At 70.8% G+C, this 56,114-nt stretch carries 51 protein-coding genes, 2 pseudogenes and 1 riboswitch (1 of these 54 running past the window's edge); of the genes and pseudogenes, 28 read left to right on the forward strand and 25 right to left on the reverse strand.

Annotated elements, in window-relative coordinates:
• The 4 genes in view from ACGF8B_RS11445 to ACGF8B_RS11460 are tightly spaced (at most 58 nt apart) and all read right to left on the reverse strand, a layout consistent with a single transcriptional unit that may run on beyond the window.
• A protein-coding gene (locus tag ACGF8B_RS11445) for an urease subunit beta (protein WP_392737006.1) crosses the window boundary here: on the reverse strand, positions 1-211 show its beginning. The gene continues 269 nt to the left of window position 1, outside the view; 211 of the gene's 480 nt are visible here — the first part of the coding sequence; the start codon lies at positions 209-211; its stop codon lies beyond the left edge, outside the window.
• Entirely contained in the window at positions 208-1,041 is an 834-nt protein-coding gene (locus ACGF8B_RS11450) for a cobalamin biosynthesis protein CbiX (RefSeq protein ID WP_392737008.1), read from the reverse strand. Before ACGF8B_RS11450 ends, ACGF8B_RS11445 begins: the two co-directional genes overlap by 4 nt.
• Before the next feature lie 4 nt (positions 1,042-1,045).
• Positions 1,046-1,351 carry an urease subunit gamma gene (locus tag ACGF8B_RS11455; RefSeq protein ID WP_342280936.1) on the reverse strand — a complete coding sequence of 102 codons (306 nt, stop codon included), beginning with the start codon at positions 1,349-1,351 and terminating at the stop codon, positions 1,046-1,048.
• 58 nt (positions 1,352-1,409) lie between these two features.
• Positions 1,410-2,372: an urea transporter gene (locus ACGF8B_RS11460; protein WP_392737010.1), complete on the reverse strand. Its 963-nt coding sequence runs from the start codon at positions 2,370-2,372 to the stop codon at positions 1,410-1,412.
• A gap of 198 nt (positions 2,373-2,570) precedes the next feature.
• On the opposite strand from ACGF8B_RS11460, the gene ACGF8B_RS11465 reads away from it, so the two are divergent.
• On the forward strand, positions 2,571-3,041 hold the full coding sequence (locus ACGF8B_RS11465; RefSeq protein WP_392737012.1) for a fluoride efflux transporter FluC: 471 nt from the start codon (positions 2,571-2,573) through the stop codon (positions 3,039-3,041).
• Positions 3,038-3,412 carry a fluoride efflux transporter FluC gene (locus tag ACGF8B_RS11470; RefSeq protein ID WP_392737013.1) on the forward strand — a complete coding sequence of 125 codons (375 nt, stop codon included), beginning with the start codon at positions 3,038-3,040 and terminating at the stop codon, positions 3,410-3,412. Before ACGF8B_RS11465 ends, ACGF8B_RS11470 begins: the two co-directional genes overlap by 4 nt.
• Before the next feature lie 79 nt (positions 3,413-3,491).
• On the opposite strand, the gene ACGF8B_RS11475 is transcribed toward ACGF8B_RS11470, so the two are convergent.
• Together ACGF8B_RS11475 and ACGF8B_RS11480 are read right to left on the reverse strand one after the other, a co-directional pair.
• A complete protein-coding gene (locus ACGF8B_RS11475) occupies positions 3,492-3,668 on the reverse strand; it encodes a hypothetical protein (protein ID WP_392737015.1) in 177 nt (58 codons plus the stop codon).
• Positions 3,669-4,027: 359 nt separating this feature from the next.
• Complete coding sequence (locus tag ACGF8B_RS11480; RefSeq protein WP_392737017.1) at positions 4,028-5,512, reverse strand: SDR family NAD(P)-dependent oxidoreductase; 1,485 nt, start codon at positions 5,510-5,512, stop codon at positions 4,028-4,030.
• 304 nt (positions 5,513-5,816) lie between these two features.
• On the opposite strand from ACGF8B_RS11480, the gene ACGF8B_RS11485 reads away from it, so the two are divergent.
• From ACGF8B_RS11485 to ACGF8B_RS11495, 3 genes are all read left to right on the forward strand, one after another.
• Complete coding sequence (locus ACGF8B_RS11485) at positions 5,817-7,052, forward strand: SpoIIE family protein phosphatase (RefSeq protein WP_392737424.1); 1,236 nt, start codon at positions 5,817-5,819, stop codon at positions 7,050-7,052.
• Positions 7,049-8,674 (forward strand): ATP-binding protein, encoded by a 1,626-nt coding sequence (locus ACGF8B_RS11490; protein ID WP_392737019.1) that lies wholly within the window; start codon positions 7,049-7,051, stop codon positions 8,672-8,674. The genes ACGF8B_RS11485 and ACGF8B_RS11490 overlap by 4 nt, the downstream gene beginning before the upstream one ends.
• Before the next feature lie 99 nt (positions 8,675-8,773).
• Positions 8,774-9,229 (forward strand): ATP-binding protein, encoded by a 456-nt coding sequence (locus tag ACGF8B_RS11495; protein WP_392737021.1) that lies wholly within the window; start codon positions 8,774-8,776, stop codon positions 9,227-9,229.
• 55 nt (positions 9,230-9,284) lie between these two features.
• On the opposite strand, the gene ACGF8B_RS11500 is transcribed toward ACGF8B_RS11495, so the two are convergent.
• Both ACGF8B_RS11500 and ACGF8B_RS11505 read right to left on the reverse strand, forming a co-directional pair.
• The gene (locus ACGF8B_RS11500) at positions 9,285-11,885 is read right to left on the reverse strand and encodes a PA14 domain-containing protein (RefSeq protein ID WP_392737022.1); all 2,601 of its coding nucleotides are present in this window, start codon (positions 11,883-11,885) and stop codon (positions 9,285-9,287) included.
• A gap of 447 nt (positions 11,886-12,332) precedes the next feature.
• On the reverse strand, positions 12,333-13,028 hold the full coding sequence (locus ACGF8B_RS11505) for a (2Fe-2S)-binding protein (protein ID WP_392737023.1): 696 nt from the start codon (positions 13,026-13,028) through the stop codon (positions 12,333-12,335).
• Between the two features lie 234 nt (positions 13,029-13,262).
• On the opposite strand from ACGF8B_RS11505, the gene ACGF8B_RS11510 reads away from it, so the two are divergent.
• Positions 13,263-14,444, forward strand: a complete 1,182-nt coding sequence (locus tag ACGF8B_RS11510; protein ID WP_392737025.1) for a DMT family transporter — start codon at positions 13,263-13,265, stop codon at positions 14,442-14,444.
• Here the strand turns inward: ACGF8B_RS11510 and ACGF8B_RS11515 are convergent.
• From ACGF8B_RS11515 to eat, 3 genes are all read right to left on the reverse strand, one after another.
• Positions 14,414-15,811 (reverse strand): peptidoglycan DD-metalloendopeptidase family protein, encoded by a 1,398-nt coding sequence (locus ACGF8B_RS11515; protein WP_392737027.1) that lies wholly within the window; start codon positions 15,809-15,811, stop codon positions 14,414-14,416. The genes ACGF8B_RS11510 and ACGF8B_RS11515 overlap by 31 nt on opposite strands.
• A gap of 135 nt (positions 15,812-15,946) precedes the next feature.
• A complete protein-coding gene (locus tag ACGF8B_RS11520) occupies positions 15,947-16,666 on the reverse strand; it encodes a gamma-glutamyl-gamma-aminobutyrate hydrolase family protein (RefSeq protein WP_392737029.1) in 720 nt (239 codons plus the stop codon).
• A 106-nt stretch (positions 16,667-16,772) separates the two neighbouring features.
• Complete coding sequence (gene eat, locus ACGF8B_RS11525) at positions 16,773-18,242, reverse strand: ethanolamine permease (protein WP_392737030.1); 1,470 nt, start codon at positions 18,240-18,242, stop codon at positions 16,773-16,775.
• A gap of 266 nt (positions 18,243-18,508) precedes the next feature.
• Here eat and ACGF8B_RS11530 point away from each other — a divergent pair, with 266 nt between their 5' ends.
• The 4 genes from ACGF8B_RS11530 (at position 18,509) to ACGF8B_RS11545 (ending at position 23,606) form a co-directional block, all read left to right on the forward strand.
• The gene (locus ACGF8B_RS11530; protein ID WP_392737032.1) at positions 18,509-19,873 is read left to right on the forward strand and encodes a glutamine synthetase family protein; all 1,365 of its coding nucleotides are present in this window, start codon (positions 18,509-18,511) and stop codon (positions 19,871-19,873) included.
• A gap of 75 nt (positions 19,874-19,948) precedes the next feature.
• The gene (locus ACGF8B_RS11535) at positions 19,949-21,337 is read left to right on the forward strand and encodes an aldehyde dehydrogenase family protein (RefSeq protein WP_392737034.1); all 1,389 of its coding nucleotides are present in this window, start codon (positions 19,949-19,951) and stop codon (positions 21,335-21,337) included.
• A 5-nt stretch (positions 21,338-21,342) separates the two neighbouring features.
• Entirely contained in the window at positions 21,343-22,128 is a 786-nt protein-coding gene (locus ACGF8B_RS11540) for a 3-oxoacyl-ACP reductase (RefSeq protein WP_342280918.1), read from the forward strand.
• A 158-nt stretch (positions 22,129-22,286) separates the two neighbouring features.
• A complete protein-coding gene (locus ACGF8B_RS11545; RefSeq protein ID WP_392737037.1) occupies positions 22,287-23,606 on the forward strand; it encodes an HAD family hydrolase in 1,320 nt (439 codons plus the stop codon).
• A gap of 66 nt (positions 23,607-23,672) precedes the next feature.
• Here ACGF8B_RS11545 and ACGF8B_RS11550 read toward each other — a convergent pair whose 3' ends face one another.
• From ACGF8B_RS11550 to ACGF8B_RS11560, 3 genes are all read right to left on the reverse strand, one after another.
• Positions 23,673-25,715 carry a phosphocholine-specific phospholipase C gene (locus ACGF8B_RS11550; protein ID WP_392737039.1) on the reverse strand — a complete coding sequence of 681 codons (2,043 nt, stop codon included), beginning with the start codon at positions 25,713-25,715 and terminating at the stop codon, positions 23,673-23,675.
• 170 nt (positions 25,716-25,885) lie between these two features.
• Complete coding sequence (locus ACGF8B_RS11555) at positions 25,886-26,797, reverse strand: alpha/beta fold hydrolase (protein ID WP_392737041.1); 912 nt, start codon at positions 26,795-26,797, stop codon at positions 25,886-25,888.
• A complete protein-coding gene (locus tag ACGF8B_RS11560; protein WP_392737043.1) occupies positions 26,790-27,398 on the reverse strand; it encodes a TetR-like C-terminal domain-containing protein in 609 nt (202 codons plus the stop codon). The genes ACGF8B_RS11555 and ACGF8B_RS11560 overlap by 8 nt, the downstream gene beginning before the upstream one ends.
• A gap of 171 nt (positions 27,399-27,569) precedes the next feature.
• On the opposite strand from ACGF8B_RS11560, the gene gndA reads away from it, so the two are divergent.
• The 5 genes from gndA (at position 27,570) to ACGF8B_RS11585 (ending at position 32,920) form a co-directional block, all read left to right on the forward strand.
• Positions 27,570-29,027 (forward strand): NADP-dependent phosphogluconate dehydrogenase, encoded by a 1,458-nt coding sequence (gene gndA / locus ACGF8B_RS11565; RefSeq protein ID WP_392737045.1) that lies wholly within the window; start codon positions 27,570-27,572, stop codon positions 29,025-29,027.
• 126 nt (positions 29,028-29,153) lie between these two features.
• Positions 29,154-29,307: riboswitch (cobalamin riboswitch) on the forward strand.
• Positions 29,308-29,344: 37 nt separating this feature from the next.
• Positions 29,345-30,325 (forward strand): ABC transporter substrate-binding protein, encoded by a 981-nt coding sequence (locus ACGF8B_RS11570; RefSeq protein ID WP_392737046.1) that lies wholly within the window; start codon positions 29,345-29,347, stop codon positions 30,323-30,325.
• 53 nt (positions 30,326-30,378) lie between these two features.
• Positions 30,379-31,377, forward strand: coding sequence for a FecCD family ABC transporter permease (locus tag ACGF8B_RS11575; protein WP_392737049.1), 999 nt, complete (start codon positions 30,379-30,381; stop codon positions 31,375-31,377).
• Positions 31,374-32,162 (forward strand): ABC transporter ATP-binding protein, encoded by a 789-nt coding sequence (locus tag ACGF8B_RS11580; RefSeq protein WP_392737051.1) that lies wholly within the window; start codon positions 31,374-31,376, stop codon positions 32,160-32,162. The genes ACGF8B_RS11575 and ACGF8B_RS11580 overlap by 4 nt, the downstream gene beginning before the upstream one ends.
• Entirely contained in the window at positions 32,159-32,920 is a 762-nt protein-coding gene (locus ACGF8B_RS11585; RefSeq protein ID WP_392737053.1) for a (2Fe-2S)-binding protein, read from the forward strand. The genes ACGF8B_RS11580 and ACGF8B_RS11585 overlap by 4 nt, the downstream gene beginning before the upstream one ends.
• 290 nt (positions 32,921-33,210) lie before the next feature.
• Here the strand turns inward: ACGF8B_RS11585 and ACGF8B_RS11590 are convergent, their stop codons facing one another.
• Together ACGF8B_RS11590 and ACGF8B_RS11595 are read right to left on the reverse strand one after the other, a co-directional pair.
• Positions 33,211-33,714: an NUDIX hydrolase gene (locus ACGF8B_RS11590; protein WP_392737055.1), complete on the reverse strand. Its 504-nt coding sequence runs from the start codon at positions 33,712-33,714 to the stop codon at positions 33,211-33,213.
• Positions 33,715-34,132: 418 nt separating this feature from the next.
• A complete protein-coding gene (locus tag ACGF8B_RS11595) occupies positions 34,133-34,294 on the reverse strand; it encodes a hypothetical protein (protein ID WP_392737056.1) in 162 nt (53 codons plus the stop codon).
• A 153-nt stretch (positions 34,295-34,447) separates the two neighbouring features.
• On the opposite strand from ACGF8B_RS11595, the gene ACGF8B_RS11600 reads away from it, so the two are divergent.
• From ACGF8B_RS11600 to ACGF8B_RS11610, 3 genes are all read left to right on the forward strand, one after another.
• Complete coding sequence (locus ACGF8B_RS11600; protein WP_392737058.1) at positions 34,448-34,885, forward strand: glutaredoxin domain-containing protein; 438 nt, start codon at positions 34,448-34,450, stop codon at positions 34,883-34,885.
• 313 nt (positions 34,886-35,198) lie between these two features.
• Positions 35,199-36,149 carry an SDR family NAD(P)-dependent oxidoreductase gene (locus tag ACGF8B_RS11605; protein ID WP_392737059.1) on the forward strand — a complete coding sequence of 317 codons (951 nt, stop codon included), beginning with the start codon at positions 35,199-35,201 and terminating at the stop codon, positions 36,147-36,149.
• Between the two features lie 343 nt (positions 36,150-36,492).
• A complete protein-coding gene (locus ACGF8B_RS11610) occupies positions 36,493-36,846 on the forward strand; it encodes a hypothetical protein (protein WP_392737061.1) in 354 nt (117 codons plus the stop codon).
• A gap of 306 nt (positions 36,847-37,152) precedes the next feature.
• On the opposite strand, the gene ACGF8B_RS11615 is transcribed toward ACGF8B_RS11610, so the two are convergent.
• Positions 37,153-37,572, reverse strand: a complete 420-nt coding sequence (locus tag ACGF8B_RS11615) for a hypothetical protein (protein WP_392737062.1) — start codon at positions 37,570-37,572, stop codon at positions 37,153-37,155.
• 380 nt (positions 37,573-37,952) lie between these two features.
• Between ACGF8B_RS11615 and tsaD the strand changes: the two genes are divergently transcribed.
• The 3 genes from tsaD to ACGF8B_RS11630 all read left to right on the forward strand — a co-directional run bounded on the left by tsaD (position 37,953) and on the right by ACGF8B_RS11630 (position 41,334).
• Complete coding sequence (gene tsaD / locus ACGF8B_RS11620; protein ID WP_392737064.1) at positions 37,953-39,023, forward strand: tRNA (adenosine(37)-N6)-threonylcarbamoyltransferase complex transferase subunit TsaD; 1,071 nt, start codon at positions 37,953-37,955, stop codon at positions 39,021-39,023.
• A gap of 434 nt (positions 39,024-39,457) precedes the next feature.
• Positions 39,458-40,537: a Dyp-type peroxidase gene (locus ACGF8B_RS11625; RefSeq protein ID WP_392737066.1), complete on the forward strand. Its 1,080-nt coding sequence runs from the start codon at positions 39,458-39,460 to the stop codon at positions 40,535-40,537.
• Positions 40,537-41,334: a family 1 encapsulin nanocompartment shell protein gene (locus tag ACGF8B_RS11630; protein ID WP_392737068.1), complete on the forward strand. Its 798-nt coding sequence runs from the start codon at positions 40,537-40,539 to the stop codon at positions 41,332-41,334. Before ACGF8B_RS11625 ends, ACGF8B_RS11630 begins: the two co-directional genes overlap by 1 nt.
• A 1-nt stretch (position 41,335) precedes the next feature.
• Here the strand turns inward: ACGF8B_RS11630 and ACGF8B_RS11635 are convergent, their stop codons facing one another.
• The gene (locus ACGF8B_RS11635) at positions 41,336-42,751 is read right to left on the reverse strand and encodes a M64 family metallopeptidase (RefSeq protein ID WP_392737070.1); all 1,416 of its coding nucleotides are present in this window, start codon (positions 42,749-42,751) and stop codon (positions 41,336-41,338) included.
• A 202-nt stretch (positions 42,752-42,953) separates the two neighbouring features.
• On the opposite strand from ACGF8B_RS11635, the gene ACGF8B_RS11640 reads away from it, so the two are divergent.
• On the forward strand, positions 42,954-44,330 hold the full coding sequence (locus ACGF8B_RS11640; RefSeq protein ID WP_392737071.1) for a helix-turn-helix domain-containing protein: 1,377 nt from the start codon (positions 42,954-42,956) through the stop codon (positions 44,328-44,330).
• A gap of 352 nt (positions 44,331-44,682) precedes the next feature.
• Here ACGF8B_RS11640 and ACGF8B_RS11645 read toward each other — a convergent pair whose 3' ends face one another.
• From ACGF8B_RS11645 to panD, 3 genes are all read right to left on the reverse strand, one after another.
• Positions 44,683-45,309, reverse strand: a complete 627-nt coding sequence (locus ACGF8B_RS11645; protein WP_392737073.1) for an arylsulfatase — start codon at positions 45,307-45,309, stop codon at positions 44,683-44,685.
• A gap of 67 nt (positions 45,310-45,376) precedes the next feature.
• Entirely contained in the window at positions 45,377-45,739 is a 363-nt protein-coding gene (locus ACGF8B_RS11650) for a GNAT family N-acetyltransferase (protein ID WP_392737075.1), read from the reverse strand.
• Between the two features lie 30 nt (positions 45,740-45,769).
• A complete protein-coding gene (gene panD / locus ACGF8B_RS11655; RefSeq protein WP_392737077.1) occupies positions 45,770-46,195 on the reverse strand; it encodes an aspartate 1-decarboxylase in 426 nt (141 codons plus the stop codon).
• A 1,303-nt stretch (positions 46,196-47,498) separates the two neighbouring features.
• Between panD and ACGF8B_RS11660 the strand changes: the two genes are divergently transcribed.
• On the forward strand, positions 47,499-48,062 hold the full coding sequence (locus ACGF8B_RS11660) for a YdeI family protein (protein WP_392737079.1): 564 nt from the start codon (positions 47,499-47,501) through the stop codon (positions 48,060-48,062).
• 351 nt (positions 48,063-48,413) lie between these two features.
• Here ACGF8B_RS11660 and ACGF8B_RS11665 read toward each other — a convergent pair whose 3' ends face one another.
• On the reverse strand, positions 48,414-49,394 hold the full coding sequence (locus ACGF8B_RS11665; RefSeq protein ID WP_392737425.1) for a helix-turn-helix transcriptional regulator: 981 nt from the start codon (positions 49,392-49,394) through the stop codon (positions 48,414-48,416).
• 116 nt (positions 49,395-49,510) lie between these two features.
• Between ACGF8B_RS11665 and ACGF8B_RS11670 the strand changes: the two genes are divergently transcribed.
• The 5 genes and pseudogenes from ACGF8B_RS11670 to ACGF8B_RS11690 all read left to right on the forward strand — a co-directional run.
• Positions 49,511-50,452, forward strand: a complete 942-nt coding sequence (locus ACGF8B_RS11670) for an alpha/beta fold hydrolase (RefSeq protein ID WP_392737427.1) — start codon at positions 49,511-49,513, stop codon at positions 50,450-50,452.
• Positions 50,453-50,798: 346 nt separating this feature from the next.
• Complete coding sequence (locus ACGF8B_RS11675; protein WP_392737081.1) at positions 50,799-51,233, forward strand: hypothetical protein; 435 nt, start codon at positions 50,799-50,801, stop codon at positions 51,231-51,233.
• A gap of 59 nt (positions 51,234-51,292) precedes the next feature.
• A pseudogene (locus ACGF8B_RS11680) lies at positions 51,293-52,055 on the forward strand (transposase); the annotation flags it as partial.
• An 88-nt stretch (positions 52,056-52,143) separates the two neighbouring features.
• Positions 52,144-52,761 carry a hypothetical protein gene (locus tag ACGF8B_RS11685; RefSeq protein ID WP_392737082.1) on the forward strand — a complete coding sequence of 206 codons (618 nt, stop codon included), beginning with the start codon at positions 52,144-52,146 and terminating at the stop codon, positions 52,759-52,761.
• 110 nt (positions 52,762-52,871) lie between these two features.
• Positions 52,872-53,068, forward strand: a pseudogene (locus ACGF8B_RS11690) (hypothetical protein); the annotation flags it as partial.
• Here the strand turns inward: ACGF8B_RS11690 and ACGF8B_RS11695 are convergent.
• The 3 genes from ACGF8B_RS11695 to ACGF8B_RS11705 all read right to left on the reverse strand — a co-directional run bounded on the left by ACGF8B_RS11695 (position 52,978) and on the right by ACGF8B_RS11705 (position 56,022).
• Positions 52,978-53,475 (reverse strand): ABC transporter permease subunit, encoded by a 498-nt coding sequence (locus tag ACGF8B_RS11695; protein WP_392737084.1) that lies wholly within the window; start codon positions 53,473-53,475, stop codon positions 52,978-52,980. The pseudogene ACGF8B_RS11690 and the gene ACGF8B_RS11695 sit on opposite strands and share 91 nt — an antisense overlap.
• 253 nt (positions 53,476-53,728) lie before the next feature.
• On the reverse strand, positions 53,729-54,628 hold the full coding sequence (locus ACGF8B_RS11700) for a serine hydrolase (protein ID WP_392737086.1): 900 nt from the start codon (positions 54,626-54,628) through the stop codon (positions 53,729-53,731).
• On the reverse strand, positions 54,625-56,022 hold the full coding sequence (locus ACGF8B_RS11705; RefSeq protein WP_392737088.1) for a serine hydrolase domain-containing protein: 1,398 nt from the start codon (positions 56,020-56,022) through the stop codon (positions 54,625-54,627). Before ACGF8B_RS11705 ends, ACGF8B_RS11700 begins: the two co-directional genes overlap by 4 nt.
• Between the last annotated feature and the right edge of the window lie 92 nt (positions 56,023-56,114).

A 56,114-nucleotide genomic window follows, 5' to 3' on the forward strand; every position in this document is an offset into this window, starting at 1 on the left:
GTACCGCCGTTCCGGCGGGAATGTCCAGGTGCATACCGAGCGCCTTCTGACGGTCGAACGACAGCGCCGAGTTGACCTCGAAGAAGTGGTAATGCGAGCCGACCTGGACCGCGCGGTCCCCGGTGTTGCGCACGGTGAGCTTCACCGTGCGGCGGCCGGCGTTGATCTCGATGGGTTCCTTGCCGTAGATGTACCTCTGACGGGGCGTCATGTGGTGCTCCTGATGACTCGGCCCGCACCGTGGACATGCGGGTGCGGGTGCGGGTGCGGGTGCGGATGCGTGTGCTGATGTCCGTGGTCGTGGCCCTCGCCCGGCGGGTGGGTGTGGGAGTGGCCGTGGTGGTCCGCGGCCGTCAGTCCGGCCGCGATGCCGTCGTCACCGCGCTCGCCCCGGTGCCGCCGGGCATCGGCCACGCGCTCGGCGAGCACCCGGGCCAGCGCCGCGGGAGCGGTCAGCGGACCGGCGCGTTCGACCCGGATGCCGGGCACGTCGGGCATCGGCGGCTCGGCGAACGCCGCGGGGAGCAGTACCACGTGCCGGGCACCGAGCAGCCCGCAGCGCCGGACCCCCTCGGCCGGGTCCGGGTCTCCCCCGGTGAACGCGACCTCGACCAGGCCGTGGCTCCCGTAACGGCGGACCAGGCTCGCGACCCGGTACAGCTCGGCGTCCTCGAACGGGTCGCCGGCCGGGGCGGTGACCAGCAGCGCGGCGGTCCGCGGGGCGCGGGCCGCCGCAGCGCGCAGCCAGCCGACCAGGTGCTGGGAGGTGCCGAAGGGCTCGGCCAGCACGGTCCCGGCGCGCTCGGCGGCGGGCAGCGCGCGCAGCGTGCGGGCGGTGTCCGCGACGAGTTCCGGTTCGCGGCCCAGCGTCATCGGGACGACGCAGCTGCGCTCGCCGCTGCGGCTCAGCGCGGCGACCGTCCGGAACAGTTCACGCCCATTGGCCACGACGGTCACCGCGGGGTCCACCAGGCCGTGCAACGCCTCGCCGTACGCGGCTTCGTGGCCGCACACCGCGATCACCCGGCAGTGGTCGGGCATCGGCTCAGCCGCCGATGGGGTCGTGGCAGGACACCAGCTTGGTGCCGTCGACGAAGGACGCCTCGATCTGGAGCAGCCCGAGCATCTCCCGGACGCCGGGCATGGTGTCCTTCTCGCCGATGACGTGCCGGCCGAGTTCCATGCAGTCCGCGACGCTCCTGCCGTCGCGGGCGGCTTCCAGGATCGCCTCGCTGATCAGCGCCACGGACTCGCTGTAGTTGAGTTTGAGGCCACGGTCCCGGCGCTTGCGGGCCAGGTCGGCCACGACGTACACCAACAGCTTGTCGATCTCGCGCGGTGCGAGGTTCATCGTCAGTACCTTCCTCTGGAATTCGGGGAGGGGCGAGAAGGAGCCGGCGGCCGGGCGGTCAGCCGCTCCTGCGGAAGCGGGGCATCAGCGGGACGGCCGCCATGAGCACCCAGGTCACGAGGATGAAAGGCCAGGTGAAGGTGTGGCCGCCGAACGGTTTGAAGAACGAGGTCAGTGAGGCGGTCAGGCCGGTGGACGCGACGGCGCCGAAGAGGGCGTAGGCCCCGTTCCACACCGTGCCGGTGAGGAAGACCGCGCCGACGGCGATGGCCACGAGCACGGCGTTGTAGCCGTAGATCCCGTTGGCGATCAACGAGGTGGGGGCGCCGAGCGCCCAGGCCGCGACGATCCCGACGACGCTGCCGGCCGCCGCGTACAGCACCACGCGCGCTCCGGAGAAGGCCAGCCCGACGAGCATGATGAGCCCGACGTACCAGGCGTCCACCAGGAAGACCTGCGAGACGTTGGTGAAGAAGGCGTGCCACAGGTCGTTCCAGGAGATCGCGGTGTCGCCGCTGGTGGTGCTGGACACGGCCTTGGGCGCCCCGTGCCAGATCCTCCCGAACGACGGAGCACCGAGCACCATGACGCCGGAGACCAGGCAGAACGGCGCGGTGAGCGCGGTCAGCCGGTACGGCGCCAGCAGGGTGGTCAGCGACATCGTCAGGATGGTGCACAGGATCGAACCGATGACCGCGAGCACATAGGTGGCGGGGTGGTTCCCCAGCGAGGTGACCAGCGCGATGCCGGTGAGACAGCCGGAGTAGCCGTGCAGGCCGAGGGCGATGCCGGACCGGTCGATGCCGACCGCGTACGCGGTCAGGGTCGAGACGACGGTGCCCAGGGTGGCGAAGAGACCGATCCGCCAGCCCGCCGCCCACAGCCCGGCGAGGATGAACGCGCCCGTCCAGATGCCCGGCTGGAGATCCACCTGTCCGACGCCGCGCACCGAGGCCAGGAGGAAGGCGGTCGGCTGCCGGCTTTCCAGCTTCCGGACGGCGTCCGGCTCGGCAATGGGCAAGGGGAGCTCCAACGGCTCGGCAGGCGTCGTCCGTTCTCCTCGCGGAGCACGGACGGCGGGAATTGGCTTATCGCCATCAATGCATATGCCGGACAGCTCTTCTCGCCGTGCGGTGTTCCGGTCGTCCATTCGAGTCCGAAAGTAGGCCGTTGCGCGTGCTGCGCGCGTGTGGCCGGGGTCGCTCGTTAGGTTCGCCGGATGTCCCCGCGGATGAGACTGCACCACCACACCCACCCCGATCACCACCCCGGAGCGCAGCCGGCCGTCGTGGTGGCCGTCGCGATCGGCGGCGCCGCCGGGGCCGCCGCCCGCTACGGTGCCGAGCGGATCTGGCCCACCGGCGCTTCGGCGTTCCCCTGGACGATTCTGCTGGTCAACACTGTGGGCTGCTTCCTCATGGGCGTGCTGATGGTCACCCTGAAGCTGCGCTTTCCCGGTTCACCGCGGCTGATCAGTCCGCTGCTGGGCACCGGTGTCCTCGGCGGGTTCACCACGTTCTCCCACTACACGGACAACGTGCGGCAGCTCTTCGAGAACGGCCGGCCCGGCTATGCGGTCGGCTGTCTGGTCCTGACGGTGGTGGCGGCCCTGGCCGCCGTGACGGCGGGCGCCTTCGCCGCGCACTTCGCCCTCGGACATGGCTACGCGGCCCAGGACGGCGACCGATGACCGACTGGCTGCTCGTGCTCGCGGGGGGACTGGCCGGCGCTCCGCTCCGCTATCTGCTCGGCGTGGACGCCAAATTCCGTCTGCGGACCGCTTTTCCCTGGGGCACCTTCGCGGCCAACGCGGGTGCGGCGCTGCTCCTCGGCTTCCTCTCCGAGGCCGTGACCGACGGGGAGCTGGGGCCCCGGCTCCAGCTGTTGCTCGCCACCGGCTTCTGCGGCGCCCTGTCGACCTGGTCGACGTTCTCGTACGAGTTGCTGACCCTCACCTCGGCCCGTCGGCTGTCCATGGCGGCGGGGTATCTGGCGCTGACCGTGGGTGCGGGTGTCGGGCTGTCGTTCGCCGGGGCGGCCGTGGCGGGTGCCCTCCGGTGAGGCGGCGGGCGCAGCGACGGGCCGAGCTCCGGGCCGCGCGATGCGGACCGGAGCTCGGGTGCCGTGCTGTGAAGCCGTGTCAGTCGATGCCGGGCAGGATGTGGGGCTCGGCGAGGTCGTCCTCGTAGCCGGCCAGCCGGATCGGTGCGGACCTGGCCCAGACCTCGATGTTCCGGAGCTTCTCGGGCCTGCGGGCCCGCTCTCCGTGCCGATCGGCAGGTCGCTTCTCTTGCTTCGTCAGTTCCGGTGTCGTCACCGCGCACTCCTTTGTGTCGCGTCACCCCGGGCGTCGCCGATGCTCCGGCCTCATCGCCGGGGGATCAGCCACCCGTATGGGCAGGGGCAAGAACAGTTCGGTCGCGGTGGCGCCGGGATACGGGGCAGGACGGCGGCTTGGTTGACAAGCCTGTCCCGGGACGGTCGAGGAAGGTTTGTGGACTCCTCGATTACGTCCGTTCACATCAGGGTAACCAAATGAGCGCTTCCATGCTCGATGGAACGTGTGCTCTAGGTCACTTTCAGCCACCGGGCAGGGCGCCGGACACGCGAAAGACCCGGTCGGGAGCGGGTCCCGACCGGGTCGACGACTGTTCATGCACGCCGCATCGGCGGCGATTACCAGTTGGCGGGCGCGTAGTCCTTGAGGAAGCAGCCGTACAGATCCTCGCCCTCCTCGCCGCGCACGATCGGGTCGTAGACGCGGGCGGCGCCGTCGACCAGGTCGAGCGGGGCGTGGAAGCCCTCCTCGGCGAGGCGGATCTTGTCGGGGTGCGGGCGCTCGTCGGTGATCCAGCCGGTGTCGACCGCGGTCATCAGGATGCCGTCCTTCTCGAACATCTCCTGGGCACTGGTGCGGGTGAGCATGTTCAGGGCGGCCTTGGCCATGTTGGTGTGCGGGTGGCCGGCGCCCTTGTAGCCGCGGCTGAACACGCCCTCCATCGCGGAGACGTTGACCACGTAGGCCCGCTTGGCTGCGGTCGCGGCCATGGCCGGGCGGAGCCGGCTGATCAGGATGAACGGTGCGGTGGAGTTGCAGAGCTGGACCTCCAGCAGCTCGATCGGCTCGACCTCCTCGACCGTCTGGATCCAGCTGTTGGTGTCGTGCAGGTCGGGCACCAGTCCGCCCGCGTCGATCGCCGTCCCGGCGGCGATCCGCTCCAGCGACGCGGAGCCGGTGACCAGCGCGAGCTCGGTGACGTCCTGCGCGCTCAGCCCCTCCTTTCGGGCGGCCGGCAGGGCCGCGACCCGGTCGACGGCGCCGCTGCCGAAGGTGCCGATGACCTCGGCGGCGGGCAGCTCGCCCGCCGGGAGCGGCGCCGACTCGGCGTTGACCAGCTCGCTGTAGGCGTTGGGCGAGCGGCGCACGGTCTGCGCCGCGTTGTTGATCAGGATGTCCAGCGGGCCCTCGGCGGCGACCGAGTCGGCGAGGGCGACGACCTGGGCGGGGTCGCGCAGGTCGATGCCGACGACCTTCAGCCGGTGGATCCACTCGTCGCTGTCCGGCATCGCCTTGAAGCGGCGGATCGCGTCGTTGGGGAAGCGGGTGGTGATGGTGGTGTGCGCCCCGTCGCGCAGCAGCCGCAGCGCGATGTACATGCCGATCTTGGCCCGGCCGCCGGTCAGCAGCGCGCGCCGGCCGCTGAGGTCGGTCCGGGCGTCGCGGCGCGAGCGGTTCTCCTGCGCGCACTGCTGGCAGAGCTGGTGGTAGAAGGCGTCCACCTCGACGTACCGGGTCTTGCAGATGTAGCAGGAGCGGGGGCGCCGGAGCACGCCCGCGATCTCGGCGCGGGCGGACGACGACGGCAGGACGCCCTGCGTCTCGTCGTCGATCCGGTCGGCCGAGCCGGTCGCGGTGGCCTCGGTGACCGCCTTGTCGTGGGCGGTCTTGGCGGCGCGGCGTTCCTGGCGGCGGCGCTGCTTCACCGTCCGGTAGATCCCCGCCGTGGCGCGGCGCACGAGGATGGCGTCCGGGTGGTCGACCTCGATGCCGTCGAGTTCGTCGAGCACGCTCAGGCAGACGGCCAGCCGCTCCGGGTCGATGCCGGGACCGAACTCCTCAGTTCCGGGAGCGAGCTCCGGGCTGTCCTGTGTCACCGTCATTGCCGTTCCTCTGCCATCCGTCTCTCGTGGCGCCGACCGCCGTACCTGCTCCTGCCGGGCCGAACGCCCCGATCAAGTCTGCCATGCACCGGCCGCTGCTCCGTTCGCGTGACTTCCCGCACGGCTCCGCGGTCGGTCGGCCGGGGACGCGGACGCCCGCGGGCCGCCCGCGCCCGGACGTCTCCTCCACGGACAGGTCACATATGCTTCGCTGCCATACGGCCGGGGTGGGCCGTGCCGTACGTGCGGAAGAGGGGGGTGCAGTGTGACCGGGCTCCCCGCGGACGGCTCTCCGGCGAAACCTGTGCGTTCGGACGTCGTCCCCGTACAGCCGGGACCCTCCCCCCTCGGCGGCGGATCGGTCTGGGACGTCGACGCCGTGATCCTGCTGGTCGAGGACGACGCCGGCGATGCGCTGCTGGTCGAGGAGATGCTCGCGGACAGCGAGCTGGACTCCGCGTTGACCTGGTGCAAGACACTGGCCCAGGCACGGCACTTCCTGGCCGGGAGCCGCACCCCGTGCTGTGTGCTGCTCGATCTGCATCTGCCCGACGTGTTCGGTCTGGACGCCGTCACCCAGCTCGTCGAGTCGGCGCCGGACGCGGCCATCGTGGTGCTGACCGGCCGGGCCGAATCCGATACGGGCCTGTCGGCCGTGGCGAACGGCGCCCAGGACTACCTCGTCAAGGGGCGGCTCGATCCGCAGGCGCTGGGCCGCTCGGTCCGCTACGCCCTACAGCGCAAGCAGGTCGAGCGGGCGGCGGCGGCGCTGCGTGCCAACCGTCTGATGGCGCAGGAGAACGCCCGCCTGGAGCGTGGTCTGCTGCCGGTGCCGCTGCTGCTCGACGACTCCTTCGAAGCGGTCGCGCGATACGAGCCGGGCCGGGCGCACGCGCTGCTCAGCGGGGACTTCTACGACGTGGTGCAGACGTCCGACGGCACGGTGCACGCGGTGATCGGCGATGTGTCGGGGCACGGGGCGGCGGAGGCGGCGCTGGGGGTGTGCCTGCGGGTGGCGTGGCGTACGGCGGTGCTGTGCGCGACCGGCCAGCTCGAACAGGTCCGGCTGCTGGAGGAGATCCTGGTCGCCGAGCGTTCCGACCCGCATGTCTTCGCGACCGTCACCTCCCTGGCCTTCGACCCGGACCGGCGCCGGGTGCGGGTGGTGCGCGCCGGGCACCCCGGGCTGCTGCTGCGCGGCGGGGCCCGGGTGAGCTGGGAGGAGCCCGAGCCCGGGATGGCGCTGGGGCTGGTGCCGGGTACGGGGACGGAGCGGTGGAGCGCCTCGGAGCTGTCGCTGCCCGGGGACGGCCGGCTCGTGCTGTTCACCGACGGGCTCTTCGAGGGGCGCTCGGGACCGGGCACCCGGCTGGGCGAGGAGGGACTGCTCGCCCTGGCCCGCAGGCACGGGGCACTGGCGGCCCGGGACTTCGTGGACACCCTGGTCGACGAGGCGGCCTCGGCGGCGTCCCCGTACGGCGGTCTCGCCGACGACGTCGCCGTGCTCCACCTGGGCTGGGGACGGAGCGGCACGCGATGAGCGGCCGCGACACCCCGCCGGGCACCCGGCCCACAATTGCCTCGCGCCTGTCGGTCCAGCGCTGGGTCCATCTGATACTCGCCGTCTTCGTGCTGATCGTGTGCGCCGGTGGGCTCGTCGGTGGCCTGGTCCAGTCCCGGATATCCGACCGCACCACCGACCTGGTGGACCGTATCCAGCCCGCCCGTTCCTCGTCCTTCCAGCTGCAGAACGCCCTGCTGGAACAGGAGACCGGGATCCGTGGCTTCGCGCTCACCGGTGACACGACCTTCCTGCGGCCCTACGAGGAGGGGATGCGCGACGAGGACCTGCGGCTGGCCCGGGTGCGCGCGCTCGTCGGGCACGAGCAGCCCTTCGCCGACGATCTCGACCGGATCGCCGCGGCCGCCCGGGAGTGGCGCGGCCAGCACGCCGAGCCACTGGTCGCCGAGGTCCGCCGGGACGGTCCGGCCTCCGAGTCCTCGGCCCCGATCCGGCAGAGCAAGGACGAGTTCGACACGCTGCGGCGGCTGTACAAGGCCCAGCAGGCCCATCTCGATGTGGCGCGCGACCTGGCCCGCGCCGATCTGGGCACCGCCCGCGCCACCAGGGACCGGGTGTTCATCGCGCTGGTCGTGGGTTTCCTGGCGGCCGTGGTCGCGCTGGGGCTGCTGCTGCACCGGATGGTGGGACGGCCGCTGAGCCGGCTGGCCGCCGCCTCCGACACCGTCCGGTCGGGGGCGTTCCGCAACCGGATCGAGGTCGGCGGGCCGTCGGACGTGCGGGCGGTCGCGGCGGCCGTCGAGGACATGCGCCGCCGGATCGTCGAGGAGCTCGCCGATTCCCAGGAGCGCGAACAGCTGCTGGCGGAGCAGGCCCAGGAGCTGCGCCGGTCGAACGCGGAGCTGGAGCAGTTCGCCTATGTCGCCTCGCACGATCTGCAGGAGCCGCTGCGCAAGGTCGCCTCGTTCTGCCGGCTCCTGGAGAAACGGTGCGCCCGGTCGCTGGACGGCCGGTCCCGTCAGTACATCGACTACGCGGTGGACGGCGCGACCCGGATGCAGGTGCTGATCGACGACCTGCTCGCCTTCTCCCGCGTGGGGCGGGTGCACGACAAGTGGAAGCCGGTCGGCCTCGACCGTACGCTCGACCGGGCGCTGGCCGATCTCGCGCTGGTCGTCGAGGAGTCCGGTGCCACGGTCGTACGGGAGTCCCCGCTGCCCGAGGTGACCGGGGACGCGACGGCGCTCTCGATGGTCTGGCAGAACCTGATCGGCAACGCGGTGAAGTTCCGCCGCCCCGATGTGCCGTGCCGGATCACGGTCGGCTGTGTCCGGGAGGGCGAGGACTGGCACTTCTGCGTCTCGGACAACGGGATCGGCATCGCGCCGGAGTTCGCCCAGAAGGTCTTCGTGATCTTCCAGCGGCTGCACGGCAGGGACGAGTACGAGGGCACCGGCATCGGTCTGGCGCTGTGCCGGAAGATCGTGGAGGTCCACGGGGGCCGGATCTGGCTGGACGAGGAGCCCTCGGACGGCACCCGGATCCGTTTCACCCTGCCGGTCTCCGCGGCCGTGCCCGCGCGTTCGGCGACGGGGCAACCCCTTGCGGACCCGGCAGCGGGGCAGGGCGGCCATGGCTGAGATCTGCCGGGTTCTCCCCGGAGTGGGACCGTTCGTCGCGGGTAGGCGGACGTCGAGAAGCTGTCACCGAACACCCCTGCGTCGCCCTGGCTGGAGCACATGAACGAACAGGTCACCTCGCGACCGGCCGGCTCCCCCTGCCCGGACCGGTCCACGGAGGTTCTGCACAGCGCCGAGGTGTTCGACGGTGAGCCCGGCTGCATCGCGCAGGCCCGGGCGCTGGCCGATCGTTTTCTGGTCCGGCTGGCCGCCGAGTGGCTCGCGGTCTTCGGTGAGCACACCCGCAGCGATCTGCTGCTGGCGGTGAGCGAGCTGGTCACCAATGCGGACCGGTACAGCCAGGGCCCCTATCTGCTGGAGCTGGAGGGCACCGCGGAGCGCGTCAGCGTCACGGTGTACGACTCCAGCACCGCTCTGCCGCTGTTCTACTCCCCCGACCCGACGCGCCCCGGCGGTCACGGCATGGAGATCGTGGTGGCGCTGTGCGATCGGCTGACCGCGGAGCGGGTGCCGGTGGGCAAGCGCATCCGGGCCGAGTTCGAGCTGAGCAGCTGAGCAGCCGAGCTGTGGGGCGGGCGGGACGCCGCCCGCCCCACGACCAGGTCACGGGTCAGCCGGCGGGGCACCCCGCCACGACCGGGTTCGACGCGTCACGGACGAGCGCTTCCTGCGCCGCCCGGATCCGTTCGACGTCGGGCTTCACGATCCGGCGGTCGTAGGTGAGCAGTCCGTTCAGTTCGCCCTCGACGTCCGAGATCTGGGTGTACACGGCGCCGTTGCCGCCTTCGCAGGCGAGCTTCCGCACCTCGTCGAGCCTGGCCAGGTAGTCGTCGGTGTAGGTGGCCGGGTCGACCGCGATGTACGACTGCTGTACGGCCCAGGCGTGCCCCGGTACAGCCAGGCCCAGCCCGCCGTACTCACCGCTGACCAGAGCGCGCTTCCCGTCGGGCCGCGGCAGCGCGGGGCTCGGATAGCCGTGCGCGTCGGCGATGTCGCCGTTGCCGCCGTCCACCGCTCCGCAGCAGTTGAGCCCGCTCATGTTGTTCACCGGCCGGGTCGGATCCCAGGACTTGGCCCGGTCCGCGATGCGGGCCTGATCGTACTGACCCCAGCCCTCGTTGAAGGTCACCCACATGACGACGGACGGATGGCCGGCGTGTTCGTCGATCATCTCCTTCATCTCGCGCTCGTACTCGGCGCGGGCGGCGGTGGAGGGGTTGACCGTGTTCATCGCGGGCATGTCCTGCCAGACCAGCAGGCCCAGCCGGTCCGCCCAGTAGAACCAGCGGTCGGGCTCGACCTTGATGTGTTTGCGCACGGAGTTGAACCCCATCGCCTTGTGCATCCTCAGGTCGTACGCGAGGGCCTCGTCGGTGGGCGCGGTGTGCAGCCCGTCGGGCCAGAAGCCCTGGTCGAGGGTGGCCATCAGGAAGACCGGCCTGCCGTTGAGGACGGTGCGCGGGGTGCCGTTCACCTTCTCGACGGCGATCGACCGCATCCCGAAGTAGCTCCCGACCCGGTCCGATCCGACACGGACCTCCAGCCGGTAGAGATGCGGGTCGGCGGCGGACCACAGATGCGGGTCGGGCACCGGCAGGTCCAGTGCGGCGCCGGTGTGTCCGCCAACGGTCGCGACCTTGCGCCTCCCGTCGTACGCGGTCGCCGTGACGGGCACCCCGTCCCGTACCCCGCGCACCTCGACGGCGAGCTTCTCGCCCCGGACGTCGGGGGTCAGCTTCAGCGAGTCGGCGTGGTCGGCGGCGACCGGCTCCATCCACACCGTCTGCCAGATCCCGGACGACGGGGTGTACCAGATGCCGCTGGGGTCGAGGCGCTGCTTGCCCATCGGCGGGTTCTCGCCGTCCGCCGCGTCGGTCGGGTCGTGGACGCCCACGATGAGTTCCTGGGTGCGGCCGGGCTTCAGCGCATCGGTGACGTCGGCGCTGAACTTGTCGTAGCCGCCCTTGTGTTCGGTGACCTTGCTGCCGTTGACGTACACCTCGGACTGCCAGTCCACGGCCCCGAAGTTCAGCTGGAGCCGCCGGCCGGAGCCGATCCTCCAGTCCCGGGGCACGGTGAAGGTGCGGCGGTACCACATCCGGTCCTCGTGCCGCTCGATCCCGGAGAGCTGCGATTCGACCGGGTACGGGACGAGGATCCTCTCGCCGAGCTTCCTGCCGACCGGGGGCCGCTCTCCTGCCTTCGCCGCGGCGAACTCCCAGGAGCCGTTGAGGTTCTGCCAGTTGTCCCGGGTGAGCTGGGGCCGGGGGTACTCCGGCAATGCGTTGCGCGGGCCCACCTCGTCGGCCCACCGGGTGCGCAGCTCGTACGTGGAGCGGTTCGGCCCGCCGGACCAGAAGGCCCCGACGGTCTTTCCGTCCTCACCGGCCAGGGCTCCCGCGCCGTCGTAGCGGACGTCGGCGAGCCCGGTGGCGTCGCCGGCCCTGTTGCCGACGACGGGTTCCTCCAGCGCCACGGTCAGGCTGCGCGGGTCGGCCGGATCGGCCTCGACGGCGCCGAGCGGCCACTCGGCGCCGCCGATGACGGCGTCGAGGTGGTTCACCAGCCCGGCGGGCGGCGGCGCGAGTTTCTGCGCGAAGTCCAGCTTGAGCGTGCGGCCGTCCGCGAGGACGGTGGCGGCGATGGCCCCGTCGTACGCGAAGCCGTCGGGCAGCCGGAAGGCGGACTGCGGCACCGGTACCTTGCTGCCGCCGGGTTCGGTCCACTTCAGGTGGAGGTTGGATCCGCCCTGGTGCTCGAAGAACTCCACCTTGAGGTCGTACGCCCGGCCGGCGGTCAACTCCACGGGCTGCGAGGTCTGTTCCTTCTCCCAGTCGTCGACCCAGTGGTCGATGACCGGCTTCCCGTCGATCCAGAGCCGGAAGCCGTTGTCGCCGATCATCGAGAAGAGATGGGCGCCGGTCTTCTCCGGCACGATCTTCCCGGTCCAGCGGATGCTGGCGTCGTCGTTCTGTCCGGTGGCCGAGGCCAGCCGGGGCTCCAGCGTCGGGAAGTCGATGTCCGGGTCGAATCCGGTCGCCCTGAGCTGCCCGAAGTCGAAGGCACCGGGGGCGGACTGGGTGTAGTACTCGCCCTTGAGACCATGCACGTCGCCCGGTTCGGGGGCGGCCGACGCGGTGGGCACGGCGGTCAGACCGGCGGCGCCGAGAGCTGTGGCGAGAAGCAGTACCAGTTTCTTTCTGATGCGCACGGATCCTCCTAGCTGAGGAAGGGTGGCGGCTCGTTGCAGCACGATGTACAACGTTGGAAGGAACGGCAGTTGGCATGACAGCACGACATCCGAGCCGATGTCCAGGTGCATGACAAGTCGAGGGGGGCGCCGTGGTCCGGCGCCGCGGGACCGGGCTCCCCGGCCCGCCCTCAGATGCGATACGCGCCCCTTCGTCGGCTCCGGAACCAGGTCGAGCGCGGCGGCCCGCCAGGTTGCAGGGATCGCACCAGACGCCGAGCACGAAGATCCGGCCGTCGAGCCCGGGAGTGCCGAAGACACGGGCGGACACCTCGCTGCCACCGTCGCCGTCGCCGTCGGCGATGCCGTTGCCGTTGCCGTTGCCGAGCGTGAACGTGACGGGTCCGGGACCGGTGAGCCGGCCGGCCGGTGTGCGCGAGGAGCGGCGGCGGATCCGGCGCTCCCGGGTCAGGTGCCCCCGGGCCCTGCACCTTCGAAGACACAGTCCCCGCACAGGCCGCCGCCCGGCGTGCGGTAGTACAGACAGCAACTGCGGCGGCGGAAGCCCGCGTCGTGCGGAGCGCCGGTGTTGCGGAGGTCCGGGTGGTCGAAGAGTTCGGCGGCCAGTGCACGGGCCCGCGCCGCCGCGTCGGGGCGGTGGTGGGTGCGCGCCCCGACGAGGAGCTGGCGCAGGGCTCCGGCCAGGGCGGACCCCGCGTTGCCCCACAGCAGCCGGTCGGACAGCGGACCGTCCCGGTGGACCGCCTCGGCCAGGGGTACGAGGTGGCCGTACTGGACGACTTCACGGATCCGGTGGGCGGTGGCGGGCAGCGACCCGGCGCCGTCCAGCCACAGGTCGTCGGGGGCCGGATGCCGGGGATCCCAGTGGAGGTCGCCGGGCTCAAGGGCGGGAAAGCGGCCGGTCATTGCCGCCGGTCCGAGTGCGACCGACCAGAGGCGGGAGGCCAGCCCCAGGTGCGCGACCGAGGCGGCGACCCTGCGCTCGGAGGTGTCCAGCCGGGCGGCGACCGTGTCGATCCGGTCCGTGAGCGGATCCTGCTCCCCCGCGTACAACCGCGCCAGCGGACGGTGCGCCCCCTGCGGCGGCGCGGTGGTCCGCAGCGCGAAGAATCCGCCCATCGAGGCCGCTGCGGACCCGTCCATCGCACGTGCTCCCTCCCGGTGTTCCGGCCACCGGTCCCGACTGCGCGGCCGCCCCGGCATGCCGCGGCCCGGCGCTCACCGTAACCCCGAGGGGTCACGGCTCCTGAGCCCTACGGGCGAGAACTACCCTCCGGAGGAGGACACTGGGACCACGGTCGTACTACTGAAGCAGTACGCCGAATCGCCGTCTCAAGGACGACGACGCAGCCGCGTCGAAGAGACATCGTGGTGTACATGAGTTCCCTTGCGCTGTCCGTGCTGCTGTCACTGGTCTCCGCGGTCGCGTACGCGGCCGGGGCGATCGTCCAGGAGCGCGTGGCGACGACCGGCGGGGGTCACTCGCCGGCGCCGCTGCGCGACCGGGTCTGGTGGGCCGCCGTGGCACTGAACGGCGTGGGCGCGGTGCTCCATGTCGTGGCGCTGGCCTACGGCCCGCTGAGCCTCGTCCAGCCGCTCGGTGCGCTGACCATCGTCTTCGCCCTGCCGATGGCGGCGCTCTTCGTACGCCGCCGGGCCGGGGGCACCGCCTGGCGGGGCGCGATCATGGCGACCGTCGGTCTGGCGGGCCTGCTCACGCTCACGGGGCACGCCGAGTCGCACGCCCTGAACGGCCGGGACCAGCTGATCGTCGCCGGTGCGACGCTCGGTGCGGTCGCGCTGCTCCTGCTGATCTCCACGGGCGTGCACCGGCCGGTGGTACGGAGCGTGGTACTGGCCGGGGCGGCGGGCATCGCGTTCGGCATCGCCTCGGTGTTCACGAAGACCGTCGCGGTGGGGCTGGCCTCCGGTGCCATGGGGGCCGGGCTGCCGGCGCTGCTGGCGATCGCCGGTTTCGCCGCCACCGGGCTGCTGGTCTCCCAGGCCGCGTACCGGGGCGCCGGGCTGACCGCGCCACTGGCGACGGTGACCGTGGTGAACCCCGTGATAGCGGCGGTCGTGGGCCTCACGATGTTCGGCGAGCAGTTCCGGCACGGCACGGTCGGGACCATGCTCGCGCCGGCCTGCGCGGTGATCGCCGCGGGCGGTCTGATCCTGCTCACGACGGAGCGGCTGGGCGCGGAGCACCGGGCCGCTCGGGCGGCCGACGACGCACTCCCGGACGCCGGGGCGGACGGGAAGCCGGAGGGCGCGGTACGTGACGACATGGAGCGTGAGGAGGCGCCGCGAGAGGACGTGACCGCCCCCGAAACGGCTCCCGGGCCCTCCGCGCCCGGCGGGGCCGTCGAGGCGGTCCGCGGCACGTCCTCGGCGGTGCGTCGTCCCTTGCCTGTGCTGATGCCGCTGGAGTGCCTGGGCCGGGTGGTCTTCGGGCCCGGCATGTCGCGGTACCCCGGCCCCGCGGGGCCGGCCGATCCCGATGACGCGGCCGACCCCCGGGGCGCCGTTCAGACTCTGACGCCGCCCGCCCTGAGGTAGGCCAGCGGGTCGATGTCCGATCCGTAGCCGGGGCCGGTGCGGATCTCGAAGTGCAGGTGCGGTCCCGTGACGTTCCCGGTGGAGCCCGAGCGCGCGATCCGCTGGCCCGCCGAGACATGGCGGCCCTCACGCACGTGCAGTGCGGACAGGTGCGCGTACTGGCTGTACTTCCCGTCGCTGTGCCGGATGACGACCTGGTAGCCGTACGCGCCGCCCCAGCCGGCCGAGACGACCGTGCCGGAGGCCACCGCCCTGATCGACGTACCGGTCGGGACCGGGAAGTCGACCCCGGTGTGATAGCCGCTGGCCCAGGAGCCGGACTGGTGGTACGGGGTGCCGATGCCGGCCGCGACGGGTGCCACGAGACCGGCGTGCTGCTCCGTACGCGGCTTCGGCCGGTGGCTCTCGGTCTTCTTCGGTTGCGGCTTCGGCTTCGCGGTGTCGTGGTGGGGCTTCGGCTTCGCGGTGTCGTGGTGGGGCTTCGGCTTCGCGGTGTCGTGGCGGGGCTTCGTCGCGGCGGCCTGCTGCTCCGGTGCGGCGGCCCGCTGGTGCGGCTCCGCCTTCGGGCGCTCCGGTGCGGCCGAGCGCTGCGGTGCGGTGGACTTCCGGGGCTTCGGCGCGGCCTTCGGCTTCGTCTGCGCGGGCGTGCCCGTCCTCGCGGACCGGGCCGTGTCCAGGCTCAGGCGCTGCCCGGGCAGGATGAGGTCCGGATCGTCCCCGACAACCTCGCGGTTCTGCGCGTAGAGGTGCTGCCAGCCGCCCCGGACGCGCTCGCTCGCGGCGATCGCGGAGAGCGAGTCGCCGCGTGTCACGGTGTACGACTCGCGCTTGCCGGGCACGGTGGTCGGCGTGGCGGGGGCGGAGGTCCGCTTCGTCGTGGGCCTGCCGGAGACGGTCCGGTCCGGGGAGGTCCGGTCCGGGGAGGTCTTGGCCGGGGCCTTCACGTGGCCGGTGCGCTGCGACTGCGGGGTGATGTCGGCGGCGTCCCCGCGGCTGCTCAGCCCCGCCTTGGCCGAGCAGCCGGGCCAGGCACCCGGCCCCTGTGCATCGAGCACCTTCTCGGCGATGGAGATCTGCTCGCCCTTGGTGGCCAGATCGGCGCGCGGGGCGTAGACCGTGCCTCCGTACGCCGCCCAGGTCGAGCGGGTGAACTGCAGTCCGCCGAAGTAGCCGTTCCCGTCGTTGATGTGCCAGTTGCCGGTCGACTCGCAGGCGGCGACCTTCTCCCACACATCCGGGGTCGCGGCGCCGGCCGAGGCCGCCGCGATGAGCGGGAGTGCGAGGCCCGCACCGCCCGCGGTGACCGTGAGCGAGGCACGGTTGATCCGGCTGGGCTGATATCTGCGGTGCCGTCCGTTCGCGGCCATGACTTGGCTCCCCCACTGGCATTGGGACACGTCGCAAGCGCCCAACTTATGTGCAGGCAAAGGGCGGTGACAAGAGAGCGGCCGGACTCACCCGTCACGGCCGGCCCGGCGGCCACCGCCCTTTGCCGACGGCGGTCACCGGGCGGGCGCGCCCGCCCGGGCGGTGGCACGGTGCCGGGCCGCGTCCACGAGGGCGGTCATGACCCGGGTGTCGTGGCCCATCTCGGGATGCCACTGGACCCCCAGCACCAGGCTGTCGTGGCCGGTGAGTTCCACGGCCTCCACCGTGCCGTCGGGGGCATGGGCGCTCGCCGTGAGGCCGGATCCCAGACGGCCCACGGCCTGGTGGTGGTAGGTGGGCACCACGTCCGGTTCCGCGACCGCGGCCGCGTACGCCGTACCGGCAACGGGAATGACGGGGTGTTCGCCGAATACGCCGGGGCCGCCGGTGTGCCCGTCCAGGTGCTGGTGCAGGGTGCCGCCGAGCGCGACGTTGAGCAGTTGCATGCCCCGGCAGATGCCGAGCAGCGGCACGTGCTGGGCGATCGCCGCCTCGATCAGGGCGGTCTCCCACGCGTCGCGCTCGCGTGCGGGCGGGCCGGTGCGGGGGTCGGCCACCTCGCCGTAGCGGGCCGGTTCGACGTCGGCGCCGCCCGCGACGACCACACCGTCCAGTGCCGCCACGGCCTCCCGGGCCGCGTCGGCGGTGTCGTCGGGCGGCAGCATCACCGCCAGGCCGCCGGCCGCCCGTACCAGGCGCGGATAGACGGCGGGCAGCAGGACGGCCGGTGTGTCCCAGACGCCCCACCGGGCCGGTTCCTGGTAGGTGCTGATGCCGATGACGGGCCGGTTCACGGGCCCCTCCTCTGGTTCGTTCGCTGTTCGGTCGTGGTGCCACCACTGCGCGTACGGGCGCGGCGGCGGTGCGGGAGTGGGCGACGCCCTTGTCCCCCGGTCCCCTTCAGTCCCGCGCCAGTTCGGCCTCGGCCGCCGCGAGGGCGGCGAATTCCTCCTCCGGGGCGCTCGCGACGAGGCGGTGACGGCTGTAGAGGGCGAAGTAGGCGAGCGCCACCACGTACACGCCGAGCGCGATGAACGCGGCGTCCCGGTCCACCAGGAAGGTCGCCACCAGGGCCGAGCATGCCAGCACGAGCGCCACGGACGAGGTGAGCGCGCCGCCGGGTGTGCGGTAGGGCCGTTCCAGGTCCGGTTCGCGCCGGCGCAGCACGATGTGGGAGAGCGCCATCAGGGCGTAGCTGATGGTGGCGCCGAAGACGGCGACGTTCAGCATCCGGCCGCCGTTGCCGATCCAGGCGGCGAGTGTGAAGCCGATCGCGCCGGGGATCAGCAGGCCGAGGTAGGGGGACTTGCGGCGGTTGGTCAGGGAGAGGAAGCGGGGCAGATAGCCGGCCCGGGACAGCGCGAACAGCTGGCGGGAGCCGGCGAAGATCAGTGAGAAGAAGGAGGCCACCAGGCCCGCCAGACCCGCGTAGTTGACGAAGCGGCTCAGGGCGGTGGGACCGCCGTCGCCCTGCAGCGCGACGACCAGGGGATTGCCCGCCTCCTGGATGGCCTTCGCGCCCTGTGCGCCGGTGGCGGAGAGGAAGGTGAGGACCGCCAGCCCGACCAGCACGGTGAGCGAGATGGCCAGTGCCCTCGGCATCGATCTGACGGGGTCCTTGGCCTCCTCGGCGGCGAGCGGCACGCCCTCGACGCCCAGGAAGAACCACATGCCGAAGGGGAAGGCGGCCCAGATACCGAGAAGGCCGAAGGGCAGCCAGGAGGAGGAGCCGAGTGCACTGGTGTCGACCGGGATGTCGTTGAGGCGGCCGGCGTCGAACTCGGTGAAGGCGCCGATCGCGAAGATGAGCAGGGCGGCCACGGCGACGGCGGTCACGACCAGGCTGAACCGCAGCGCCTCGCCGACGCCCCAGAGGTGGATCCCGATGAAGACGGCGAAACAGGCGAGATGGACGGGCCAGCCGGAGGTGAGCCCGAAGAGGCCGAGGGACTCGACGTAGTCGCCGATGAACAGCGAGATGGCGGCGGGGGCGAGGATGTACTCGATGAGGATGGCCGTACCGGTCAGGAAGCCGCCCCAGGTGCCCAGGGCGCGGCGTGCGAAGCCGTAACCGCCGCCCGCGGTGGGCAGGATGGCGGAGAGTTCGGCCAGGGCGAAGACCAGGCACGCGTACATCAGGCCCATCAGCACGGTGGCCGCGGCGAGCCCGCCGAAGCCGCCCTTGGACAGGCCGATGTTCCAGCCGGAGTAGTCGCCGGAGACGACATAGGCGACGCCGAGTCCGGTCAGCAGGAGCCAGCCCGCGCTGCCCCGGCGCAGCGTACGGCGGTGCAGGTACTCGTCCTTGCCGGTCACCGCGCCGGCCGGGTCGCCGGGTGGGCTGGTGGGTGTGTCGGTTCCCTGGGCCATGGGGCGCTCCAGATGTGTGTCGACGGCGCTGCGTCGAGGCGTGGCAGACGAAACGGGCGCATCAAAGGTTCGTCGCCATACCTTTGTGGAACGTCAGGCGAAACACAAGGGGCGCGCGTCAAACAGTGGTTACCGATGTGCGCCCGGTTCGTACGGGTGCGTCGGGCGCCTCCGAAGGTGTTTCACCACCGTCGGCCGGGCCCTCTTCCCAAGCAATGGTTCCCTGTCATACCTTACGGATCTCGGTGCACCCAAGGAGGAATCCCGTGGCAGACCGCACACCCCCGCTCGCCGTCGAGGAGCTGCGCTCGCTCGTGGCGAGCGGGGCCATCGACACCGTCGTCCTGGCCTTTCCCGACATGCAGGGCCGGCTCCAGGGCAAGCGGTTCGCCGCCGGGTTCTTCCTCGACGAGGTTCTGGAGCACGGTACCGAGGGCTGCAACTACCTGCTGGCCGTGGACACCGACATGAACACCGTCGAGGGCTACGCGATGTCCTCCTGGGAGCGCGGCTACGGCGACTTCGCGATGGTCCCGGACCTCGACACCCTGCGGCTGCTGCCCTGGCACGAGGGCACCGCGCTGCTCGTCGCCGACCTCGCCTGGAACGACGGCGGCCCGGTCGTCGCCGCACCGCGCCAGGTGCTGCGCCGCCAGCTGGACCGGCTGGCCGGCCTCGGCTACCGGGCCCAGGTGGGCACGGAGCTGGAGTTCATCGTCTTCAAGGACACCTACGAGCAGGCCTGGGACCGCGGCTACCGCGGGCTGACCCCGGCCAACCAGTACAACATCGACTACTCCATCCTCGGCACCGGCCGCGTCGAACCCCTGCTGCGCCGCATCCGCAACGAGATGCAGGCGGCGGGGCTGACCGTCGAGTCGGCCAAGGGCGAGTGCAACCTCGGCCAGCACGAGATCGCCTTCCGCTACGACGAGGCGCTGGTGACCTGCGACCAGCACGCCGTCTACAAGACCGGTGCCAAGGAGATCGCCGCGCAGGAGGGCGTCTCGCTCACCTTCATGGCCAAGTACGACGAGCGTGAGGGCAACTCCTGTCACATCCACCTCTCGCTCACCGACGAAAACGGTGACAACGCGATGCCGGGTGACGGCCCGGACGGCATGTCGGACCTGATGCGGCACTTCCTCGCCGGACAGCTCGCCGCCCTGCGCGACTTCTCCCTGCTGTACGCGCCGAACATCAACTCCTACAAGCGGTTCCAGCCCGGCTCCTTCGCGCCGACCGCCGTCGCCTGGGGTCACGACAACCGCACCTGCTCCCTGCGGGTGGTCGGCCACGGCCGCTCCCGCCGCTTCGAGAACCGGCTGCCCGGCGGCGACGTCAATCCGTATCTGGCCACCGCCGGACTGGTCGCCGCTGGGCTGTACGGCGTGGAGCACGAGCTGGCGCTGCCGGAGGTCTGCACGGGCAACGCCTACACCGCCGAGTACGAGCAGGTGCCGACCACCCTGCGCGAGGCCGCCGATCTGTGGGAGGCCAGTCCCATCGCCAAGGAGGCGTTCGGGGAGGAGGTCGTCGCGCACTATCTGAACATGGCGCGTGTCGAACTCGCCGCCTACGACGCCGCCGTGACCGACTGGGAGCTGCGCCGCTCCTTCGAGCGCCTGTGACCGCCGTCCCGTCCAGCACGTCCCCCGCACTCCCCCGCTCCCCTCACGTCCCTCACCCCTGATCGAGGCCCGTACGTGTCCCACCACTTGGCACCGCACAGCCTGAACGTCCTGAACCCGGCCACCGCCGAGGTCGTCGCCACCGTCCCGACCACCGACGCCGCCGCTGTCGACGCGGCGGTCGCCCGCGCCGCCGCCGCCCAGCGCGTCTGGGCCGCGGCGGCGCCGGCCGACCGCGCCCGGCTGCTCCGCCGGTTCGCCGCCACCGTCGACGAACACATCGAGGAACTGGCCCTGCTGGAGGTCCGCGAGGCCGGTCACACCATCGGCAACGCCCGCTGGGAGGCGGGCAATGTGCGCGACCTCCTCGACTACTGCGCCGGTGGGGTCGAACGCCTGCTGGGCCGGCAGATCCCGGTCGCCGGCGGCATCGACTTCACCCTGCTGGAGCCGCTCGGCGTCGTCGGGGTCATCGCCCCGTGGAACTTCCCGATGCCGATCGCCGCCTGGGGCGCGGCCCCGGCGCTCGCCGCCGGCAACGCCGTACTGCTCAAGCCCGCCGAGACCACCCCACTGACCGCGCTGCGCCTGGCGGAGCTGGCCCTGGAGGCCGGGCTGCCCGGCGGGCTGTTCCAGGTGCTGCCGGGCGAGGGTCCGGTGGCGGGCGCCGCCCTGGTGGACCACCCCGGCGTGGCCAAGATCGTCTTCACCGGCTCCACCCGGACCGGCAAACACATCATGACCCGCTGCGCCGAACGCGTGAAGCGGCTCACCCTGGAACTGGGCGGCAAGAGCCCCAGCGTCGTCTTCGCCGACGCCGACCTGGAGGCCGCGGCGGCCGGAACACCGATGTCCTTCCTGGACAACGCGGGGCAGGACTGCTGCGCCCGGACCCGCATCCTGGTCGAGCGCCCGGTCTACGACCGCTTCCTCGATCTGCTGGCACCGGCCGTCGCCGCCGTGGTGGTCGGCGACCCGTCGGACGAGAAGACCCAGATGGGTCCGCTGATCTCGGCCGTCCAGCGGGAACGCGTGAGCGGGTTCGTGGCTGCCCTGCCCGACGGCGTACGGACGATCCTCGGCTCGGCGCCCGACGGCCCCGGGTTCTGGTATCCGCCGACCGTGCTCGCCGGGGTGTCGCCCGATGCCCCGGTGGCCGTCGACGAGGTCTTCGGGCCGGTCGCCGTGGTACTGCCGTTCGACGACGAGGCGGACGCCGTACGACTGGCGAACGCCACGGAATACGGTCTGGCCGGATCGATCTGGACGCGTGACGTGGCCCGCGCGCTGCGGGTCGGCCAGGGGCTGCGGGCCGGGAACCTCTCGGTCAACTCCCACTCCAGCGTCCGCTACGCCACTCCCTTCGGCGGCTACAAACAGTCCGGACTGGGGCGCGAGCTCGGCCCCGACGCACTCGCCGCCTTCACCGAAACCAAGAACGTCTTCATCAGCACGGAGGCCTGAGCACCATGACCGACACCACCGCTGTCTGCCGCCGCCTGGTCGGCCGCACCGCCGTAGTCACCGGAGCCGGGAGCGGCATCGGGCTGGCCACCGTCCGGCGCCTGGCCGCCGAGGGCGCGCACGTCGTCTGCGCCGATGTGGACGAGGCGAGCGGCAAGGCCGCCGCCGAGGAGGTCGACGGACTCTTCGTACGCACCGACGTCACCGACGCCGAGCAGGTCGAGGCGTTGTTCAAGGCCGCGTTCGACACGTACGGCTCGGTCGACATCGCGTTCAACAACGCGGGGATCTCGCCGCCCGAGGACGACTCCATCCTGGAGACCGGTCTCGAAGCCTGGCGCCGGGTGCAGGAGGTCAACCTCACCTCCGTCTACCTCTGCTGCAAGGCGGCCATCCCGTACATGCGCCGCCAGGGCAGGGGCTCCATCATCAACACGGCCTCCTTCGTGGCCCGGATGGGCGCCGCCACCTCGCAGATCTCCTACACCGCGTCCAAGGGCGGCGTGCTGGCCATGTCGCGCGAGCTCGGTGTGCAGTTCGCCCGGGAGGGCATCCGGGTCAACGCGCTGTGCCCCGGGCCGGTCAACACCCCGCTGCTCCAGGAGCTGTTCGCCAAGGACCCGGAGCGGGCCGCGCGCAGGCTGGTGCACATCCCGCTCGGCCGGTTCGCGGAGCCCACCGAGATGGCGGCCGCCGTGGCCTTCCTGGCCAGCGACGACTCCTCGTTCGTCAACGCCACGGACTTCCTGGTCGACGGCGGGATCTCCGGCGCCTACGTCACCCCCCTCTAGACGGCGTGCGGCCGGGCCGCGGGTCGCGCGGCCCCGGCCGTACGACCACGCCGCCCGGCCGGGCGGCCACCGGACCTTCGGCCGGGCGTCACCGGACGCCCGGCCGTTCCGTCCGCCCCGCCCGCGATGTCCGCCCACACCACAGGAGTGTCCTCGGCGTGCCCAGATCCCGTCCCGCATCCCCGCCCGTACGGCGTTCCGCCGCACGGCTGACCGTCGCCGCGCTCGCGCTGGCGGCGGCCCTGACCACCGTCACCGCACCCGCCGGAGCCCACGACCGCCCCGGCCGCGCCTGTCCGCAGCTGTCCGTCTCCACGGGCTGGTACGGGGCCAACCAGGCCCGTATCCAGCGCCTCATCGACCGCTACGGAAGCTGCTCGCCGCACCACCGCAACGGCCGGGCGGCGCCGGTGGCGGTCTTCGACTGGGACAACACCGTCATCAAGAACGACGTCGGTGACGCCACCATGTTCTGGCTGCTGCGCAACTCCCGGATCCGGCAGCCCGAGCACGGGGACTGGCGCACCACCAGCCGTTACCTCACCGACGCGGCGGCCGAGTCGCTGCGCGCCGCCTGCCCGGACGGCACCGGCCGCGACCGCACCCTGCCGACCGCGACCGACACCGGCTGCGCCGACGAGATCCTCTCCGTCTACAGCGAGGCCACCACCACCTCCGGGCAGGACGCGTTCGCCGGCCACGACCGGCGCACGATGGAACCCTCGTACGCCTGGCTGGCGCAGCTCACCCACGGCTGGACGGCGGCGCAGGTGCGCTCCTTCGCCGCCGAGGCCCGCGCCGAGAACCTGGCCGCCCCCGTGGGCGCCACCCAGCGGGTCGGCAGCACTACCGACGCCACCGGCTACGTCCGCTACTACGACCAGCAGCGCGACCTGATCCGCACGCTGCGCCGGGCCGGATTCGACGTGTGGATCGTCTCCGCGTCACCGCAGCCCGTGGTCGACGTCTGGGCCGGGGGCGTCGATGTCGCGCCCGGGAACGTGATCGGCATCCGGTCCACCACCGAGCGGGGCCGCTACACCTCGCACCTGAGCTCCTGCGGCACCGCGCGCCCGGGCGAGGACTCGCAGATCACCTACATCGACGGCAAGCGCTGCTGGATCAACAAGGAGATCTTCGGTGTGCGCGGCGCGGCCGCCTCCCGGGTGCAGGACCCCGAGCGGCGCCCGGTGTTCGCCGCCGGGGACTCCGACACGGATGTGTCGATGCTCCGTGACGCGACCGGACTGCGACTGGCCCTGAACCGCAACAAGGCCGAGCTGATGTGCCGTTCCTACGACGACGCGGACGGCAGGTGGCTGGTCAACCCCATGTTCATCGCGCCGAAGGGCAGGCTGAACGGCGCCTATCCGTGTGCCACCACCGGCTACACCGCGTCGGACGGGACCCCGGGCCCGGTGCTCCGTGGCGACGGCAGTGTGATCCCCGATCAGCACGACACCGTCTTCGCGGGCTGACGTCCGGTAGGCGCGGTGGCGGGGGAAGCCGGATCCGGCTCTGTCCGCCACCGCGCCCCTCCCGTCTCAGCCGCTTACGCTCGCCGCGCCCGTCTCGATGTGTCCGGTGTACCGCCGCGACCAGGAGGCGTCACTGCCGATCTTCACGGTGAAGTCGTACCAGCCCTTGGTCAGCGCCACCGCGTTGAAGTAGTCCTCCTCGCTGCCGCCGGCCGGGACGGTGTACGTCCAGGGGCCGTCGCTCCGGTACTGGCCGGAGGTCACGGTGAACGTGACGGCGTTCGCCGAGGTGTTGGTGAGGGTGAACCACAGGGCGGGCCTGCCGGTGTCCGGTGCGTCGGCGTAACGGGCGGCCACCTCGCAGGACCTGCCCGCAGCCGTGGCGTCGCCGGTGAACCGGCGCAGGAACCTGTTGGGTCCGGCCATGGTGAAGTCGTACTTGCCGTCGCCGTTGGCCGTGCCGATGTTGAAGAAGTCCGTGGCGGTGCCGCCCGCGTCCACGGTGTACTGCCACGGCACCGTCGAACGGTGGGCATTGGGGTGCACCGAGAAGTGTGCGGCCCGGGTCGCGGGTGCGCCCTTGTTGGTCATGGTCAGCCAGAGCTTGACGACTCCCGCGGCACCGTACTCCAGCCGGTCCAGATCACCGCCGGGCTGGTAGGGCAGCGCACGGGCGGGCCGGGTGCCGGGCTCCTGCGCGGGCAGTGCGTTGTTCTGCGGTACGGGGTTGGGCAGGGGGCCGCAGGTGTTCATCCCGATCACCGGGGTGGCCGGCAGGCCGGACGGCACACCGTTCACCGGATGGGCGAAGTCGAAGACGCCCGTGAGGTCACCGCTGACCCTGCGCCGCCAGGCACTGATGCCGGCACAGACCGCCGGCTTCCCGAGAGCCGTGGTCCAGGTCTCCAGGAAGCGCAGCACGGAGGTGTGGTCGAAGACCTCCGAGGAGACCCATCCGCCGCGGGTCCAGGGCGACATGACGATCATGGGGACGCGGAAGCCGAGGCCGATGGGCACTCCGCCGAGGAATTCCCCCTCGGTTCCGGCGGGCGGCGACGGGGGCGGTACGTGGTCGAAGAAGCCGTCGTTCTCGTCGTAGTTCAGGAAGAGCACCGTGGAGTCGAAGACGTCCTGATCGGCGGCGAGCGCCCGGTACACGAGGTCGACGAAGTGTGCGCCGTCGCCGGGCGGGGCGTACGGGTGCTCGGAGAAGGCCTGGTTGGCGACGACCCAGGACACCTGCGGCAACGTACCGGCCACCACATCTGCCTTGATGGCGGCGGCGATGTCATCGGGGGTGGAGCCGGTCACCTTCCTCACCGACGCCATCCCGAGGTCGTGCAACGGGTCGCCGGCCGGCGCGTCCGTGAACTTCCGGAAGTAGGCGAGGCCGTTGTCGCCGTAGTTGTCGTCGGCGTTCTGGTAGACGCGCCAGGACACACCGGCCCGTTGGAGCGCCTCGGCGTACGTCTCCCAGGTGAGCCCGGACTCGTCACCGCCGTCCTTGCTGGACGCGTCCACCTTGCCGCTCCACAGGAAGGTGCGGTTCGGGCCGGTGGCGCTGAGCGCCGAGCTGAAGTAGGCGTCGCACACCGTGTAGTTGTCGGCGAGCGCGTAGTGGAAGGGGAGGTCCGAGCGCTCCAGGTGGCCGAGCGAGCGGACGTTCCCCACGCCCGTCACCCAGTTGTCCATCCGGCCCTTGTTCCAGGCCGCGTGCTGGGACGTCCAGCTGTGCGGCAGATCGCCGTTGCACTGGGCGATCGTCTCGGGATCGGCGCCGCCCGCGGCCGGAGTGGCGCTGAGCTTCCAGGGATACTGCCGCCCCGTACCGTTGGGCTGGTCGAAGACGCTGCGGCCGCCGCCGATGGTGAGCCCGGAGCGGTCCGAGAAGCCGCGCACGCCCTTGAGCGCGCCGAAGTAGTGGTCGAAGCTGCGGTTCTCCTGCATCAGCACCACGACGTGCCGGACGTCCTTGATGGTGCCGGTCGCCGCGGTCGCGCTCGCCGTGCCCGTCCGGACCGCGGCGCCCGCGGTCACCGCGGGCATGGCGGCTCCCGCCGCCACGCCCGCGCCGAGCGCCACGAATCCCCTTCGGGTGATCGGTGTCATCTGCCTGCCTTCGCCGGATTCGGATGCGTCGTCGGGACGCCGAAGCCAGGGTGCCGCCCCAGATGGTCCGACACCAGACCTTTGACCGGAGACTTACCTCAAACTATTGCCAACTCATCAGCAGTGAGGGTGAATTCAAAGGTGTGTAATGGAATGTTTGTGGAAGCGGATCACGGTCGGTGATTGCCGTTCAGAGGCGTCGGCCTCCCCTCCGGCGCCGGGTCGGACAGCACCTCCCGCAGTCGCGCGGCGAACGCCCCGGGGTCCTCGACACAACCGGTGTGCCCGCCGGGGAACTCCACGAGCCCGCCGATCCCCCGGTCCGTCAGCCGGGCACCGGGAATCGCCGTGAGCAGGGTGCGGGAGTCCTCCCCGACGCCGATGACCAGCTTCTCCGCACCGCGCCGCAGGGCCGCCAGGTCCGGCACGTACCCGCTGAACGAACACAGCACGTGCTCCAGGAACACCGGGAGGTTGTCCCCCATCCGCCGGAACGCCTCGGCCTCCCGCGCGGAGGGTTCGGGCGCCGCCCGGTGTCCGCCCCCGGCCGGCTCGGGCGCCTCCGGGTCCGTCAGCCCCTCGGTCATGGTGGCCAGCGCCGCGGCCACCCCGCCCCTGCGGAAGGAGTCGCGCACCGCGGCGAAGAGCTTCCGTCCCCGTTCCGGATCGGGCAGCAGTTCCACCGACGGCGGTTCGTGCGCGACCACTCGGCGCAGCCGCTCCGGGTGGCGGGAGAGCAGGTCCAGGGCGACGATCGCGCTCGAACTGGAGCCGAAGACGGCCACCGGCCCGCCGTCCGGCGACAGCAGCTCGATCAGCCGGTGGGCGTCCTCGCTCTGCACCGCCACCCGCTGCTCCTGCGGCGCGCCGTCGAGCAGGCTGCGCGAGTAGCCGCGCGGGTCGAAGGCCGCGACCGTCCAGCTGTCGGCCAGCCGCGCCGCCATCCGGTCGTAGAGCCCCGCGTCGCCGCTGCCGCCCGGCATCAGGAGCAGCAGCGGGCCCCGGCCGCGCACCTCGTAGTACAGCGTCGCCCCGGGCACCTTCAGACGTCCGGTGCGCTCCGGCAGCATGTGGTCAGTCATGTCCGTTCTCCCCCTCGTCGGCGTCTTCACCGGTGGCGGACGGCCAGTGCTCCAGCAGGAAGTGCAGGGCCTCGACGGAGCGCTCCCAGGACTTCTGTACGTCGCGGGGCGCGCCGAAGCCGCCGCTCGCCTCCAGGGCGCAGTAGCCGTGGAAGGTGCTGCGCAACAGCCGTACCGCGTCCGTCAGATCGGGCTCGGACAGCCCGTAGGCGCGCAGCATCGCACCCGTGGTCTCGATGGTGCGGTGGTACGCGGCCGACCTGGCGACGATCTCGGGGTCGACCCGCATCTGTGTCGCCTCGTACCGTCCGGGCCGCTCCAGCGCGAAGGCCCGGTAGGCGTCGGCGAACGCGACCAGGGCGTCCTTCCCGGCCCGGCCGGCGACCGCGGCGCCGATCCGGTCGATGAACTCCCCGGCGGCCAGCAGTGCGACCCGGACACGCAGGTCGTGCAGGTTCCTGACGTGGGAGTACAGGCTGGCGTCCTTGACCCCGAAGCCGCGGGCCAGCGCGGAGATGGTGACCTTGTCGAAGCCGATGGAGTCGGCCAGATCGGCCGCCGCCGCCACCACGCGTTCGGTCGTGAGACCCGCGCGAACCATTCGCCACCTCCATCGAACCTCGCCTAGGCACCCTAGGCATTTTCCTAGAATACACAGGTGACTCCATCCGGGCGATGCCGAACAGGCCGTTGCCGCACCCCGTACGCATACTGAAGATCCCGGCATTGCCGAAGATCCGGGCATCCCCGAAACAGATTGCAGAGCACACAGATGAGCGGCACTGCACAGACGAGCGGCACTGCACAGATCGGCGTCACAGGTCTCGCGGTCATGGGCCGCAACCTCGCGCGCAACTTCGCCCGCAACGGATTCACGGTCGCGGTGCACAACCGGACGGCCGCGAAGACGGACGCGCTGATCGAGGAGTTCGGCGACGAGGGCGTCTTCGTCCCCGCGCACACCCCGCAGGAGTTCGTCGCGGCGCTGGAGCGTCCACGCAGGCTCGTCATCATGGTGAAGGCGGGCGATCCCACCGATGCGGTGATCCAGGAGTTCGCCCCTCTCCTGGAAGAGGGCGATGTCATCATCGACGGCGGCAACGCCCACTTCGAGGACACCCGCCGACGGGAGAAGCAACTGCGCGAGCGGGGCATCCACTTCGTCGGCACCGGCATCTCCGGCGGCGAGGAAGGCGCGCTCGACGGACCGAGCATCATGCCGGGCGGCAGCAAGGAGTCCTACGACTCGCTCGGACCGATGCTGGAGAAGATCTCCGCGAAGGCCAAGGACGGCGCGCCGTGCGTCACGCACATCGGTCCGGACGGCGCCGGGCACTTCGTGAAGATGACGCACAACGGCATCGAGTACGCGGACATGCAGCTCATCGGCGAGGCCTACCAGTTGCTTCGCGACGTGGCCGGATACTCCCCCGCGCAGATCGCGGACATCTTCCGCGTATGGAACACCGGGCGCCTGGACTCGTACCTCATCGAGATCACGGCAGAGGTGCTCTCCCATGTCGACGCGGCGACCGGAAAGCCCTTCGTGGATGTCGTGCTCGACCGGGCGGAGCAGAAGGGCACCGGCCGTTGGACCGTGCAGGTCGCCCTCGACCTGGGCGTTCCTGTCTCCTCCATCGCCGAGGCCGTGTTCGCCCGCTCCGTCTCCGGCCACGCCGCCCTCCGTGACGCCTCACGCCACCTCGCCGGACCGACCGCCCGCAAGCTCGGTGAGGACGAGGCGGCGGCATTCGCCGACCAGGTCGAGCAGGCACTGTATGCCTCGAAGATCGTCGCCTACACCCAGGGCTTCCACGAGATCGCGGCGGGCAGCGAGCAATACGACTGGGACATCGATCTCGGCAGAGTCGCCTCGATCTGGCGCGGCGGATGCATCATCCGGGCCGCGTTCCTCGACAGGATCACCAGCGCCTACGAGGCCCAGCCCCGGATGGCGAGCCTCCTGTCCGACAAGAGCTTCGCCGGAGAGATCGCCGCCGCACAGGACGACTGGCGCACCGTGATCGCCACCGCCGCGACCCAGGGCGTCCCCACCCCCGCCTTCGCCGCCGCCCTCGCCTACTACGACTCCCTGCGCGCCGGACGCCTTCCCGCCGCCCTCACCCAGGGCCAGCGCGACTACTTCGGCGCGCACACCTACCACCGCGTCGACCGCGACGGCACCTTCCACACCCTCTGGGGCGGTGACAGAACCGAGGTCGAGAGCTGACCGGTACCCGCAGAGCCGATGGCGGGGCGGGCGACCCTCCTGGTCCGGGCGAAACCTGCCCGCAGGGCCGGTCGTCGTCGCGGACGTCGGCGTCCGGGGCCGCCCGGGGCGGCCACCGCAAGGGGCATGATCCGCGCAATTCGCGGTCTGACAGAATGGCCTTTGAAATCTCAGGCGACGCGCGTCAGGAAACCGGTGTGAATCCGGTACGGTCCCGCCACTGTGACCGGGCTGCACACAGCCCGGAAGCCAGATACTGACCGCGCCGCCTTCTCGTACAACCAGGGGACGAGGACATCCCCCGGAAAGGCTCGGCCATGCCCCCGATACGCCGTGTACCCCTCGCGCTCATACCCCTGCTTCTACTGCCGCTCACCGGCTGCGGAACCGGTGGCGAGAGCAGGGCAGAGGCCGCACCGGCCGCCGACGGTTTCCCCTACACCGTCACCAATTGCGGTACGAGGACGACCTTCGACGCCCCGCCGAAGCGGGTCGTCACCATGAACCAGCACGTCACCGAGATCATGCTGGCCCTCGGGCTCCAGGACCGGCTGGCCGGGACCGCCTACCTGGACGACAGCATCCTGCCGGAGTACCGGTCCGCGTACGACGGCACCAAGGTGCTCGCGAAGGAGTACCCCTCCAAGGAGGTACTCCTCGGCGCCAACCCCGACTTCGTCTACGGCGGGTACGCCAGCGCCTTCGACAAGGCGAAGGGCCAGGACCGGGCGGGGCTCCAGAAGGACGGCATCAACACCCGGCTGAACATCGAGAACTGCACCAGGGGCAGGGTCGGCGTCGATCAGCTCGCCACCGAGATCACCCAGGTGGCCAGGGTCTTCGGCGTACCGGAGCGCGGCAGGAAGCTGATCGCCGACGAACGACGGAAGATCACGACGGTCGGGACGGAGCTCAAGGGCTCCGCACATCCCTCGGTGTTCGTGTACGACTCCGGCGAAAGTTCCGCTTTCACGGCGGGCGGCAAGGGCATCGGCAACGAGATCGTCCGGCTCGCCGGGGGACGGAACGTCTTCGCGGACCTCGACGCCACCTTCGGCGACGTGTCCTGGGAGCAGGTCATCAAGCGCAAGCCCGAAGTGGTCGTGATCTACGACTACGGAGGCACCACGGTCGAGGCCAAGAAGAAGCGGCTGCTGAACGACCCGGCACTCGCGGACGTGCCGGCGATCAAGAACAAGAAGTTCGCGGTACTCCCGCTGTCCTCGGCCGTGCTCGGTGTCCGGGTCGCCGACGCCGTACAGGACCTGGCCGGGCAGCTGCACCCCGGCACACTGTGAGCGCGGGGCCCGCCAGCCCCGGCCCCCAGTCCGTCCTCCGCTCGGCCCCCGTCGTGACCGGCGCCCTCGTGGTGCTGCTGCTCGCGGCGGTGGTGGCCGGACTGGTGCTCGGCCCGGTACGGATTCCGCCGGGAGAGGTGTTGCGTACGCTCCTGGGCGGTGAACGCTCCGGCGCGTTCCCCACGATCGTGTGGGAGGTACGGCTGCCCAGGGTGCTGCTCGGGGCCGTCGTCGGCGCCGGGCTGGCCCTGTCGGGCGCGGTGCTCCAGGCGCTGGTGCGCAACCCGCTGGCCGATCCGTTCCTGCTGGGCGCCTCGTCCGGGGCATCGGCGGGCGCCGCCATGGTGATCGTGCTGGGGGTCGGCGCCGGGGTGGCCACCGACGTGGCGCTGCCCGTCGCAGCGTTCGCCGGGTCCATGGCCGCGCTGGTCGCCGTCTACGCGATGGCCCGGCGCGGCGGCACCATGACGACGGGCCGGCTGATTCTGGCCGGGGTGGCGATCCAGTACGTGCTGTCCGCGTTCACCAGCCTGATCCTGGTGCTGTCCTCGCGGGCCGAGCATGTGCGGGCGATCCTGTTCTGGACCCTGGGCGGCCTGGGCGGCGCCCGCTGGGACCAACTGGCGCTGCCCGCGGTGGTACTGGGCGTCGGTGCCGTACTCCTGATCAGCCTGGCCCGTCCGCTGGATCTGCTGCTGACCGGGGAGGAAGGGGCCCGCAGCCTCGGTCTGGACCCCGGCCGTTTCCGGGGCGGGGTCTTCGTGCTGGTGTCGCTGATCATCGGCGTGCTGGTCGCCTACAGCGGGGCGATCGGCTTCGTCGGCCTGATGGTTCCGCACGCCGCCCGGCTGATCGTCGGCGCGTCCCACCGCAGGCTGCTGCCGGTGACGGCGCTGGGCGGGGCGGTCTTCCTGCTGCTGGCCGATCTGCTGGCGCGGACCGTGGCAGCCCCGGAAGAGATTCCGGCCGGGGTGGTCACCGCCCTGGTGGGCGGCCCGTTCTTCCTCTGGCTGCTGCGCCGCTCCAGCCGTACCGAAGGGATCACCGGATGAGCCCGGCACCGCCCCCGACGGCGCTCGCCGCCGACGGGATCAGCTACGAGGTGGCCGGCCGTACCCTGCTCGACGCGGTCACCCTGGACGCCTCCCCCGGCGAGACGGTCGGCCTGGTCGGGCCGAACGGCAGCGGCAAGACCACCTTCCTGCGCTGTGTGTACGGTGCCCTGCGCCCCGCGGCGGGTCGGGTCCTGCTGGACGGAGCGGACGCCGCGGCGCTCAGTACGAAGGAACGGGCCCGCCGCGTCGCCGTCGTTCCTCAGGACAGCCCCGGCACCTTCGGCCTGACCGTACGTCAGATCGTGGCGATGGGCCGAAGCCCGCACAAACGGTTCTGGGAGCAGGACGACGCCGAAGACGCCCGACGCATCGACCGGGCGCTCCAGCGTGTCGGCGCGGCGCCCCTGGCCGGCCGGCGGTTCGAGGAGCTGTCCGGCGGGGAACGGCAACGGGCCCTGATCGCCCGCGCCCTGGTCCAGGAACCGGGGCTGCTGGCGCTCGACGAACCCACGAACCATCTGGACGTCCGCTACCAGCTGGAGGTCCTCGGCCTGGTGCGGACCCTGGGCACCACCAATCTGCTGGTGCTGCACGACCTCAATCTGGCTGCCTCCTACTGCGACCGGCTTTTCGTCCTCAGCGCCGGACGACTGGTGGCGTCCGGTTCCCCGCACGCGGTACTGACGGAAGAACTGCTGGCCGAGGTCTACGGGATACGGTCCCGGATCGGCGTCCATCCGGTCACCGGCTCCCCCAACGTCGTCTACCTCCCGCTGTCATGAGCGACGACGCCTCCCCCGTCTGGACACCGTTGCCGCACGGACCACGCTGGCAGGTCACCGAGGGCGAACCCCCCGCGAGCGAAGCAGGGCAGTGGCTGGCGGCCGGCCGACTGGCCGATCCGGCGAGCGAGGAGCTGGCCACGCTGCTGGAGCGCGAACGCACGAGCAGCGGCCACCGCAGCGGCCATGCGACCGCCCTGACCCTGATGGCGGTGTACGCGGGCCGGGTCACTGCCGCCGCCGTGCTCCACTGGGCGCTGCACGACGAGGTACCGGACATGCGGTCGGGCAATGTCCTGGTGCGCCCCGCCACGCACGGGATCGGCGGAGTCCGCGTGCGCAGGTCCCGGCTGCTGGTGCCCCGGGCCGGGGAGGACTCCGTACGGCTGCTGCACCGCACCCTGCTCGACGGCCATCTGCTGCCGATCGCCGACGCGCTGCGTCATCGCACCCGCGCCGGGGCCAGGCAGTTGAGCGGAGGGGTCGCCCACGGCTGCGCCACGGCACTGTGCGCGTACGGCGACCAGGTGGATCTGCTGGCCGCCCGCTGGCGGCAGTTCGCGGACGCCGCACCCGGCGGGCTCGCGGCGCTGGGCGAGGTCGCACGGGTCCGGCGAACGCCGGACGGACCGGAGCGGCTGGTCTATCTGCGCAACACCTGCTGCCTGTACTACACGAGCGCGGAGGAGGTGCGCTGTGCGAGCTGTTGTCTGACAAGCCGCGAGGAGCGGCTGCGCGCGTACGCGAGTCCGAAGTGACGCCGGCGGGCGCGGGGCCGGTACAGCCGCTCCGCGCAACCGGCCGGACGGGCCGGCTTCCTGTCGATGGCGGCCGACTCCCGTTCCACTGACGCGCGTTCGGCCACGCCGGACGCGGGGGCGACGACCGACAGCAACGACGCGGGCCGCGTCGGTCCGGCCGCCGGTCCGGCGGAGCCCCCGCCCTCTGCCCTGCGGGAGAAGCGGTGATCAGGACCGGCACACCAGCCGCAGTTCGTGATCTTCATGGGGTGACCCCGTGATCTACATCGGGTCACCACTGTCCGGCGTCACCAGCGGGCGACGAGCGTCTCCTCCTTACCCCGGTTGCGGTACAGCCAGGTGGTCCCCGGCGCGACGGCCCCGCTCAGATGGCCGACGATGGGCTCCCGCTGCGTCGCGCTGTCCAGTTCACCGAGCAGCTTCAGTGCGTCGGGCAGGGGGAAGAAGGCGGCCTGTTCGATGTCGTCGTCCTTTGGCGCAACGTCCCCGGACCACTCTTCGATCTCGAAGGCAACGGCCAATGCCGACGGATGCTGCTCGGAATCGATGTGCATGAGGAACGCGGTGCGCACCGGGTCGCCCACCAACAGCCCGGTCTCCTCCCGCAGTTCGCGCCGGAGAGCTTCGTGCATGAGCTCGCCGTCCTCGACCCCGCCACCGGGGAGGGACCAGAGCAGCGCGCCGTCGGTACCGAGCCGCTCTCGCACGAGCAGGATCTCGTTGCCCCGGCGGACGATGCCGATGACCAGCTGCACCCGGGGTCTGGGGGCCTTCGAATCTTCTGCTGTCATGCCGCAGACCGTACGTGATGATCAGTTCGCCGGTGGCCGGGACCGGCGCGGAGAACGGCGCACGTCGAGTCCCGCTACGACCGCTCCCGCCGGCTGCTCCGGCTCGCAGAAAACGCAGCGGGCGAGAGTCGCTCGCTCCTGCCGACACCAACTGCACCCGCGTACTCGGCGAAGCCGACCAGTGACACCGGAGGCACCAGAGACACCGGCACCGGCACCGGCTCCGGCACCGGCTCGCCCCCTTCCTCCGCACCAGGCACGAGGAATCCCGACCAGGGTCCGGCCCTGGGGACCCAAGGCCCCGCCGTCGATCCGGGCATCCCCGAAATGTTCCAGCCGGGGCCACCCCGATGCGGCCCCCTGAGGCTCAGTCGACTTCCGCACCACAACGTCGATTGCCCTTGCAAACCGCTCCGGCTCAACCGGGCTGTGCCCCTCCCGAGGGCCGGGCGCTCTCGCCGTGCGCGACGAGCCTGAAGACCAGTGTACGAACCAGCATCTGCTGCCGGTCCGGATGATCGCCGCCACCTGCCAGCAGACCGGGCGGAAGATCGAACCACAGCAGACCGTCCGCGACCACGACGGCCTCGTCCTGCCTCGTCCGCTCAGGCGGCGGGAGCTGCCGCCAACATCCCAACCCTGCAATCCGCGTCCCGTGAAGGGGTTGTGCCACCTGCCGTATCGGTCGCGGCGACACGTGGAGCATTTCCACTCACGGATAGCCTGTCTCATCATGACGCGCACCTGGATCCTGCCGACGCTGCTTGTGCTCTGCGGCTCATGCGTCTCGACCGGACTGCTCCTCAGCGGGAGCCCCGGTGAAGCGGCAGCGGTCCTGCTGCTGTCCGTGCTGCTCGCAGGTGTGAACTCGCCTCTGGTTTTCCCGAGGTCGATCGGTGCGCTGGAGGCACAGCGCCGCAGCGCGATCGATGGCCGGCCGGTCGTCCTCTGGCGGCCGGGCTGCACCTACTGCATACGACTGCGTATCCGGCTGGGCCGGGACGCCCGCCGGGTGCACTGGGTCAACATCTGGCGAGATCCGGCAGCAGCCGAGGCGGTGAGGGCGGCCAACGACGGCAACGAGACCGTGCCGACCGTTGTCGTGGCGGGCCGGCCACACACCAACCCCGCTCCCGAATGGGTGCGCGAACAGCTCTCCCCTCCCGCGTGAGCAGAGAGCAGAGAGGGGACCGGCTCGGCTTCTCGCTCAGCCTCTGGCAGCTGAGCGTCCCGGTCGGCCTTCGAGTGCTCCGGTTGTCCAACGTGACGTTCACCGGCACGGTGCGTGAAGGGCCGCACTGTGTCGGTGGCGCATCGGCACGGTGCGTGATGACCGCACTGTGTCGGTGGCGCATGGGCCGTCCGGCGGGACTGTCGTTGATCCATCGGCGATGTGTCGGCGGCCGCTGAAACCGTGGGTGTCAGGTTGCCCGCACAGCAGCCGCGGCCACAGCCGCACTCAACAACAAGGGAGTCCCCTCGCCATGTCGTCCACATCCTCCGCCCCACCCTGGAATGTCGAACGGCTGCCACGCGCCGACGGCAGCACGTTCCTGGTCACCGGCGGCAACGCCGGCATCGGGTACTTCGTCGCGGAGCAGCTGTCGGAAGCCGGCGCGACCGTCGTGCTCGGCAGCCGGAATCCCGCGAAGGCCGAGGCCGCCACGGCCTCGATCCGGGCGCGCGTCGCCGGGGCGCGGGTGCTGTCCGTACGGCTGGACCTCGCCGACCTCGGTTCGCTGCAAACAGCGGTGCAGTCACTGGAGGTCGAACGCCTCGACGCGGTGATCCACAACGCCGGCGTCGCGCTTGACGACCCGCCACGCAGGGAGACCGAGGACGGTCACGAGCTCATGTTCGGGACCAACCACCTCGGGCACTTCGCGTTGACCCACTGGCTGATGCCACTGCTGTCGGCTGCGCCGGCGGCTCGTGTTGTGACCATGGGCAGCTTCGCGGCGAAGTCGGAACGGCTCGACCTGGACGACCTGCAGTCCCGGCATGACTTCCGGCCCAAGCGCACCTACGGACGTTCCAAGCTGGCACAGATGTATTTCGGTCTCGAACTCGACCGCCGACTGCGCGCAGCCGGCAGCGCGGTGACAAGCACCGTGGCCCATCCCGGCGGCGCGCTGGACTCCCTCACGCCCTCACGGCCGCCGGTCCATGTGAGAACCATCGGCGCACGGCTGAGCGCGGCGCCTGCGGCTCTCCTCGTCCAGGGCAAGCATGCCGGCGCGTGGCCCGCGGTCCGGGCGGTGCTCGACCCTGCCGTGCAAGGAGGCCAACTGTGGGGACCGCGCGTCTTCGGCCTGCGCGGCAAGCCCCGAACTGAACCGAGGTGGAACCACCTTGCCGACACCACCGTCGCGGCGCGTTTGTGGGACGCAAGCTGTGACCTGACCGGCGTCGACCCTGGCGCCGTCCCTGGCTGAGGACAGCCCCGTAAATGGTCTGCGGCATGCCGTCGACCAGCGGGTGCGGAGCCCTTTGAACCCGTTGCGGCCAGCCGCTGCCGGATTCCGGCGCACCGACAGGCCCCATGGTGCATGCATGACACCCCTACGGACACTGCGTCAGCCGCAGGGGGCAGCCGTGCGCTGTGCAGGGTGTGTGAAGCTCTGTCAACTCCCCTTCGTCTCCGCTAGCTTGACAGCCGCGCGCAACTTGCGTGTGGAGTGAAGCCAGTGTCCTTGAGATCTTGCAGTCGCTCTGGCCGAACGTCCGATGCGGCCCCTGTGGCCCGCCCCGGGGCCGGTGAATCTGGAGGTGCTTGCGATGGCGGATGTAGATGTCTCGCAGATTGATCCGCGTGTACGTGATCAGGTAGCGCGAAGGGGCCTGTTCCTCGTCTCTCCCGACTCGAACCCCGCTGATGGCCTGTCGCCGGAGCAGCGGTACGTGTTCGTGTGCAAGGACCCCGACCCGGACGACGTCGGCTTCACCGGGGTCGGGCATGTGATCGACGACAGGAGCACTCAGACCTATAAGGAGGTTTTTGCGCTGGATGGCACGTTCAGCATGGGATCCCCGGCACGCCAACAAGTTCCCGGCCTGTGCATGAGTTGGGAACAGGGAATCATGACCGTACTTGAAGCTTTCGACCGTTGGTCCGGCCTCTACCCGAACTGACGAGCTCGTTCATGGTTGCCCGGGCGCGCACCGGCGAACAGGCTTCTCCTCCGCTCCTGCGACCGCGGACCGCCGTAACCGCCTGGTCGTCAAGCACACGGATCGAACGGATCACGGATCGGTGATCCGTGATCCGTGATCCGTTCAGTGTGGATACAGCCTTCCAGAAAGCGTCACGTGTTTGCGGGCATCGCCAGCCACAGCAAAGGCTCCCCGCCTTTCACATCCGGCTGCCCGGGGGGCCACAGGCCCCCGGGACGCGCCCCAAAACCTGCGCCGCGTCCACGAAGTCGAGCTGCGGTGAGGTCAGCCTGTCAGCTGCCCGTACCCAGAACCGGTTCTGGCCGGCCAGCAGCGCCGCCGGCCAGTCCAGGTCACTGCCCGAGGGCGTAGCAGGGGCCGAGCCCGCGGGACAGCGCGCACCGTCCCGCGGGCCGCCTCAAGGATCGTCTCGCCCACCAGGAGGAGCGACCGGACATCCAGCCGCTCCAGGCCGGCAACCGCCTCCGTGTCGGTTGCGATGCGCAGGGCGGCCCGCTGCTGCGACTCGTCCCACTCCAGGTGCAGAAAGCCTCCCTCGGCCAGGACGGCCGGGTTCGGGGACAGAAAGACCACGTACAGGCCGAAGAGCGGCCATCGTCCGGGCAGGTCGACAGGCAGTTCGTCGCCCGCTTCGCCCGCTTCGTCCTGCGGCCAGGGAATGAGGCCGTCGTCCGGGTGGACCATGTGCCGCCCTGCGGCCCGCCATGCCCCGATCGACGCCGGTCGCGCGGCATCGACGGACCTCCGTGCCGTCGTGGAGGCACCTTCGGTGCCCGTCCCGCTACTGGTGCAGTGATGCGCCAGCACCTCCTGGACCCGGGCCACCGACAGCCAGCACCCGCGCCCCGTGATCGCCGGACCACCCGGCCAACGCATCGACGCCGGACCCTGCCGGAACGCGGCCGGCACCACTTGCAGTCCTCACATGAGCACCCGCGAGAGCCGGGTGGTCCGCGTCCGGCCAGGCGCAGGTCCGGATGCTGTGGGTCATCGGGCACACAGACTTTCACCTACTCTTATTGCAGATGAGTTGCATTTGATAATGACTGGCAGGAGGACGGGACGTGGAGTCTCCAGTGGTGCTCGGTATTGAGTCCTCGTGCGACGAGACCGGCGCCGGCCTCGTACGCGACGGGCGTCTGCTCGGGCATGCGGTGGCGTCGAGCATGGACGAGCACGCGCGCTTCGGCGGAGTGGTCCCGGAGATCGCCGCGCGGGCGCACCTCCATTCCTTCACGCCTGTCGTCCGGGAGGCCCTGGACCGGGCGGGGCTGGGAATGGCGGACATCGGCGCGGTGGCCGTGACGACCGGGCCCGGTCTCTCGGGCGCGCTCCAGGTGGGACTGGCCGGAGCGAAGACCCTGGCGTTCTCGCTGGGGGTGCCACTGTACGGAGTGCATCACCTGGCCGGTCATGTCGCCGCCGACACCCTGGAGCACGGGCCGCTGCCCGATCCCTGCATGGTCCTGATCGTCTCCGGCGGGCACACCTCTCTGTTGCTCGTACGGGATCTGGCCCGGGATCCGATCGTGCACCTGGGCGACACCATCGACGACGCGGCGGGCGAGTGCTTCGACAAGGTGGCCCGGGTGTTCGGACTGCCGTACCCGGGCGGACCGGCCATCGACCGCAGCGCACGGGAGGGCGATCCGCGCGCCGTGGCGTTCCCCCGGCCGCTGACCGGAGCACGGGACGCGCGCTACGACTTCTCCTTCTCCGGGCTCAAGACCTCCGCCGCCCGCTGGGCCGAGCAACACCGGCTGCGCGGCGAGGAACTCCCGCTCGCGGACGGGGCAGCCTCGCTGCAGGAGGCCGTGGCCGACGTGCTGACGCGCAAGGCGGTGGCCGCCTGCCGCGAGTACGGCGTGGGAACGCTGGTCGTCGTCGGCGGGGTGGCCGCCAACTCCCGGGTGCGGGCTCTGGCGGAAGAACGCTGCCGCGCCGCCGGGATCGTGCTGCGCGTACCGCCGCTGAAGCTGTGCACCGACAACGGGGCGATGATCGCGGCCGTCGGTGACCTGCTGGTCCGGGCGGGAGCCGAGCCGGCGCCGCTGGACGTGTCCATCGACCCGTCCGCGCCACTGGAGTATGCGGCACTGCGGCCCGTTGCGCTTGCTGCCGTGAGGGCGGCCTGAACACGGTGACCGTCGGCCGTGTTCCCCACCGGGCGCCGCCGTCCGCACGCAGCCGCAGCTCCGCGCGCCGAGCGCACCGCCGCGTGGCGCTGTAGTGGCCGGGAGGCCGGCGAACCGAGCGCGAGGGCCCACGTTCCGCACGCTCCGCGGCCGCGAGCGCCCGGAGGCCTTCGCGGGCCGTCGCGGCAACGGAGGGGCGACTACGGCGGGGCGACTACAGCGGGGCGACGACGGCAGGGCAACAACGGAGCGGCAACTACAGCGGGGCGACTACAGCGGGGCGGGCCCACCCGCCCGCCGACCGGCTCGCTCGGCCGGGTGACCCGGGTTGCGACGGCGTCACGCCTGTGCGTAATTAGCAGCGGACCCATGTCCCGTACGCACCACAAGCGCACAGCTCTTTCCCGACATTGCGAGCCCAGGGGAGCCTTCGTATGCCCGACGCCACCGCGGATTCGGATCCCACCGCGGCCCAGCCCGTCGTCGCGCCGCTGACCAGCGCCGCACTCATCCTGGTCGCCACGATCGAGCCCGGTGGTGAACCCGCTGTGCGCGAGGTGCTGCCCGATCTCGCGGCCTTCGCCCGCTCCATCGGCTTCCGCTTCCCCGACGCCGGTCTGGTCTGTGTGACCGGCATCGGCTCGGGGGCCTGGGACCGGCTGTTCGACGGGCCGAGGCCGGAACAGCTCCACCCGTTCCAGGAACTGCACGGCGCCAAGCACCATGCGCCGGCCACCGCGGGGGATCTGCTGTTCCACATCCGGGCCGAGCGGATGGACGTGTGCTTCGAGTGGGCGACCCAGCTGCTCGACCGGCTCGGTGGGGCGGTGACCGTGGTCGACGAGACGCAGGGGTTCCGCTACTTCGACCACCGGGACCTGCTCGGATTCGTGGACGGCACGGAGAACCCGGTGGGGGCGGACGCCGTCTCGGCGGCCCTGGTCGGCGCCGAGGACCCCGCGTTCGCGGGCGGCAGCTACGTCATCGTGCAGAAGTACCTGCACGACCTCACGTCCTGGAACGCGCTGAGCACCGAGGAACAGGAGCGGGTGATCGGGCGCACCAAGTTCGACGACATCGAGTTCGCCGACGACGCCAAGCCCGCCGACTCGCACGTCGCCCTCAACACGATCACCGACCCGGACGGCACGGAGCACGACATCCTGCGGGCCAACATGCCGTTCGGCAGCTTCGGCCGGGGCGAGTTCGGCACGTACTTCATCGGCTACGCCGCCGATCCGGGGATCACCGAGCAGATGCTGCGCAACATGTTCCTCGGCAGTCCACCCGCCACCCACGACCGCATTCTCGACTTCTCGACCGCGGTCACCGGCACACTGTTCTACGCCCCTGGCGCCGACTTCCTCGACGCCCCGCCGCCCCCGCCCTCGTCGGCCGGGGCCGACACCGTGCCGGAGCCCGCGTCCGCGCCGGTGACGGCGAAGACCCCTGCACCGGCCGTCCCGGCCGACGGTTCGCTGCGCATCGGCAGCCTGCAAGAAAGCGCCCAGTGATGAACAATCTCCATCGCGAACTAGCCCCTGTCACGGAAGCCGCCTGGGACCAGATCGAAGAAGAGGCCCGGCGCACCTTCAGCCGTCATGTGGCGGGCCGCCGGGTCGTCGATGTCACCGGTCCGGACGGCCCCGAACTGGCGGCCATCGGCGACGGCCATCTGCGCGACATCGATCCGCCCACCCCGGACGTGATCGCCCGGGCCCGCACCTCGGTGCCGGTCATCGAGTGGCGCGTGCCGTTCACGGTGACCCGGTCGGCCGTGGACGATGTCGAGCGCGGATCGGACGACAGCGACTGGCAGCCCGTCAAGGACGCCGCCCGCACCTGTGCGTTCGCCGAGGACATGGCGCTCATCGACGGCTACGCCTCGGCCGGGATCACCGGCCTCCGGGACGGCTCCTCGCACGCGCCGCTGACGCTGCCCGCCGATGCCCGGGACTACCCGGCCACCGTCAGCCAGGCGCTGACCCAGCTGCGGCTGTCCGGTGTCGACGGCCCGTACCGGCTGCTGCTGGGCGCCGACGCCTATACCGAGGCGACCGAGACCTCCGACCACGGGTACCCGGTCGCCACCCACCTGGCCCGGCTGCTGGACGACCAGATCCTGTGGGCGCCCGCCGTGACGGGCGGGGTACTGCTGTCGACCCGAGGCGGCGATTTCGAACTGCGCCTGGGCCAGGACCTGTCGATCGGCTATCAGGACCACGACGCCACGAACATCCGGCTCTACTTCCATCAGGCGTTCACCTTCCGGATGCTGACGCCCGAGGCCGTGGTCCCGATCATCGCCTGACCTACCGTCCCCGGTGTCCGGTCGCCCTGACGTTCCAGGTCAGGGTGTCGGTGGCCAGGGCGCGGACGGCGGGGTCGCGGATGGCGTCCGTGCGGTCGACGGCCTCGGCGGTCACCCGGTGGCCCCGGCCGTCCGCGCGGACGCCGAGTGCTGCCGGGGTGGGCGCGGTCCGCCCGCGGGCGGACACCCTCTCGACGCCGTCCACGTACCAGCGCAGCTCCGGCCTGGCGAGGCCGGGCCGGTGGGTGCGGGATCCGGCGGCGGTCCCGGCAGCGGAGGTGCCGAGGTCCGCCAGGCTCACCGCGATGCGCCGGCCCGGACCGACGGGGGCGTCGGTGTCGACGGTACTGCTCAGCACGTTGCCCGCACGGTAGAACCCGGCGATCATCGCCTCACGCCCGGGCAGGTTGAACTCGGTGTTGCTCAGCTCCCGCATGATCGACGAGTCGGTGGGGCGGTTGAGCCCGAGCGGGTAGTAGGCGCTGCCCTCGAACGTACCGACCGTGCCGCCCGCCGGATCGCTCCGCCCGAGCCAGCGGTACCACTTGGCCTGCTTCTCGGTGAGCTGCGCGGCGGTGTAGGTGGTGGAGTTGATCCCGCCCGGCTCGCCGCCGGTCCACGTCCCGTACTCGGGATACGTGTACTCGTCGTCCAGCAGGCCGACCGAGTGCCCTATCTCATGGGCGGCGATCAGGCTGGACGAGGCGTGGTCGGAGGAGAGGGTCGAGACCCCGTTGAAGGGGCGGCCCTCGGCCAGGAGGCCGGAGTAGCCCGCGCCCCCGTACTTGGTGGAGTTGGCGATCACGACCACCAGGTCGGCGGCCGGCGCCTTCGCGGCGTACGCGGCCACCTTGTCGATGTCGGTACAGATCAGCCGCTCGATGTCGGAGCACCAGAAGTAGCTGCCGAGCGCGGTGTCCTTGACGGTGTCCGAACCGGGATCGCCGCTGATGCCGGACTCGTTGGAGACCGCTTCGACGGTCCATACGTTGAAGAGGCCCTGGTAGCTCTTGTAGGGCTCCAGGGCGGTGATGTCGGCCCACTTGGCGGTGGCATCGGCATGGAAGTCGCCCTGCTGGCCGGCCGTGTAGCCGTCGCCGATGATCACGACGTCCAGCCGGTCGTCGGACGGACCGGTCACCGCCTGTTCGCCCACCGTGCCGTCGACGGTGGCCTCGGCCGCGCTCAGCGGTGCGGGTGACTTCCCTTTCCGTACGGGGGTGTTGGCGGGGACCTCGACGGTCCGGCCCGAGCCGCCGGGGTCGGGGAAGTACTCGGCGGCGACGCGCCGCTCGCCGCCGGAACCCGAGGGAGCGGCCGAGGCAGGCGTGGTGGCGGCGGTCGCCGCCAGGAGGCCGGCGAGGGCGAGCCCTGCCAGAGCTCCTGCCGCGCGATGCGTGTGGGGGCGTATTCGCATGGACAACTCCTCGGGATCCGGGGGATCGCAGGGCACGGACAGCACGTAACCCATGAGTTAACTCAACTTAATGCGATGCTTAACCTAGAGGTGTGCGGCACTTCGAACAAGGCCCGAACGCCCGGTGGTTGGATCCCGCAACCGGGCATTTACGATGCATGGACCGCATTTCGGGGCGGGGCCAGGCGGAAGGGGCGGCACGATGGACGAGAAGCGCACAGCGAGCGGGGGCCCGGGGGCCGGCGACGACCCCGGAGCCGTCGGCCGCCGGGTCCAACGGCTGCGCAGCGAACGCGGCCTGACGCAGCGACAGCTCGCGGAGCCCGCCTACACCCCCGCCTACATCTCGACGCTGGAGGCGGGCCGGGTGCGCCCGTCGGAGGCGGCCGTACGCCACCTCGCGGACCGGCTCGGGGTCAGCTACGAGGAACTGGCGACGGGGCGCCCCGCCCATCTCGCGACCGGTCTGCGGCTGAGGCTGGTCGAGGCCCAGCGGACGCTGGCCACCGGCGCGGCCGAGGACGCCGCCACCGCCTACGCGGGCCTGCTCGCCGAGGCCGTCCGGCACGGGCTCCCGGACGAACGCGCCGCGGCGACGCTCGGGCTGGGCCACTGCGCACTGGAGACGGGCGATCTGCCCGCGGCCCGCGAGCACTTCGAGGCCGCGGAGAAGCTGCTGGCCGGCGCCCCGCTCCCCCGGCGCGCCCCGGCCGTCCGGGGCAGAGCCGTGGCCCACCTCCTGGCGGGCGAACTCCGGTACGCCTGCTATCTGCTGGAGAGCGCGATCGACGAGCTCAACACCTCGGGCCTCCAGGACCCCGGCGCGCTGCTGCTGCTGTACACGGCCGCGATCGCCCCGTACATGGACATGGGCGCCCATGCGCGCGCCGCCCAGGCGGGTGAGCTGGCGCTGGCCCTGGCACCACAGGTGTCCGATCCGGAGCTGGTCGCCGGACTGCACCGGAGCGTCGCCCGTACGCTCATAGCGGCGGGCCGCACCGCGGAGGCGGACGCCTCACTGGCCAGGGCGGCCGAGATCTACCAGCAGTTGCAGATCCGTACCGAGCTCGCGCACTGCCACTGGATGCGGGGGTATGTACACGCGCAGGACGGCGACCTGGCCGGCGCCGAGACCGAATTGCGCGCCGCCCGCGACATGCTGGCGTCGAAGCGGGCCGCTCTGTACACCTCCCAGGTCGAGGTGGAGCTGGCGGATGTGCTGCGTCGGCGCGGAAAGACCACCGAGGCCCGGGAGCTGCTGCACCGACTCCTCGGCGAACTGCACCCGGACCGGGGATCGGTCCACGCGGGCGGCGCGCACCGGCTGCTGGGACTGATCCACGAGGAGGCGGGCGAGCTCGATTCGGCGGAGGAGCACTACGTCACCGCGCTGGCCCTGCTGGAGCGGGCGGGTGCCGCCGGGGACCTCGCGGACATCTGCCGGCTGCTGGGCGATCTGCTGCGGCGGGTGGGCCGGACCGAGGCGGCGATGGACGCCTACCGGACCGGGCTCGGCCACCGGGCGTCCCCCGGGAGCACCACGCTGGGCCCGGCGCCGATCCGCCCGCCCACCGCGTGAGCCCGGCCGCACGAAGGCTGCCCGCCCGTGGTCACCCGCCCTGCTGGGGTGCGGGTTCCGGGGCCGGGGCGGGGCGGGGTTCGGGCGGCTTCGGGATCGGGTTCGGCGCGGGGCCGGGCGGGACGGGACCGGGTGGCGGAGGAGCCGGCTCCGGCAGCGGTGACGGCGGCCCGGGGAGCGGTCCGGGGGTGGGCGCCGGCGGCACCGGATCGGGGTACGGATTCGTCATCGGGAGCCTCCGAACGGTTCGGGTGGATCTGCCTCCACCGTCTCCCGGAGCGGCTGCCCGCGCTCGGCGAGTCCGGGCGCGCGGGTTCCGGATGACCGGCCGGGGCCGGCGGGCGTACGGAGGTCAGCGCAGAGCGGCGGCTGCCGCGTCGAGACCCGGCCCGGGGCTGGAGAGCACCGGGACGCGGGTGACCGTACGGGTGACCGCGTCGGCCATGGATGCCTGAGCCAGCACGATCACATCACAGTCCGTGACCACATCGGCCGCAGCCGCGACGAGGTCCAGATAGCCGTCCCGGTCGCCGGCCTCGAAGCACGCCCAGGCGCCGTCCACCACGACCGTACGCACATCGACGGCCCGCTCCCCCGCTTCCTCGGCGAGCAGCGCGAGAGTGGGTGCCAGAGTGCCGGTGATCGACGCCAGCACCACCACGCGGTCCCGTGCCGCGGCGGCGGCCGCCATCGGGCGGTCGACGCGCAGCACCGGAACACCGAGCGTCACCGACTCCGCCTCGGCGACGGCGCCGATCGTCGAACAGGTGCAGAGCACGGCGCGGGCGCCGTCCGCGACGGCGCCCGCGAGCAGTGCCCGGACATCAGCCGCCACCGCCCCGGGGCCCGACTCCCTGGCCCTGGCGAGCAGGTCCTCGTGCACCAGGTGGCGCAGCGCGAGTCCGGGATGGCGGGCATCCCGGAGCGCGTCGAAGACCGGTATGTGGACCGGGGAGGTGTGCAGCAGCGCGAGCGTCATCTGCCGACGGTACAGCCCCGGCCGACCTGGCCGACGTGGCCCATATGGCCTACGTGGGCCATGCCGGTCAGTACAGCTCGGGACGGGCCTTGAGCTGCGTCTTCGCCTGTTCCACCAGCTCGGCCGGGGCCTCGGGAGCCTGGTCGGGGTGGCGAAGCGCCCACTTCGCCGCGTACGGGCAGAGCGGCACCACGGGCACACCTTCCCGGGCCGCCATGGCGTAGAACTCCTGGACGAGGGCGCCCGCGACGCCCTTGCCCTCGTGGCCGGGCTCGACAACCGTGTGCACGGCGACGAGCGCGGCGGGGTCACCGTCCATCACGAAGTACGCGATGACTCCGGCGGCCTTGCCGCTCTCGTACGCGAGCAGGTTCCCGCTCGCCCGGTCGTCGCGGATGTCGAGTTCGATGCGTTCGTTCTGTTCTGCCATGACGATGCTCCCTGAGGTGGCCGGAACGGATCAGCGCGCCACCGGAACGGCGTGCGGACTCCGCTCGGTGTCGGTGCCGGGTACGGGTGCCGAGGCGTCGGCTCCGACTTCGATGATCCGGTTGTCGGCGTCGACGTGCACGACGCGCGGCTTCAGACCGCGCGCCCCGGCGTCGTCGACCTGGGCGTAACTGATCAGGATGACCAGGTCACCGGGGTGGACGAGGTGGGCGGCGGCGCCGTTGATGCCGATGACACCGGAGCCGCGCTCGCCCTCGATGACGTATGTCTCCAGACGGGCGCCGTTGTCGATGTCGACGATGTGCACCAGCTCGCCGGGCAGCAGATCCGCTGCCTCCATCAACGCGGCGTCGATGGTGACGGAGCCGACGTAGTGCAGGTCGGCCTGGGTCACCGTGGCTCGGTGAATCTTGGACTTGAACATCGTGCGCAACATCGAGACACTCCCACAAGTAGGCTCCCTGCCTGCGTTTTTGCAGGTCAAGGGCTGTTTCCACACCCTACAACGAGTCGCATGTCCGGGCAGCCTTCCCCAGGTTCTTCAGAACTCATGCTGACCACTTGCCGACTTTCCTGACGAATCATCAGCCACCCCGGGGGCCTTCGCCCACTCTCGCGGATCTCACCGTGGCAACGCCCCAACCTACGCAGCACCCCGAAGGACGTCCGTGATCACCGTCACGCGGACGGTCTGGACGGCAGTCAGGAGCGAAGGCGCTCGACCGGAAGTCGGGCCACGCGCCGCTATGGATCAGCTGGCCCAGGCCCCTCTCGTCCCGCCTCAAAGGAGGAGTCACCCAAAGTTCCATGAATACGAGAAAGGCGGTCGGGTCGCATGACGCGGAAGAACCGAGACGGGGAAGCCGAACGTCGGGAAATACGCGCCGCCGCAGAACGCCTTCTGGCTGGGACGCCCCTGCGATCGCCCCTCGGAAAGCTCACGGGGACAGAGCTGATCGCCGAAGTGCGGGCTCGGGCGCGACGTCGTCTACGGCGATCACAAGGAGCTCGTGGACGAGTTCCGGGCACGGGCCAAGGCGCAGAACTTCACTCCGCAGGTCGTCCAGAACATGGCCGAGGACAATGCCGGGCTCCGAGAAGCCTTGGCGAAGACCAAGACGGACCTCGCCACGGAGAGGGAACGAGTCCGCGCCCTGACACGAGCCCCTGCAGAGCTGTCGCTAGAACTGGAGCAGGCGCGAGGAACTCGCCGCAGCCCAGCAGGTCACACGGCTGCCTGGCCGGCCCAGATCCGACAGCTGACGAGAGCCAGGGAGATGGCGGCGGTGGAGCTGCCGGGGTCGTGATGTCGGCGCCCGCGTCGGGTCGGACGTCGAGCAGTAGCGGTCGTGGGCGCGTGAGCGGTACCAGGCCCGCTCCAGCGGCCAGGGCTCTGGCCTAGGAGACGAGGCGTATCGAGGCGGCGTCGAAGAACAATTCGGCTAAGTTGATCCACAGCCCGTCTCACGATCCGAACGCGCCGGTCCCGGAGGACGGGGAAGATATCGTCAGCGCACTTCGAGCTGAGCTGTCCACTCGCGTTGGCGAGTCCCACGCCTCTTCCGCTCCCTCGAACGAGGGGGCTGCGGCCGATCCGTCCCTGCTCGGCTCCTGTGGCTGCCTGCCCGTCATGGTGATGACACCCCGGCGCAGAGCCCGGGCGGCGCGGTGAAACTCTCGGATTGTCGTACCCGACAGGTTCAATGGAACCGACGAGACGACCGACGGGAGCACCGCGCATGGAGTCAACCTTCTTCTCAAGTCCTGAGGAGTTCCGGGACTGGCTGGAGGAGCACCACGCGACTGCCTCCGAATGCCGGGTGGGCATGTGGAAGAAGGGAACGGGCAAGCCCACCCTGAGCTGGTCGGAGGCGGTCGACCAGGCCCTGTGCTACGGCTGGATCGACGGCCGGCAGAGCCCGATCGACGACTCCTCCTGGACGATCCGGTTCACCCCGCGCAGGCCGCGCAGCAACTGGAGCCAGGTCAACCTCCGCAAGATCGAGGAGCTGACCGCGCAGGGGCTCATGCGGCCGGCCGGCATCGCGGTGTTCGAAGCCCGTGACCGGGACCACGAGGAGAAGCCGGTCTGGGAGTTCGAGGCTGCGCAGCTGGCTCGCTTCCAAGCGGAGCCGCGGGCGTGGGAGTGGTTCAGCGGGCAGGCCCCGTCCTACCGCAAGTCGGCCATCCACCATGTGATCAGCGCCAAGCGGGACGAGACTCGGGAGCGGCGGTTGGACCAGCTGATCGCCGACAGCCTGGAGGGGGTGCGGCTCAAGCCGTTCCGGCGACCTGGAACCTGAGGGCCCGCCGCAACAGGCCGAGCGCGATCGCGTAGCCCTCCAGCTCGGCCGTCCAGCGCGGGACCTGCCGCTCCGGGAACCCCTCGGGCTGGCCTTAGCCGCCCATGGCCCACGGCCCGTGATCGACAGCGCCGCCTACGAGGCACCAGCCGCCGCCACAACCTGCATCGCCCGTCGCGGCCTCGACCCCGGAAGCGCGCCGAGTGCGTGGCGATGCCGGCCCGGCACGAGACGGTCCACCCGCAGCGAGCCGGGCCGGCGGACCCGCCGACTCGTGACCAGGCGACTGCCGGAACGGACAAAACCCACCCTATTGAGCGGAACTTTTCTCGAAGCCCTGCCTCGTCCGCTTCAAGAGGGGTGAAGGTCTCCACTGGTGCGCGGCCGGCCGTATCGTTCGACGAGGGCGTTGCCCATCGAGGCCAGGCGGTCTCGGACACTCGGAGGGCCGGTCACCTCGACCCATTCGACCAGCCCGGAGAGCTCGCCGGCGAGGATGTACTCGTTGGGGCCGCGGATCACGACCTCGATGCGGCCGTCGGTCGTGGAACCTCCCACGTCGAGCCGGTCGCCGAGCGCCATCCGTAGGATGCCTATCCCGTCGGGTGTGCATACCGCCTGAACCTCCAGCGGCGTTCGTTTGCGATCGACCTCTTTGGCGATCTCGTTCCAGCTCTCGGCAAGGTCGAAGTCCCCGGGTCGGTGCACAGGGTCGCCGGTCGGGTCGGCGGACGACACGCGGTCGATCCGGAAGACCCGTCGGCCGGTCTCGGTGTTGGAGACGAGGTACCACACAGGACCTTTGGCGACGATGCCCAGCGGGTGGACGGTTCTCCGGGTTTCGACGCCTTTGCCATCGACGTAGCCGAGCGACACCTGGACGCCGCGGATCACCGCGTCCTGGAGTTCGTCGAGGAAGCGAGGCGGCCGGTGCTCGATCCGGCTCGCCCCCCATCGCTGCGGGTCTACGACCAGCGACGCCGCCGCTGCCTCGGCCTGAACCTGGAAGGGCTTCGGTAGAGCATGGACGAGCTTGCGCAGAGCTGCCTTCATCGCCGGCGTCGCATCCGAGGCCGGACCGACAGCCAGGAACAGGGCGCGTGCCTCACTGGCGGTCAACCCGGACAGGTCGGTACGAGCACCGCCCACCAGGCGCCAGCCGCCACCTCGGCCCTGTACGGAGTACACGGGCACCCCGGCCATGGCCAGGGCGTCGAGGTCACGGCGGGCGGTGCGCTCGGAGACGTCCAGCTCTCGGGAGACCTCTGCGGCTGTCACCTGCTCGCGCCGTTGGAGCAAGAGGAGTATGGCCACCAGCCGATCGGATCGCATACTGACAAAACTCTCATAAAAACCGGTCATGAGGTGACCGGTTTGGGGAGCAAGCTGGCGACATGACCTCATCGAGGAGGTCGACCACCAGCGAACGCCCCCAGAGAGGAAATGCAGTGTTCAACCAAGCAGAATTCCCCGAGCCCACCCTCATCCAGGTCAACGGTGTGGAGCTCGAAGTCTTCGAAGCAGGCCGAGAAAACAAGGGCAAGCCCATCGTGCTCTGCCACGGCTGGCCGGAGCACGCCATCACCTGGCGTCACCAGATGCCCGTCCTCGCCGCAGCCGGCTACCACGTCATCGCACCGAACCAGCGGGGATATGGCAACTCATCCCGCCCGACCGAGGTGACGGCCTACGACATCGAACACCTGACGGGTGACCTCGTCGCACTCCTGGACCACTATGGCTACGAGGACGCCACCTTCGTCGGCCATGACTGGGGTGCGTTCGTCGTCTGGGGACTGGCCCTGCTGCACCCCGACCGGGTGAACAAGCTGATCAACCTGAGCCTGCCTTACCAGGAGCGCGGAGAAACGCCGTGGATCGAGGTCATGGAAACCTTCCTCGGCGGTGACTTCTACTTCGTCCACTTCAACCGGCAGCCGGGCGTCGCGGACGCCGTATTCGATGCCAACCCCTCCCAGTTCATCCGCAACCTCTACCGGAAGAACGTGCCCCCCGCACCCCCTGAGCCGGGCATGGCATTCATCAATCTCGCCAAGGCGGAAACACCACTCGGTGAACCTGTCATGACCGAGAGTGACCTGGCCGTCATCATCTCCGCGTTCGAGACGTCGGGATTCACGGGCGGCATCAACTGGTACAGGAACCTCGACCGCAACTGGCACCAGCTGGCGGACGCGGACCCGATCATCAAGCAGCCCACCCTCATGATCTACGGCGACCAGGACTTCGCGGTCCCGAGGTTCGAAAGACTGGCAGAGTTCGTGCCCAACGTGGAAGTGGTCGGCCTGGACTGCGGTCACTGGATCCAGGGGGAAATGCCCGAAGAAACCAACCAGGTGATTTCGGAATGGCTGGAACGGCAGGGCTAATGTCCTGTGATCCGGTTCATATCACCTGAAGGCCGAGTTCTCGCATCACACCGATGACAGCCGGACGTGGGGGCGGGCCAGGTCGCGCGGCCTCCTCGTCAGGGCTTCAAGGTCATCTGGTAGCGGGTTTCAGGCTCACCCTGGGGTGGAACCCAACCTCCCCACCGCGGCTCGTCGAGCCCGAGCGACTGACCCGAGCCCCGACAGGTGTCGTCCCGACAACCCACTTGCCTAAGGGCTGTCCCGCAAATAATGCGCTGAGCCGGGCGACTGGCACGACTTGGTACGGTTGTCCGCATTTGGATGGCCTGGACGTGTAGCGGGCCTCGGATTTGATGGAGGCCGAGTGGTGCGGTTCGTCTGCCGGAACTTTGGACTGTCTGATCTGCCACGGCGTAGCCTCGCCCCGCACGACGCTCCCCTGGAAGTGCTTCTCCTCGACATCGAGGCAGAGCTGTCCATCTGGGAAGAGAGGAAGGTGGTGTGGTCCGAGGGGGCGTTCCCCGTGGCCGAGCTGGCGTATCACTTGGCGCTCTGGCTCCGGAGTCCGGTCGACGGCCAGAAGGGTTTCGAGCTCGACTCGATGCAGGCGGGTGCGGAACTGATCCGCATCATGGGCTCCGACGACGGCTGGCGGATTGGCTCCAACCTCACGCCCGACTTCTGGACCTCACCCGTCACCTGGGATGTCCTTGTCGCGGAACTCAAGCAGTTCGACCGTTCCGTGCGCGAGGGTGTCGCCGCCATGGGCATCGAGCCGTCCTTCATCCCAGAGGTCTGACGGCTCTTCGGCCCAGTCGGCCCGGTCGGCCCGGTCGGCCCGGGTGAGATGATCACGGTGTGGCTGGTGTGATCACGGCGTCAGAGCCGTCTTGGACAGGCCGTTCACCGGGCTGAGCCCGCGCCAGTTCACCAAGCTGGTGACCTCGCTGCGGCGCGACGGAGCGGACGCGATCCGCAAGGGGCGCCCATGGGGTCTTCCGTTGGAGGACCGAGCGTTGCTGATCGCCGTGTACTGGCGCACGAACTTGACGATGCGCCAGCCTGCCCCGCTGTTCGGGGTCTCAAAGTCGGCCGCAGACCGCATCATCGACCATCTCGGCCCGATGCTCGCGCTCGCGGCCCACAAGCGGTTCCGCAAGGACACCGTGCTCATCGTGGACGGCACCCTGGTACCCACCCGGGACCACACCGTGGCCGAGCAGTCCAAGAACTACCGGTACTCCACCAATCACCAGGTCGTCATCGACGCCGACACCCGGCTCGTCGTCCTGGTCGGCCGGCCCCTGCCCGGTAACCGCAACGACTGCAAGGCATGGGAGGAATCCGGCGCCAAGGCCGCCGTCGGCAACACCATGACGATTGCCGACGGCGGCTACCCGGGCACCGGACTCGTGATGCCCCACCGGCGCCGCAAAGGCGAGGAACTGCCCGACTGGAAGCAGGCGCACAACAAGTCCCACAAGCAAGTCCGGATCCGCGTCGAGCACGTCTTTGCCCGCGTGAAGAGCTGGCAGATCCCGCGTGACTGCCGTCTCAGGGCGACGGCGTCCATCACGCCATGAGCGGCATTGCCCGCCTGCACAACCTCGCCCTCGCTGGACAGGCGAACGGACCGAACCCGATCGACCCCTCCCTCAGCCACTCCAAGATCAGTTACGGGACAAGCCTTAGCCCGGCATCATCACGACATGGGTAAGGACATCTGGGGCTTCATCGAGTGCCACCGCGATTATCGAGACCATGAGGCGGACTCGTTCTGGCACGCCGCCATCGACCTGGACCACCTGAAGGTGCCCAGGAACTACGACGCCTTCGGCTCTCTGTTCGGCGTCTGCGACAACGAGCAGTTCGTGCCAGTGGCTCCTGTCCGTGGACTGCCTGCCAACGCGTCGAACCGCGTCCGCGACGGCCATGAGGCGACGGCCGGGCGAAGCGCGAGCTGGGTCAGCTGGGCAGAGCTCAAACGGGTCGACTGGGATGAGGAGTCCGCCGAGCCCGATGCCTACATCCGCGAGTACTACCGTGATCAGCAAGGCGACTGGCAATTCCTTCGGCGGCACTACTCCGCTCCTCGGCAATTCGTCGACCTCTGCGGACAGCCGGCTCACATGGCGGTCCGGCCCGGCGAGCACTTCCCGGAGGGCTCCCAGTGGATCGATGAAGACCAGATGTTCCGTGTTGAACGCCTCAGGCGCCGCGACGCCGTACCCGACGAAGAGTGGGGCTCCGTCTGGGCCGTCATGCGCACCCTCGCCGAACTGCACGGCGACGACGAGGTCAGGCTGGTCGTCTGGTTCGACGACTGACGTCACCCCACGGCCCAGATGAAGATCCCGGCGATGTGCAGCGCGGCAAGACAGATCGTGGCCGCCCGGTCGTATCGGGTGGTGAGCCCGCGCCACTGCTTGAGGCGATTGATGCCGATGTCCGTGCCATGGGCGTCCGCTCCGCCGCCGAGGCTCCGGCGCCGGAAGCATGGTCAACCACAGCCTGTTCGTCGCCACCGCCAACCCCCTCGGACATCACTTGCTGTTCGACCGCTTCCTCTCTCCGCGGCGGGCCTCGCATCCGGAGATCGATATCGACGTCGAATCCGCACGCCGCCTTGAGGTCCGTTTCGCCCGGGCGGTGCGGACGAAGTCGTCGCCGAGCACGGACAGCATCTCCACCCGTACGATTCGCGCTGGCACCGCCGTCGCACCGGTCGCCAGTGCCGGCAACGGCAGCACGAACGCGCTCGCGCCGCCGTTACCGGCTACCGGGAACCAGCCAAGGCGCACGGCGGAGAAGGCGACGAGGCCCACCGCGACCAGGAACTCCGGGACGGCGGCCAGGAACACGCTCACCGAGGTGAACCCCAGCTCGACGCCCCGGCGTCTGCCGCCTCTGGTCGGTACCGCGAACAGCCCGCCGAGGGGAACCGCCGGGGCGACCACCACCACGAACGCGGGCACGGCCGGCGCGAGCGTCGCGGGCGCACGGTCACCGATCACTTGCGACACCGGCAGGTTGCTGGTCATCGACGTACCGAAGTCGCCGGTGAACAGGCTGCCCAGGTAGTGGTCGTACTCCACCCACGGCGGGTCGTTCAGGCCGAGTGCCTGTCGCCGGGCCTCGACCAGCTCCGGCTTGCGGGGTCGGACGCGATCGCCTGCGTGAAGGTCCTGCCTTCCGCCGGCTCCTGGTGTGCGGTCCGCCCCTGTGTGGACTGCGAGACTCCCCCATGCGCGCTGCCCGTCGGCGCCAGCGCGCCGAGCAGCACCACCCGGCGCCTCACGACGTCACTCCGTGGCGGAGATGGTCCACGGCGAGCCGGGCGGCCCTGCCGATCGAGGTATCGACAGCGGGCCGGCGGCCCTCCAGGGAGTCCGCGCGGGTGAACACCGCTACGGCGTACTGTCTGCCGTCCGGGTAGGTCAGCACACCTGCTTCGTTGCGGATCGCGGGAAGCGTGCCCGTCTTGGCCGCCACCTGGACCCCGGTGTCGAGGCCGGACGAGATCCGGTGCGGCCAGATCTGCCGCCCCATGATGGCGCGGACCTTCTCGCAGGCCCCGGGATCGGCCGCGCGGTCGGTCCAGATCGCGTCGAGCAGCCAGGTGATCTCCCGCGGGGTGGACGACGTCGTCCTGGCCGGGTCCAGCACCGCCAGCTTCCACAGCTGTTCCGGGGTGGCCGCGGCGAGCACGGCCTCCGCGTCGTCGCCCTCGCCAGCACCGAGGTCGGACAGCAACGACGCGAAGAGGTCCTCGCAGCAGCCGCGGATGCGCGTTCGGGACAGCCCGAGGTCGGTGAGCACGCGGTCCACGGCGTCCTGTCCGACCCGGTGGAACACGACGTCGGTGGCCGCGTTGTCGCTCATGGTCATCATGAACAGCGCCAGGTCGCGCCAGCTCATCTCCACGTCGTCGACGCACCCGGCCGTGCCGATCCCGCCGACGCGGTAGCGTGCGGTGACCCGTGACCGTTCGGTCTCGTCCAGCCGTCCGGCGGCCACCTCGCGGACGTAGGCGACCGCGACCGGGATCTTGAACACCGACGCCAGGACCACCGGGGCGTCCGCGCCGACGGCGACCTCGGGGCCGTCGGTCACCCCGACCTCACGGGCGTGCAGGAACCCTTGCGCTCCCGCCTCGGCGAAGATCGCGGCGATCTCGTCGGCGATGGCGTTCACCGGCTCACCCGCCGATCGGCCCGGCCGGTGTGCAGGAACCGCGCCCGCCCGGTCCCGTCGTCCCCTACGAACGCTTGCACCATGTGCATGCCGCGCTGCGGCTTCACGGGGATCAGCTTGTCGCCGTCGTACGCGACCAGTTCGATCCTTTCCGGCGGACCGCCGTCGAGTTCGGCGAACACTCCCTTCGGGGTCCGCTCGACCCACAGCCTGCCGTCGGCGTCCTCGCTGACGACGGTGTCGCCGACGGACGACGCGTACGTGCCCACGAACCTCGCCGTCTCGACACGGGGGGCGTCGGCGTCCGGCACCGGGAGCGCCGGCATCTGTGTTCCGGCCAGCTCGCGCAGCACGCGTCCGACGAGTTCGACGTACAGCGGGAGAGGGTTGCCGCCGTTGGTCAGCAACGCCACCGCGATGTCGTGTTCCGGAGCCACCCGTAGGAAGGCCGACTGGCCGAGCGTGCCTCCGTCGTGGCCGACCACCCTGCCACCGGGCCAGTCGAAGAGCGACCAGCCCAGTCCCCAGGCGTCGCCCATCAGACCGAGATCCGGCAGTTCCACCTCGCGGCGCCGCATGGCGAGCGCGCTCTCCGGCGTGAGCACCGCCGTCCCGTCGGGCCCCCTGCCCCCGTCGAGATGCATCCGGGCGAACGTCAGAAGGTCCCGCGGCCGCATCGCCAGCATCGATCCGGCGGGCGCGTTCGACCGGGGCAGCGCCCAGACCTGCGCGGGCTGCGGCTCGGCGTCGGGGTCGGGGTCGGGCGTGAGGTGCCCCGACGCGGCACGGAACCTGACAGCCTCGTACGGGCTGGGGGCGACGTGGGTCAGCCCCAGCGGCGTGCACAGGTGGTCGCGCAGGCAGTCGTCGTACGACTTGTCGCGCAGCACCTCGACGATGCGACCGAGTACGCAGAAGGCGGCGTTGTTGTATGAGAACATCTCGCCCGGCGCGAACAGCTGGGGCACGTCGGCGAGGAGGGTGACGAGCCTGTGCACCGCATCGTCCCCGCGACCGGTGTCGAGGAAGACGTCGCCCTCGAACCCCGAGGTGTGGCACATCAGTTGGCGTACGGTGATCTCCGCGGAGGCCGTCTCGTCACCGACGGCGAATTCGGGCAGGTACGCCCGGACCGGGGCGTCGATGTCGAGCGCGCCCTCGTCGACGAGCTGCATCGCCAGCGTGGTCGTCCAGACCTTGGTGATCGACCCGATCTGGAAGACGGAGTCCGTGGTGGCCTCGACGCCGGTGTGCTTGTTCAGCACCCCGGCCGCATGGTCGATCATCTCTCCGTGCGCGTATACGGCGATCGACGCGGCCGGCACCTTGTGTTCGGCCAGCAACTCGGGAAGGCGACTTTCCAACCAGCCACGGATTTCATTGAGTTCGGACATGTGCACCTCTTGTCTCGGCTAGGGAGAACGGGTGATTCCGGGAGGGTATGGCCTATGCGCTCATGGCCGATTCGTGAGGAACGACGAGAATT

The sequence above is a fragment of the Streptomyces sp. NPDC047917 genome (genome assembly GCF_043204345.1).
GTDB classification, from domain to species: Bacteria; Actinomycetota; Actinomycetes; order Streptomycetales; family Streptomycetaceae; genus Streptomyces; species Streptomyces sanglieri.

Coding starts and splice junctions, on each gene's coding strand:
- ACGF8B_RS11450 (WP_392737008.1), bottom strand. CDS start 1,041: ATGCCCGACCACTGCCGGGTGATCGCGGTGTGCGGCCACGAAGCCGCG.
- ACGF8B_RS11455 (WP_342280936.1), bottom strand. CDS start 1,351: ATGAACCTCGCACCGCGCGAGATCGACAAGCTGTTGGTGTACGTCGTG.
- ACGF8B_RS11465 (WP_392737012.1), top strand. CDS start 2,571: ATGTCCCCGCGGATGAGACTGCACCACCACACCCACCCCGATCACCAC.
- ACGF8B_RS11470 (WP_392737013.1), top strand. CDS start 3,038: ATGACCGACTGGCTGCTCGTGCTCGCGGGGGGACTGGCCGGCGCTCCG.
- ACGF8B_RS11480 (WP_392737017.1), bottom strand. CDS start 5,512: ATGACGGTGACACAGGACAGCCCGGAGCTCGCTCCCGGAACTGAGGAG.
- ACGF8B_RS11490 (WP_392737019.1), top strand. CDS start 7,049: ATGAGCGGCCGCGACACCCCGCCGGGCACCCGGCCCACAATTGCCTCG.
- ACGF8B_RS11495 (WP_392737021.1), top strand. CDS start 8,774: ATGAACGAACAGGTCACCTCGCGACCGGCCGGCTCCCCCTGCCCGGAC.
- ACGF8B_RS11505 (WP_392737023.1), bottom strand. CDS start 13,028: ATGGACGGGTCCGCAGCGGCCTCGATGGGCGGATTCTTCGCGCTGCGG.
- ACGF8B_RS11510 (WP_392737025.1), top strand. CDS start 13,263: ATGAGTTCCCTTGCGCTGTCCGTGCTGCTGTCACTGGTCTCCGCGGTC.
- ACGF8B_RS11515 (WP_392737027.1), bottom strand. CDS start 15,811: ATGGCCGCGAACGGACGGCACCGCAGATATCAGCCCAGCCGGATCAAC.
- eat (WP_392737030.1), bottom strand. CDS start 18,242: ATGGCCCAGGGAACCGACACACCCACCAGCCCACCCGGCGACCCGGCC.
- ACGF8B_RS11540 (WP_342280918.1), top strand. CDS start 21,343: ATGACCGACACCACCGCTGTCTGCCGCCGCCTGGTCGGCCGCACCGCC.
- ACGF8B_RS11550 (WP_392737039.1), bottom strand. CDS start 25,715: ATGACACCGATCACCCGAAGGGGATTCGTGGCGCTCGGCGCGGGCGTG.
- ACGF8B_RS11555 (WP_392737041.1), bottom strand. CDS start 26,797: ATGACTGACCACATGCTGCCGGAGCGCACCGGACGTCTGAAGGTGCCC.
- ACGF8B_RS11560 (WP_392737043.1), bottom strand. CDS start 27,398: ATGGTTCGCGCGGGTCTCACGACCGAACGCGTGGTGGCGGCGGCGGCC.
- gndA (WP_392737045.1), top strand. CDS start 27,570: ATGAGCGGCACTGCACAGACGAGCGGCACTGCACAGATCGGCGTCACA.
- ACGF8B_RS11570 (WP_392737046.1), top strand. CDS start 29,345: ATGCCCCCGATACGCCGTGTACCCCTCGCGCTCATACCCCTGCTTCTA.
- ACGF8B_RS11580 (WP_392737051.1), top strand. CDS start 31,374: ATGAGCCCGGCACCGCCCCCGACGGCGCTCGCCGCCGACGGGATCAGC.
- ACGF8B_RS11585 (WP_392737053.1), top strand. CDS start 32,159: ATGAGCGACGACGCCTCCCCCGTCTGGACACCGTTGCCGCACGGACCA.
- ACGF8B_RS11590 (WP_392737055.1), bottom strand. CDS start 33,714: ATGACAGCAGAAGATTCGAAGGCCCCCAGACCCCGGGTGCAGCTGGTC.
- ACGF8B_RS11600 (WP_392737058.1), top strand. CDS start 34,448: ATGACGCGCACCTGGATCCTGCCGACGCTGCTTGTGCTCTGCGGCTCA.
- ACGF8B_RS11605 (WP_392737059.1), top strand. CDS start 35,199: ATGTCGTCCACATCCTCCGCCCCACCCTGGAATGTCGAACGGCTGCCA.
- ACGF8B_RS11610 (WP_392737061.1), top strand. CDS start 36,493: ATGGCGGATGTAGATGTCTCGCAGATTGATCCGCGTGTACGTGATCAG.
- ACGF8B_RS11615 (WP_392737062.1), bottom strand. CDS start 37,572: ATGGTCCACCCGGACGACGGCCTCATTCCCTGGCCGCAGGACGAAGCG.
- ACGF8B_RS11625 (WP_392737066.1), top strand. CDS start 39,458: ATGCCCGACGCCACCGCGGATTCGGATCCCACCGCGGCCCAGCCCGTC.
- ACGF8B_RS11630 (WP_392737068.1), top strand. CDS start 40,537: ATGAACAATCTCCATCGCGAACTAGCCCCTGTCACGGAAGCCGCCTGG.
- ACGF8B_RS11635 (WP_392737070.1), bottom strand. CDS start 42,751: ATGCGAATACGCCCCCACACGCATCGCGCGGCAGGAGCTCTGGCAGGG.
- ACGF8B_RS11640 (WP_392737071.1), top strand. CDS start 42,954: ATGGACGAGAAGCGCACAGCGAGCGGGGGCCCGGGGGCCGGCGACGAC.
- ACGF8B_RS11645 (WP_392737073.1), bottom strand. CDS start 45,309: ATGACGCTCGCGCTGCTGCACACCTCCCCGGTCCACATACCGGTCTTC.
- ACGF8B_RS11650 (WP_392737075.1), bottom strand. CDS start 45,739: ATGGCAGAACAGAACGAACGCATCGAACTCGACATCCGCGACGACCGG.
- panD (WP_392737077.1), bottom strand. CDS start 46,195: ATGTTGCGCACGATGTTCAAGTCCAAGATTCACCGAGCCACGGTGACC.
- ACGF8B_RS11660 (WP_392737079.1), top strand. CDS start 47,499: ATGGAGTCAACCTTCTTCTCAAGTCCTGAGGAGTTCCGGGACTGGCTG.
- ACGF8B_RS11665 (WP_392737425.1), bottom strand. CDS start 49,394: ATGCGATCCGATCGGCTGGTGGCCATACTCCTCTTGCTCCAACGGCGC.
- ACGF8B_RS11685 (WP_392737082.1), top strand. CDS start 52,144: ATGGGTAAGGACATCTGGGGCTTCATCGAGTGCCACCGCGATTATCGA.
- ACGF8B_RS11695 (WP_392737084.1), bottom strand. CDS start 53,475: ATGACCAGCAACCTGCCGGTGTCGCAAGTGATCGGTGACCGTGCGCCC.
- ACGF8B_RS11705 (WP_392737088.1), bottom strand. CDS start 56,022: ATGTCCGAACTCAATGAAATCCGTGGCTGGTTGGAAAGTCGCCTTCCC.